Raw genomic sequence first — 54569 nt, 5'->3', positions numbered from 1 at the left:
CCACCAGTACCGCGCAAGCGACCCGGTCGACCCGGCGGTCCGCCGCTGCCCAGGCGACGGCGCAGCCCGCGGAATGCCCCACCAGCACCACCTTGCCGCGCGCGTTGTCGATCTCGGTGACGACGGCGGCGACGAGGTCGGCGTAGGTCGCGCGCCGGGGATCGCCACCGTCATGGCCGGGAGGCGTCACCGCCACGACCCGGTGTCCGGCCGCCGTCAGGTGACCGGCGACATGCGTCCACGACGCGCCGTCCAGCCAGAGCCCCGGAATGAGAATGATGTCCATCGTCGACCTCCCCGTCCCGATCCACGCTACCCCGGCGGACGCTGCGGCGTCAGCACTCGACGACGTTGACGGCGAGGCCGCCGGTGCTGGTCTCCTTGTACTTGGTGTGCATGTCGAGGCCCGTCTGCCGCATGGTCGCGATCACCGTGTCGAGGGAGACGATGTGGCGGCCGTCGCCGTGGAGCGCGAGCCTGGCGGCGGTGACCGCGGTGCTGGCGGCGATGGCGTTGCGTTCGATGCAGGGCACCTGCACGAGTCCTCCGACCGGGTCACACGTCAGCCCGAGGTGATGCTCCATGGCGATCTCGGCGGCGTTCTCGACCTGGGGCGGAGTGCCACCGAGCATCGCGCACAGTCCGGCCGCCGCCATTGCGCAGGCGGACCCGACCTCGGCCTGGCATCCCCCCTCGGCTCCGGAGATGTACGCGTTGGCCTTGATGAGACTGCCGATCGCGGTGGCCGTGAGCAGAAACCGCCGCACCACGTCGGCCCCGGCCTCCGGATGGGCGTCCAGGAAGTACTGCACGACGGCCGGCACGATACCGGCGGCCCCGTTGGTGGGGGCGGTCACGACGCGCTCCCCCGACGCGTTGGCCTCGTTGACCGCCAGTGCGTACACCTGGAGCCATTCCGCGCCCCGCTGACGCCCGGCCTCCTCGTCCTCGAGCTGGCGCATCACGCCGGCCGCGCGTCGCGGCACCCGTAGCGGCCCGGGGAGGTGGCCGCTGGCGTCCAGGCCCGCGTCGATCGACGCCCGCATCGCGGCCCAGATCGCGTCCAGACCCGCGTCGGTGTCCCCGTCGGGGCGGTGGGCGCGCTCGCAGAGCCGCGCGACGTCGGCGATGGAGAGCCCGAACTCGGCGCAGATCCGCATGAGATCCTCAGCCGTGTCGAACGCGACCCCGCCCGACGCCGGGCCGGAGTGGTCGAGTGTGTCCCCGTCGCGCCGGATGAAGCCGCCGCCGACCGAGTAGTACGTCTCCTCCAGCAGGATCTCCCCACCCGACCCCAGCGCCGTCAGCGTCAGGGCGTTGGGATGCGCCGGCTTGCGGGTCAGGGGGGCCAGCCTCAGGTCGTCGCGCCGGAACTCCACCTCCACCGTGCCTCCGACCAGCAGCGGGGCACCGTCGCGGTGCCCCGACCAGGCGCCGCGGACGTCGCTGGGATCACAGGTCTCGGGGTGCAGCCCTCGCAGGCCGGCGACGACCGCGTCCGGTGTCCCGTGCCCGATCCCGGTGGCGCCCAACGATCCGTACAGCACGCCGGTGATTCGGGCGACAGGGGCGCCCGGCCGGGCGATGCGGGCCGCGAAGTCCGCGGCCGCCCGCATGGGTCCGACCGTGTGGGACGACGAGGGGCCGATGCCGATCGAGAACATGTCGAGCGCCGACACGTAGCAGCCATGACCAGCCATCCGGGTCCTTCCTCCGGGCGTCGTCGCTCCTTGTCGACCAGCATAACCGCCCCGTCTCCGACGCGTCGTAGGAGTTATGGGGGGTATCCCCTGACCCCATACCCATATGGGTATACGATCCTTCCACCGACTGATACATGAGGAGCCTCAATGAGGAGACTGGTCATCCTGGGCGGCGGCACGGCCGGCACCATGGTCGCCAACAAGCTGCGAGCGGCCTATCCGCCCGACGAGCTGCACATCACCGTCGTCGACCGCGACGACGACCACCACTACCAGCCGGGCTATCTGTTCCTCCCGGTGGGCATCTACTCAGAGGACAAGATCGTCCGCTCGCGGCACCACTTCATCCCCGACGGTGTGGAGTTGGTGCTAGCGGAGATCGACCGCGTCGATGCGGCCACGAAGGCGGTCCACCTGGGCGACGGGCGCTCATTGGAGTACGACACGCTGGTGATCGCCACCGGCGTGGAGCCCCGGCCGGACCTGACACCGGGCGCGGACCACCCGGACGTGCACCACTTCTACGACCTGCCGCACTCGCTGGCGTTGGCGAATGCCATGAAGGAGTTCTCGGGCGGGCGCCTCGTCGTCCACCTCACGGACATGCCCATCAAGTGCCCCGTCGCGCCGCTGGAGTTCACGTTCCTCGCCGACGCGCACTTCCGCGAGCGCAAGAGCCGCAAGAAGGTCGAGATCGTCTACGTGACCCCGCTGGACGGCGCCTTCACCAAGCCGATCGCCTCGCGCGAACTGGGCCAGATGTTCACCGAGCGCGACATCCGTCTCGAGCCGGACTTCGCCGTCGAACGCGTCGACACCGAGGCGAAGGAGCTGGTGTCCTACGACGACCGGCGCGTGCCCTACGACCTGCTCGTGTCCATCCCCCTCAACGTCGGGCCCGAGTACGTGGCCCGCTCCGGGCTGGGCGACGACATAAATCTGGTGCCCTGCGACCAGCACACCATGCGCTCGCTGGAACACCCCGACATCTTCGTCCTCGGCGACGGCGGGACCCTCCAGACCTCGAAGGCCGGATCGGTGGCCCACTTCTCCGTCGACGTGTTCATGGAGAACTGGCCCTACTACATCGCGGGGCGCGAGCTGCCCCACAAGTTCGACGGTCACGCCAACTGCTTCATCGAGACCGGGCACGGCAAGGGCATGCTGCTGGACTTCAACTACGGCACTCAGCCCTACACGGGCGGCTTCCCCTTCCCCGGCGTCGGACCGATGACCCTGCTCGGCGAATCCCGCTCGAACCACCTCGCCAAACTCGCGTTCCGCTTCGTCTACTGGGAGTTCCTGCTGCGCGGACGGCCGCTGCCGTTCACCACGGACATGCACCTGCTGGGCAAGAAGATCGAGGGCGAGGCCAGCGGCACCGCGAACAAGGATCTGGTCCTCGGCCTGCTCAAGCGCCACCCCGCTCCCCCGACGACGACGGCGAAGGCGGCCAAGCCGTCGGCTCGCAAACCCGCCGCCCGCAAGCCGTCCTCCCCGCAGCGCGCGGGCGGCCCGAAGACCCCGGCCGCCAGTCGCCAGAGCGCGGGTCCCGTACCCGACTACGTTCCGATCGTCGCCGTCGACTCGACGGCCGACCCGTCCACCATCCTGCCCGACCCCATCATCCCCAAGTTCTAAGGAGATCCCGATCGTGCCCACCACCCGCATCGGCGGCCGAGCCATCGACGTCAACGACGAAGGCTTCCTCACCGAGTACTCGCAATGGGACGAGAATCTCGCTCCCATCCTCGCCGGCTACGCAGGCGTCGAGGACCTGACCGACGAGCACTGGAAGGTGCTGCGGTTCCTCCGCGCCGACTACCCGGCCCGCAAGGAGACCGCGACGCTGCGCAGGGTCGCCAGCGTCGGCGGCTTCGACATGAAGGAGCTCTTCCGGCTGTTTCCCGGGAAACCCGCCAAGAAGATGGCCTACATCGCAGGGCTGCCCAAGCCCAAGGGCTGCGTCTAGGAAGGACCAGACATGACAGACACCGTTGACACCCCCATCATCCCCGACTTCGGCGACAGTCGACCGGCCGCCTCGCGTCCGGCGGCAGAGCCCTCCTCCGCGGCCCGGACCTCGGCCAAGCCGGCCGACTTCACCGCTCCCTCCCGGGAGGACTCAGGTCCCCGGAAGATCTGCTTCGTCGCGTCGAAGGGCAACCTCGACACGGCCTACCCGGCGCTCATCATGGCCAACGCCGCCCTCGGTGAAGGGGTGGAGACCCACATCTTCTTCACCTTCTGGGGCTTCGACCTCATCACCGAACGCACGATGGACAGCATCAAGTTCACGATGCTCGGCAACACGGCTATGCATCTGCCCATGGCTCCGTCCATGCCCCTGTGGGCAGGTATGGGGGCCATCCCCGGCATGACCAAGCTCACGACGACGATGATGAAGAAGCAGTTCGACGAGCTCGAGATTCCGGGCGTGCGCGAGATGCTGGACATCATCGTGGCGTCCGGTGGCCATCTCTGGGGCTGCCAGCTCAGCTACGACATGAACGGTCTGAGCCGCTCGGACCTGTACGAGGGCGTGGAGGACATCATCAGCGCCAGCGACTTCATCGAACTGAGTGAGGGCGGTCAGATCGTCTTCACGTGATCAGGCCTGATCGGGATCCAACCCGGTCTCGATGACCCGCTGCGCGATGTCGCGCATCTTGATGTTGCGATGCTGAGAGGCGTCGCGCAGCAGGTCGAAGGCCTGGCTGGCCGTGATCCGGTGGCGTTCGACGAGGATCCCGATCGCCTGGCCGACCACGCGGTGGCCCTCCAGGGCACGCTGCAGGTGCGCCTGGCGTTCCTCGAACGCCTCCGCCGTCGTGATGCGGTCCATCGCCCGGCCGAGATGGGTCGCGAGCCTGGCCCGCAGCTCCGCCAGGGAGAACGGCTTGGCGAGGTAGTCGTCGGCGCCGCCGGTCAACCCTTCGGCGACGTCACTCCAGCTGGCCTGGGCCGAGACGAGCACCACCGGGACATCGCTGAAGCGGGGATCCGCGCGCATGGCGGCGACGAGCTCGTGCCCGTCGAGCCGCGGCAGCACGGCGTCGGCCAGCACGATGTCCACCCGTCCCGTGTCGAGGCATTCCAACGCGGCCGCGCCGTCGACCGCCACGGTGACGTCGTAGCTGTCGGCGAGGACCGACGACAGGTAGTCGGCGATGTCGGGGTTGTCCTCCACGACGAGCAGCGCTGCCCGCCCGTGGCCCGTGGGCGGGCGGCGCGTGTCGGGGGCGATGCCCCGCCAGGACGCCATCTCGGCCACGAACGAGGCGGCCCCGCGGGGCGTGATGCTCGCGTGGGTGCCCGTGGGGTCGCCGACGGTGTAGGGCAGGGTCACGGTGAAGGTGCTCCCGACATCTGGGGTGGACTCGAGCGTCACCTGTCCGCCGAGGATCGTGGCCAGATCACGGACCATCGGGAGTCCGATGCCCACGCCGCCCGGGCTGCGCGCCCCCATCGGCGTGGCCACCCGTTCGAACCGGCGGAAGACCCGCTCCCGATCCGCCGCCGCGATACCGACGCCGGTGTCGGTGACCGAGATGGAGAGCGACTCGCCCAGGTCGCGCAGCGCTATCGAGATGGTGCCCCGGGGGGTGTACTTGATGGCGTTGGCGAGCAGGTTGGACACGATCCGCTCGACCATGTCGTGGTCAAGGTGGGCCGCTCGGGGCAGGTCCTCGATGTCCGTGACCAGGCTCAGGCCCGCCCGCTCCATGGTCGGGACGAAGAACTCGACCAGCGTGCGTAGCATCGCCGCCACGTCCAGGTCGACCGGGGCGGGTTCCAGAGCGCCGGCCTCGATCCGGCCGAAGTCGAGCATGGCGTCCACCATGCGGGTCAGGCGCGCTGCGCCGCGCTGCACGAGTGCGAGGTGCCTGCGGACCTCAGGAGGGAGGTCCGGATGCGCGAGAGCGTCCTCGAGCGGCGCGGTGATCAGTGTGAGCGGTGTGCGGAGCTCGTGGCTGACATGCGCCAGGAACGACGACCGGGCCGCGTCGTCGTCGGCGGGTGCCCCGCTCGTTGCGGACGCACCGGCGCCTCCCCGGGGGTCCCGGAGAGGCGCCTGTATGTCGTGGCCCATGCCTCGCCTCCAGGTGTCTACGCTGCACAGTCAAGCACACCCGGGGCCGAGACCGCCCGCTGAGCGTCAGGTGAAGATGCTGACGCCGCCGGGGCCGACAAGCAGGCCGAGGATGATGAGGACGATGCCCCAGACGAGCTGGCTGCGCACGATCGCGAGGATGCCGGCGATCACGAGGACGGCGGCGATGATCCAGAGGATGGTTCCCATGATGTTTCTCCTTCAGTAGGTAGGTGGGAAGTCGGTGGTGGAGGTCAGATCTGGTCGCGGCGGATCGCGTTGGGATCCGTCAGCGGCTCGCGCTGCCCCATGTCGTCACGAAGCGCGTCGCGCAGGTTGCCGTCGGTCGGGTCGGTGGCGCGGTCACGGCGCCGCGGGTCCTGGCCCATGTCGTCGCGGAGCTCGTCGCGGAGGTTGCTGTCCTGGCCACCCAGGTAGGGTGCGTCGTCTCCGACGGGGCGGTCGTACACGTCGTCGGTGATCCGCTCGGCGCGTGCCGGGTCGAGTTCGTGGTCAGCCACGTGACCGGCGTCGTCGGCCGTGTGCTGCGCCCGGCCCTCGGCCTCGAGGCGCTCGTTGTCGGTGAGGTCGCCCCACATCTCCTTGGCGCGTCCCGACACCTCGTCGGCGGCCTTGCGCATCTGATCGTCGATCCCCATGGTGTTCCTCCTTGGTTCTTCGATTCGTGTCACCGTGGCGGGGTGGCCGCGGCGTCTATCCCCCCACTACCCCGCAATCGGACCGGTGAAACATGCACACAGTCGACAATGGGAGTGAAACTGAGGGAAGCTGGGCGAATGAACGACGCCGATCGCGACGAGACGCCCGGCGAGCGGCTCGATCGCCAGTTCAGCGAGTTGGTGCAGGAACTGCGGGTGACGCAGACCGGCATCCAGCTCCTGGGCGGATTCCTGCTGATCCTGCCGTTCCAGGAGCGGTTCGCGGAGGTGGGCGACGGGCTGCGTCTGGTCTACCTCGGTGCGGTCGCCACGGCGACCCTGGCGACGTTCTTCATCCTCGCCCCCGTCTCGCTGCATCGCTCCCTGTTCCGGACGCACCGCAAGGACGCGGTCGTCCGGGTCGGTGACACCCTGGCCCGGATGGGACTCGGCTTGCTGGCGATCGCGACCACGCTGGTCGCGGCGCTGGTCTTCGGTGTGGTGCTGGGTATCGGTGCAGCGTGGGTCGCGGCGGCTGTCGCGGGGATCACGTGTGTCGCCCTGTGGTGGGCCCTGCCGACATGGATCGCGGGGCGCCGGCCGGCAGGTATTCCCTACCGGACCGACGCCCCGGAGTGACCGCTCAGGCCGCCATCGGCTCCATCTCGGCGCGAAGGCCGGCCAGCACCCGGCTGAGGATCCGGGACACCTGCATCTGGCTCACGCCGACCCGCCGGCCGATCTCCGCCTGCGGAAGATCCTCGACGAAGCGCAGGGTGAGGACGCGCCGCTCGACGGCGCTCAGGGTCTTCATCGCCCGGTGCAGCGTGATGAGGTCAGGGATCAGTTCGAGGTCGTGGTCCTCGGTCGACAGCTCGAACGGCGTCGTGCCGTCCTCGCGCGTGGCGGCGACATCGAGCGAGACGGGGCGGAAGGCGCTGGTGGCCTCATCGCCCGGTGACTCCTGGAGACGGCGCGGGGGCCGGACCATCCAGCTTGCGCGGAAGTGGCGCTTCAGTTCGCCGGTGATGGTCGGCACGGCGAAGGCGACGAAGGGCGCCCCGCCCGTACGGAACCTCTGGACGGCACAGACGAGACCCATGCGAGCGACCTGCTCGAGGTCGTCGAGGTCGATGCCACGGCCGGCGTAACGCCGGGCCAGGGCCTCGCTGAGGGGGAGATTGGTGACGACGATCTCGTCGATCACCTGCTGGCGTTCTGCCTCCGACGTGGTCCCCGCGAGTCGCTCGAACAACTCCTCCGTGCGCGCTTCACGATCGGCGCGGGTGAGGGTGGGGGTGTCGGTGAAGGCACGTGCGATGGTCATCTCAAACATCCTTGAGTGATCGGAGCCGGCACGTGGTTTGAACCGCTCGTGGCTCCACCTTCGCACGCCTCTCGACGATGTGCAAGTGATTCGCGAGAAAAAGTTCGTGAGATGAACATCCGGTGCCAAGCCGGTCGACGGCATGGCAGGGTGGCCACATGAGGACACGCACGGTGGTGATCGCGGGGGCGTCGGGGCTGATCGGCGGGGCTCTGATGAGGTCCCTGGCGAGCGACGGGATCCGGGTCCGGCGCCTGGTCAGGCGCCCCGCAACGGGCGACGACGAGATCGCGTGGGACCCCGGGCGCCGGCCGCTGGATCCGGCGTCGCTGGCCGGGGCGGAGGCCGTCGTCGTCCTGAACGGCGCGAGCATCGGGCGCCTCCCGTGGACCCGCGCCTACCGTCGCGTCCTCTGGGAGTCGCGCCTGGTGCCGACACGCACCGTCGCGGCGGCCGTCAGGGCCCTGGGCAGTGAGGCGCCGCGCCTGCTCGCCGGATCGGCCGTGGGGTACTACGGCTCCCGTCCCGGGCAGACCCTGACGGAGTCGTCACCCCCGGGGGACACCTTCTTGGCGCGCCTGTGCGTCGCGTGGGAGGCGGAAGCGGCCGCGGCCGGCTCGGCGGCCCGGGTCACTCTCCTGCGAACAGCCCCCGTCGTCCACCCGGAGGCCGTGCTGAAGCCGATGATCCTGCTCACTCGGCTAGGGCTAGGCGGGCCCATCGGCACCGGCCGGCAGCTCTGGCCCTGGATCTCGCTCGACGACGAAGTGGGCGCCATCCGCCACGTCATCCACGCCGGGCTCACCGGCCCCGTCAACCTCACGGGACCGACGCCCGCCACGGCCGGAGACCTGGGCCGCGAGCTCGCCCGAGAACTGCGCCGGCCGTACCTGGTCCCCGCCCCGGAGTTCGCCCTCCGGGCCATCCTGGGGCGCGACGCCGCTGAGTCGCTCCTGACGGCGGACGCCGACGTGCGCCCGGCCGCGCTCGAGGCCTCGGGGTACAGCTTCCGTCACCGGACGGTGCACGAGGCCGTCCGGGCCGCGCTCGGGGAGTGACCATGCTGTATACGCTCGGGCACTCGGACCGGAGTATCGACGACTTCCTCGCGGTGCTGGACTCAGCGGGGGTGACCGCGGTGGTGGACGTCCGCAAGTTCCCGGGTTCCCGCCGCCACCCCCACTTCGACGCGGATCGCCTCGCAGAGTCCCTGGCCGCCCACGGGATCGGATTCCGCCGCGCGGAGGAACTCGGCGGGCGCCGGCCCGTCTCCCGCGAGGTGCCGGACGACGTCAACGGCCTCTGGCGCAACCGGAGCTTCCACAACTACGCGGATCACGCGCTCGGCCCCGCGTTTCAGGAGGGCCTGACTCGGCTCGTGGCCGAGTCGGACGGGGAGGACGTCGCGGTCATGTGTTCGGAGGCGGTGTGGTGGCGCTGCCACCGGCGCATCATCGCCGACCACGCCCTGGCTCGTGGCCACGCCGTCGCACACCTGATGGGCCCCGGCAGGATCGTCCCCGCGACGCTGACGCCTGGCGCGATCACGGCCGGGGGCGTGGTCACCTACCCGGCCGGAAGTCCCTGAGCGCGCGGACTGCTCCACGCAGGAGGTGCTCGGCCTCGGCGAGGTCGGCGGCTGCCCGGGCTGCCAGGTGCGCATCGACGTCGGCGATCACGTCAGCGTCGGACGTCTCGGAGGCGAAGGCGGGGAGGGCCGCTCGCACCACGGCCACGTCCTGAACCTCCCCCAACGAGCCGGCGATCGCCTTCCACGTCTCGTGGGCCGCCCGGTCCGCGGCGGTGGCGTCGGGATGATGGGCGATGGCTTCGAGCGCGTATCGGGCCGCCTTGGCGGCCTTGCGGACCTCGTGCCACGCGCCGATCGACGGGGCGCGCAGGGCCCGCGCGTAGCGGCGGGCCGCCCGCCCCAGGGGCACCGCGGCCAGGCGGCGCAGGGCATCGAGGCCGGCTGTCTCGTCGACATGGCCCGGGCGGGCGAGGATCAGCGCCGTGATCCGGGCGTGCAGCGCGTCCCAGCGCCGGGTGGCCAGGGCCGTGGCGCAGTCCCCGCGAGCTTCCTCCGTCCGGGCGGCCAACGCCTGCTCCCACAGCGCCGACGCCCGATCCCTGCTCTCCTCGGGCAGCTGCCCCAGCACTCCGGCGAGCAGCTCCCCCATGACCTCAAGGTCTCGTGCGGCGCTGAGCCGCAGTCCCGCCCAGCGCAGCTCCGCACGCAGTGCGCGCACGTCGTCGGCGGACCCGAGCAGGCGCCCGTAGGCCCCGAGGAGGCTGCGGAGTCGTCGGAGCGCCACCCTGGCGTCGTGGACCGATTCCGGTTCGTCCCGCAGCACCGCGGGTTCCAGGTGTTGCAGCCGTCCGAGTTCGCGACACACCGCGGCCCGGGCGGTGCCCACAGCCGAGCGGTCGGCATCGGCCGGGCGCACTGCGCCGAGGACACGGCCGGCCTTCGAGGAGTGACGGGCGGGCGTCAATCCCTGCCGGCGGAGCTCCGCGTCGAGGAGGTCAAGGGTGGCGGCGGGTTCGTCCGACGCCAACTCCAGCTCCGCCTCGATCCAGTGCGAGCGCCCTCCGGGCGGCAGCAGCAGGGTCGCGCGGACCTCGTCGACGCTGATCTCGGCCCGGGCGCGGCCGGTGTCGTCGAAGAGCTCGGTCGCCGTGCGCGTCGTGCGAAGTCTGAGCAGCGGCAGGATCGGCCGCTCCCCCACCGCCTCCGCGACGACCTCGCGGAGCGCGGCCGGTACCCGCTCGCAGGCCGCTCCCGGCATCCGGTGCTCGACGCGATGGCCCCCGTCGGCCGGGGTCTTGAGGTGCCAGCCGTCGTCGTCGCCGCCGCGGCGCCGGCGCAGCGTGATGCCACGGCGGAAGAGGTCGAGCTCGGGTGTGTCGAGGTAGTCGGCGCTGAGCCGGAGACGTCTCGTCGGCGAGACGGATCCGAGCTCCGAGAGGCGCAGCCGGGCCCGCGGCGGCAGCTCGTACTTGCGCTCCCGCTCAAGCGCCACCTCGATCGATCGGCCCGCGTCAGCCATGATCCGTCCAGCCTATCTCTCGCGGCGAACTCGCACTCGGCTGCCTGTGTCGCCGCATAAGCTGACGGGGTGATCGAGTTCGAGCACGTCGCCAAGCACTATCCGGACGGGACCGTCGCGGTGCGCGACTTCTCGCTCACCGTCCCCTCGCACCGCTGCGTGGTCCTGCTCGGGTCCTCCGGCAGCGGCAAGACCACCCTGCTGCGGATGGTCAACCGGATGGTGGATCCGACCGGCGGCCGGGTCCTCATCGACGACGCCGATGTCCGGGACAGCGATCCCGTGGCGCTGCGCCGCTCGATCGGCTACGTGCTGCAGAGCGGCGGGCTGCTCCCCCACCGGACGGTGGCCGACAACGTGGCGACGGTCCCCCTGCTCACCGGGGCCACCCGGCGGGCAGCCCGTAGCCGAGCGCTGGAGTTGCTCGGGCGTGTCGGTCTGGACGAATCACTGGCCCAGCGCTATCCGGCGCAGTTGTCGGGGGGTCAGCAGCAGCGGGTCGGGGTGGCCCGGGCGTTGGCCGCCGACCCGAACATTCTGCTCATGGATGAACCCTTCGGCGCCGTCGACCCGCTGGTGCGGCGCGAGCTCCAGGACGAACTCCTGCGGCTCCAGTCGGACCTCGGCAAGACCATCCTCTTCGTCACCCACGATGTCGACGAGGCCTTCCGCCTCGGCGATGAGGTGATCGTGCTCCGCCCGCAGGCGGAGATCGCCCAGCGAGGCACCTCCGTCGAGATCCTGGCGCAGCCGGCCGACGACTTCGTGCGGGGCTTCATCGGCGCGGACCGTGGCCGCCGGAGCCTGCGGCTGGCCACCTCCGGGGGGCGGCAGGTGGCTGTGGACCTGGAGGGGCACGCGGTGGGGATCCTCGAGTGACCTGGCTGACCGGCAACTGGCCCCAGGTCCTCGAACTGCTCGTGGGGCACCTCGTCCTGACCGTGCCGGCGGTCGGCTTGAGCGTGCTGCTGGCGCTGCCGTTGGGTCGGCTGGCGTGGCGGCTGCCGCGCGTCGGCGGACCGCTGCTCGCCGCTGCGACCCTCCTCTACGCCGTGCCTGCCCTGCCGCTGCTCATCGTGATCCCGGTCCTGATCGGCACCCCGTTGCGGTCGTCCGCCACCATGATCGCGGCGCTCACCGTGTACGGGGTGGCGCTGCTGGTGCGCAGCGTCGTCGACGGCTTCGGGGCTGTGGATCGCGGCGTCCGCGACGCCGCCGTCGCTGTCGGGCACTCCCCCACGGGCATGCTGTGGCGGGTCGACCTCCCGCTGGCCCTGCCGGTGATCCTCGCGGGGGTGCGGGTCGTCACGGTCTCCACGGTGGGACTGGTGACCATCGGGGCCCTGATCGGAGTGCCCAGCCTCGGCAGCCTCCTCACCGACGGATTCCAGCGCGGCATCGTCGCCGAGGTCGTCACCGGGGTCGTCGTCACCGTCGCGCTCGCCCTGATCCTCGACGCGGCCCTCGTGTTCGCTGGCACGGCACTGACGCCGTGGGCGGCCCGGCGCGCCCGCGGCCCGGTGGTGGTGGTGTCGCGATGAGCCTCCTCAGCGAAGCGTGGGCCTGGCTCGCCGTCGAGGGGCGATGGTCCGGGCCGGCGGGCATCCCGGCCAGGACGGCGCAGCACCTGGCCGTGACGGGGGCGGCGGTGCTGCTGGGTGCGGTCGTCGCCGTGCCGGCGGGGATCCTCGTCGGGCACGCCCGCCGCGGCGCGGGCTGGGTGGCCGCTCTCATGGGCGGTGCGCGGGCCGTCCCCTCGTTGGGGCTGCTGACGCTCTTCGGGCTCTGGCTCGGCATCGGCGTGGAGGCACCGCTGCTGACCCTGGCGGTGCTCGCGGTGCCGTCCCTGCTGGCCGGCGTGTACTCGGGATTCCTCGCCATCGATGAGGCCATCCCGCAGGCGGCCCGCGCCGTGGGGCTCAGCCCGGGCCAGGTCGTCGTCCTGGTCGAGCTCCCCCTTGCCCTGCCCGTCATCGTCGGCGGCTTGCGCGCCGCGACGCTGCAGGTCGTCGCCACCGCCACGCTCGCCGCCTACACTTCCGACTACGGACTCGGCCGGTATCTCTTCGCCGGCCTCAAGACCAGGGACTACGCACAGATGCTCGCCGGGTCGCTGATCGTGATCGCGCTCGCCCTGGCGCTGGAGCTGCTCCTCGCCGCACTCCAGCGGGCCGCCCGCCGGGTGGCCGACCCCGCCCACACCTCCGACCCCTCAGGACGCAGACCCTCCCGGAAGGACCAGCCATGAACCATCCTCACCTGCTCATCCCCCTCGCCCTCAGCGCGGCGCTAGGCCTCGCCGCCTGCGGGGGCGGCGACCCGCTCGCCTCGCCGTCGGCGACCGATGCTCCCGCGTCCTCGGCCCCGGCCGCCTCGGCCGACCCCATCGTCATCGGCTCGCAGGACTACTACTCCAACGAGATCGTGGCCGAGATCTACGCGCAGGCGCTCGAGGCTGAGGGCTACGAGGTCGAACGCCAGTTCCGCATCGGTCAGCGCGAGGCCTACCTCCCCGAGATCGAGGCAGGCAGCATCGACCTCTTTCCCGAGTACAGCGGACCGCTGCTGCAGTACTGGCAGGGCGAGACCGACGCGCGCCTGACCGACGACGTCTACACGGAGCTCCAGGAGGCCGTTCCCGACGGCCTGCGCGTCCTCGCGCAGTCCGATGCCACGGACCAGGACTCTTACGTGGTCACGCGCGAGTTCGCCGACAAGTGGGGTCTGGAGAAGGTCTCGGACCTCGAGAAGGTCACCACTCCCCTGACCCTCGGCGCGAACTCCGAGGCGGAGACGCGCCCCAACGGCCCGCGCGGCCTCATGGACAAGTACGGCATCGAGGTCGGCTTCACCCCCATCGAGGACGGCGGAGGCCCGCTCACGGTCAAGGCGCTCCAGGACGGGGACATCCAGCTGGCGATCATCTACACGGCCGACCCGTCGATCGCCGCCAACGACCTGGTGTCACTCGAGGACGACGGCGGCCTCTTCCTGGCCTCCCACCTGGTCCCCGTGGCCAGCGAGGACGTCGACGACAATGCCGCCGCGATCATCGACGCGGTGAGCGAGGCCATGGCCCCGGAGGAGCTGGTGGAGCTCAACGCCCGCAGCGTCGAGGAGCAGGCCCCGGCGGCCGACATCGCCCGCGACTGGCTGGAGCAGGAGGACATGGCCTGACGCTCAGCGCAGCCGGCAGAACGCATCCACGTGGTTGACCCGGCCCGACACGATCAATTCGTCGCCGGGCTCGATCACCGTCTCGGGCACGGCGTAGATGAAGTCCTGGCGGGGTCGCTTCACGCCGACCACCGTGATCTGGTTGTGGGTGCGCACCATGGACTCGCGCAGCGTCTTGTGCCAGGTCAGTTTCGGCGCCCGGGTTCGGGCGATGGCGAACCCGTCCTCGAACTCGAAGTAGTCGATCATGAAGCCGGACACGGCGTGGGCGACGCGTCGCCCCGTCGAGGCCTCCGAGTAGACGACGTGGTGGGCCCCGATGCGTTCGAGGATCGCGCCGTGCTCGCGCGTCGCCGCGCGGGCCCAGATCTCCCGCACGCCCAGCTCCGAGAGGGCGAGGACCGTCATGATGGACAGCTCCACCTTGCTGAGGCCCACCACCGCCTTCGGGATCTGCTCGATGCCGATCTGCTCCAAGGCCTCACGGTCGGAGGGGTCCATCTGGATGACGTGCGGAAACTCGTCTGAGTATCGGGTGGCGAGCGCCGCGTCATCCGTGACCGCGACGAAGGGCACCCCCATGTCGAGGAGGGCCCGGCACGTCGCCGACCCGAACAACCCCAGCCCGACGACCAGGACGGTCTCGTCCGTGTTGCGTTGATCTGCTCTACCCAACAATGGGATGCTCCTCCGGTAGGACGTAGTGGCGGTGGCGGACGCGGATGGCGAGCGCCGTGGCGACCGAGACGGTGCCGACGCGGCCGAGGTACATCAGCAGCATGAGGACCATGAGCGACTCGGGTCGAAGATGCGGCGTGATGCCGGTCGACAGACCCACGGTGCCGAACGCCGAGATGGTCTCGAACAGCACCTGCTGGAGCGTGAAGCGGTCGTCGACGACGATGAAGAACGTGGCGAGGATGACGGTGAACACGCCGAGCGCGACGACGGCCAACGCGGACCGCTGCACCGTGGACGGGACCGCGCGGCGACCGACGATGACCTGGTTCTCGCCGCGCAGTTCGGCCAGGACGGTCGCGAGGATGATGCCGACGGTGCCGACCTTGACTCCACCGGCCGTGCCGACGGAGCCACCGCCGATGAACATGAGCACGTAGTAGAGGCCGAGCGTCGACTCGTTCGCGACGCCGTAGTCGATGTGGTTGAAGCCGGCGGTGCGCGGGAACACGGCCCCGGCGACGGTGGCCAGGAGCCGGTCGGCGAGGCTCAGCTGGCCGAGGGTGTCGGGGTTGTTCCATTCGGCCAGCGCGAACACGACCGCGCCGATGGCGAGCAACGAGCCCGTGCCGATCAACGTGAGCCGGGTGTGCGAGGACCACAGCGGCGTCTGGCGCGGGCGACGGATCCGGCGGCCGATCTCGATCAGCACCGGGAAGCCGAGGCCGCCGACGACGACTGCGAGGCAGATCGGCAGGATGACCGCGGGATCGCCGACGAAGCTCATCAGGTTGTCGCTGAACAAGGCGAAGCCGGCGTTGTTGAACGCTGACACCGAGTGGAACACCCCCCACCACACGGCTGTGCCCCAGCTGTCGTTGTGTTGCCGGAAGGCGAGTGACAGTGCCAGCGCGATGACCGCCTCGGCGCTCAACATCACCGCCGCGATCATTTTCGGCACGCGCAACACGCCGCCGACACCCGTACGCAGTTCCTGGCCTGCGACCAAGGACCCCTGCAGCGACAGCCGGCCCGTCGCCACCAGGGTCAGCAGACTGGCGAGGGCGACGATGCCGAACCCGCCCACTTGGATGAGCAGCATGATGATGAACTGCCCGAACGGGCTCCAGAAGGTCGCGGTATCGACCGTAGTCAATCCGGTAATGCAGATGGCAGACACCGCGGTGAAGCTCGCGTGGAGGAGGGGCGCTCCCCTGCCGTCCGCGGTGGCCGGTGGGAGCATCAGCAAGGCCGTGCCGACGGCCACTCCGAGGAGGTAGACGGCGGGGACGACCCGGGTCGGATGGCCCAGCCACCGTGTGAGGCGCATGGTCCAGATCGTAGTTCCTCGGCGCAGAGTGCCGCATCTGCGCCATTCATGGCATAGGATTACCGATAGCGGCCACACCCTGTGGTCCAGGTACGAAGGAATAACGGCATGGCCACTGGCACCGTGAAATGGTTCAACTCCGACAAGGGCTACGGCTTCATCGCTCCCGATGACGGCTCGGCGGACGTGTTCGCGCACTTCAGCGCGATTCAGGGGACGGGACACCGGAACCTCGAGGAGAACCAGAAGGTGGAATACGAGACTGAGCGTGGGCCCAAGGGCCTGCAGGCGGCGAACATTCGCCCCCTCTGAGGACGGCTCGCGGGCGGTGACGCCCCAGCCCTGAACATCGCGGCCCCCGTCGGATCATCCGGCGGGGGCCGCGTCATGCCCGCGGCTCAGTCGGCCGGGCGGATCACGAAGGGCAGCATCATCTCGTTGTCCTCATGCTCGAGGATGTGGCAGTGCCAGACGAATCGCCCGGGCACCTCGAATCGAGCCTTGAGCCGCGTGACTTCACCCGGATACGCGATGACCGTCTCCTTCCGGCCCGTCTCCCACCGCTCGGGCGGTCGCGGGTAGGACCCTGGCGTCAGACTCACCGTCGGCGTCATCCCTTCCGTGACGGTGATCGGCTGCCGGTCGACCACCTCGAACGTCACCTCGTGGAGATGGACGGGATGGGCGTCCATGGTCGCGTTGTAGAGCTCCCAGATCTCGGTCGTGCCGGCCGGTCACGGCCTCCTGGGCGGGGTCGCCGTCGACGACCCCGAGCATCGCCGCCACCGGCACCCCGAGCGTGGAGGCCATCATCTCGAGCAGCGTCAACCGCCTGATCGCGGGGTCGTGCTCGACTCGCGGAACGGGCGGGAGCACCAGAGGATGAGGAACCTCGACTGGCAGCCGTTGAGCACCCGGAGCCGGTATCGACGCTGCTCGACCGTGTGGAACGGCCAGGCGCGCCCGTTGACGATCATGACGTTGCCGAAGAACTCCGGATTCCAGATCGGAGGCACGTGCTCGTCGTCCGGGATGAAGCCGCTGGCCGTGTCGTCGAAGAATGCTCGAGCGTCGGGGTAGAACAGCGAGCCGTCGCCGTTGAACGATCTGTCCTGGATCGCGAGCGGGATCTCCAGGTAGGTCGCGTCCGGGTCGTCACCGAGGTGGGGCGCGGGCCCCGGCAGCTCGGCCGCTTCGCCGGATCCGGCGACGGTGATGCCCTCGTGGGGCGTGTCTCGCAGGAGATAGAAGCCGGCCGGGCCCGCGTACACGTTGAGTCGGGTCACGCCGAGTTGCTCCCCCACGCCGACGGCGCCGTGCAGGTGAGTGACCATCGGCACCGGTCCCCAGTAGCGGGTGTAGCTGCCCGCCGGCGGACCTCCCCCTCGATGCTGTCTCTGGCTCCAGCCTCGCATCCGCGAGCGCTTCTGGGAAGGGTTCAGCGCCTCGGGCCGGCGGGCGTGGGCAGCCGGCCCGGCGTGCCCGGCGGAAGTGTTTGACTCCGCTGACATCGGGTAACTGCATAAATAGTGTGGCAAGGCAAGGACGCGTGAGCCCGGCCGACGCCGGCCCCAGGGTGGACGACGGCGGACGGGCACACCGAGAGAAAGGCACGGCAATGGCCGACAAGAACCTCGATGGGCTGTTCTACGCGACGATGCGAGATATGTACTACGCAGAGCGGCACATCCTGAAGACACTGCCCAAGCTGCAGGACGCGGCGGCGTCAGACGAACTCAAAGCAGCGTTCGAGCACCACCTGGCGGAGACGCAAGGGCAGATCAGCCGGCTTGAGCAGGTCTTCGCCCTGATCGACCGCAAGCCGACGAGCAAGCGCTGCGACGCCATCGACGGCATCCTCAAGGAGGGCGACGAGCACCTGGAGGAGTATCAGGGCAGCCCGGCCGCGGACGCGGCCCTCATCGCATCGGCCCAGGCGGTCGAGCATTACGAGATCACCCGCTACGGCACCCTGCGGCGCTGGGCCAAGATGTTGGGCCTGCCCGATGGCTACGACCTGCTGACCCAATCCCTCGAGGAGGAGTCTCGGACCGATGAGCTCCTGACCAAGATCGCGGAGACCGAGGCCAACGCCAAGGCCGCGCAGGGTTGACCTGATCGGAACCGTCTGGATCGTCGATGACGATCCAGACGGTTTCTGCTGTCTCTGGGCGATACTGGAGCATGCGCAACCGCGTGCGCCACGACCGTTTCGAGGAACTGTTCGACGACGAGCTGCGTCGGCAGCTGACCCGCACGTCCGCCGCGCACTCGGATCTGCGCGGTGCCCTGGCTGAGGCGCTCCTGCGCGTCCGCAATCGCGCCGCCCCGCTGCGTCACGCGGAGGCCTTCGGGTCCGAGGGCGCCGTGCGGCTGCGCTTCGCGGACGGCACGACCGTCCTGGTCCGGGGTGACGGCAAGGGGGGCCTGGGTCTGGCCGCCGTCGCGGCGGTGCGCGGTGAGGCAGTATTGCTCAGCCGGCTGCAGGTCGACGCTGCCGGCATCGATGGCGTCGTGTCGTGGGGCCGGCGCCACCACGCCCACTTCCACGTGCTCGGAGCGGATCAACCGGACTGACCTCGCCGCGACGCCACGGACAGCGGTGACCCAAGTGCGGACATGCCAAGGCCGCCCCCGGGAATCCGGGGGCGGCCTTGGGGTAGGGGCCTACTTGAAGACGTCCTTGACCTTCTCGCCGGCCTGCTTGATGTCGGCGGAGGTCTGTTCGGCCTGGCCCTCGGCTTCGAGGCGCTCGTTGTCGGTGGCCTTGCCCACGCCTTCCTTGACCTTGCCAGAGGCCTCTTCAGCAGCGTTGCGGACCTTATCGTCGAATCCCATGACTCCTCCTTGGGTTGAGTTGGTTCGGACAACTCCCTCATACCCATCTGGGGCCGCGCCCAAACATCAGCCCCCCTTTGTCGTCTCACCGGAGGTTGCCTTCTTGTAACAGGTTGGTAAACAGGTCGTCCAGCCATGCCGGTGCCGTCATCATGCTCGTAGGGTGCACCCATGGACACACCCGAGACGTCCTCACGCCGCACGACGGGCCCCGCCGTGGAGTCTGGCCGCCCGTTGGTGGTGGTCGATCACGTCCACAAGCATTTCGGCCAGCTGCATGTCCTGCGCGACATCACCACTGTCGTGCACCGCGGGGAGGTGGTCGTGGTCATCGGCCCGTCGGGGTCCGGCAAGTCGACGCTGTGCCGCGCCATCAACCGACTCGAGACCATCGACTCGGGCACGATCACGATCGACGGAAGCCCTCTGCCCGAGGAGGGCAAGGACCTGGCGCGGCTCAGAGCCGACGTGGGCATGGTCTTCCAGTCGTTCAACCTCTTCGCGCACAAGACGGTGCTGGAAAACGTCACGCTCGGACCCATCCGGGTGCGCGGGATGGCCAAGCACGACGCGGAGGACAAGGCCATGCGGTTGCTCGAGCGCGTCGGGGTGGCCGACCAGGCCGGCAAGATGCCCAGCCAGCTCTCCGGTGGGCAACAGCAGCGGGTCGCCATCGCACGCTCGCTCGCGATGGACCCGAAGCTTATCCTGTTGGACGAGCCCACCAGTGCGCTCGATCCCGAGATGATCAACGAAGTGCTCGATGTGATGGTCGGACTGGCGGCGGAGGGCATGACCATGGTCGTCGTCACCCACGAGATGGGGTTCGCCCGCAAGGCCGCCGACCGGGTTCTGTTCATGGCGGACGGCGCCATCGTCGAGGAGGCCACGCCCGAGGAGTTCTTCACCAACCCCCGCAGCGACCGGGCGAAGGACTTCCTGTCGAAGATCCTCCACCACTGACCCCGCCGATGGCGGACCTTGACGGCCGTCCACCCCGGACGACCGCCCACGAGGAAAGGAATGCAGGCATGCAACGAACGAGGAAAACGGTGCTGGCGTTGGCCGCAGCGGGCGCATTCGCGTTGTCCGGGTGCGCCGGCACCACGACGAGTGAGAGCAGCCCCCCGGTCGGCGACGAGGTGACCTTCGACGAGGGCACCACCATGGCCGAGTTGAGCGAGGCCGGCACCATCACGATCGGCACCAAGTTCGACCAGCCGTTGTTCGGGCTCATGGGCCCGTCCGGCGTGCCGGAGGGCTTCGATGTCGAGATCGGCAAGCTCATCGCGTCGAACCTCGGCATCGCCGAGGAGGACATCAAGTGGGTCGAGACGGTGTCCGCGAACCGGGAACCGTTCATCGAGAACGGTCAGGTCGACATCGTGGTGGCGACCTACACCATCAACGACAAGCGCAAGGAGGTCGTCTCCTTCGCGGGCCCCTACTACATGGCCGGCCAGTCCATCCTCGTCCTCGCCGATAACGAGGACATCACGAGCGAGGCCGACCTCGTCGGACAGCCCGTCTGCTCGGTGACCGGCTCGACGCCTGCCGCCAAGCTCGAGGAGATCGGCGCCGAGCCGCTGCTCACCGACACCTACTCCAACTGTCTGGAGCCGCTGCGCAACGGCACGGTCGTCGCGGTTTCGACCGACAACGTGATCCTCGCGGGACTCGCGGCCCAGAACGAGGGGGAATTCAAGGTGGTCGGCGAGCCGTTCACCTCTGAGCCCTACGGGATCGGGCTGGCCCTGGACGACACGGACTTCCGCATGTGGATCAACGACGTGCTGGAGAAGAGCTACGCGGACGGCACCTACGAAGAGGCATGGAACTCGACGGCGGGCACCGTCCTGCCCTTCGTGGAGCCGCCCACGCCGGATCGCTACTGACCCGTCGTGGGGGGGGCGGNCCCCCCCCCCCACGCCCCCACACGGAAGGAGAACCCATGACGCAGCTCTGGTCGCTCATGCCCGAGTTCTGGGAGGGACTGCGAATGACGGTGCTGCTGTTGGCCGTATCCGGCGGGCTCTCCCTCGTCCTCGGCACGGTCATCACCGCGTTGCGGATCTCCCCTGTCCCGGTCCTGCGATGGTTCGCGGCGATCTGGACGGAGGTCGCGCGCAACACGCCGCTCACCCTCGTGTTCTTCTTCACCGCCTTCGTGCTGCCCATGCTGGGAGTCCGGGCCCCGTTCCTCCTGCTGGCGCTGGTCGCGCTCACCTACTACACCTCGCCGTTCGTCGCGGAGGCGTTGCGTTCCGGGATCAACGGCGTGCCCGTCGGCCAGGCCGAGGCCGCTCGGAGCATCGGCCTCGGCTTCGGCCAGACCGTGACGCTGGTCGTGCTGCCGCAGGCGTTCCGCATGACGATCCCACCGCTCATCAACGTGTACATCGCCCTCACCAAGAACACCTCGGTCGCGGGCGGGTTCTTCGTCGTCGAGCTGTTCGCGACGACCCGGCAACTCGTCAACGACAACGGCAACATCGTCCTCCCCCTCCTCCTGGTCGCGGCGGCTCTGTACTTGGTGGTTACCGTGCCGCTGGGCTTCGCCGCCGTCCAGCTCGAGAAGCGTTGGGTGGTGTCGCGATGAGCGCCACCAGCGTCCTGTTCGACGCACCGGGCCCCCGAGCCCGCCGCGCCTCCCTCATCGGTTCAGTGGTCTCGCTCGCGGCGATCGCGGCCGGGGCGGCCTGGATCATCTGGATCCTCGCGGCGCCGCGGGTCTCGGGCGGCATCACCCTTCCGGGAATGTTCGACGCATCCCGGTGGGACATCCTCACCGACCCGCAGGTGTGGGGCTTCATCGGCACCGGAGTCGCGGCCACGCTCCAGGCCGCGGCCGTCGCGGCCGCCGGTGCCGTCGCTCTCGGCGTCGTGTTGTCCCTCCTGCGCAGCTCCCGGCTGCCGTGGGTCCGCATACCGACCGCCATCCTGCTCGAGTTCTTCCGCGGTATGCCGGTCCTGCTAATGATGCTCTTCATCCTGCTGGTGGCCTCCACCGGCGCATTCTGGGCGGTGGTCCTCGCGCTCATCGTGTACAACGGCACCCTGATCGGGGAGGCGCTGCGCGCAGGACTGGCCGCCCTCCCTCGGGGGCAGCGCGAGGCGGCGCTCAGCCTGGGCATGCGCGAGTTCCAGTCGAAGCTGCTGGTCGAGTTCCCCCAGGCGTTCCGACAGATGCTGCCGATCATCGTGGCGCAGCTCGTGGTCCTGCTCAAGGACACCTCGCTCGGCTACATCGTCGGCTACAACGAGATCATCCGCAGCAACATGAACAACCTCGCCAGCTTCTTCGGCAACCGCTACCTGTTCACTCTCTTCGTCGTGACCCTGGTCATCTACCTCACCATCAACCTGCTGCTGTCATGGCTCGCGCGATGGCTGTCCTGGCGCACCGCGAGCGGCAGCGGCACCGTCGCGGCGGGCACGGATCCAGGCACCGCTGATCCGACCTCCGCGATCCGGCTCGTCCAGGCCGCATCGACAGCCCACCAACCGGGCACCGGCACCCATCTCTGACAGGGTCCGACATCACGACAGGCCACTGGAGGCCGCCCGTCGCGGTTTTGTGGGGCGCTGAAGAACACGTTTGCTCAACGTCATCCTGCTGGTCGGCTTCATCGCCGTCTTCCTCGCGGCGTTCTTCATGGGCCGCAGCGAGGTCGGCGTCGGCGACGAAGGGTTCCTCACCTCGATGATCCCGCACCACTCGCGCGCCATCCTGGTGTGCCAGGAGGCCACCATCACCGACCCGGAGATCGAGCAGCTCTGCACGGAGATCGTGGAAGCGCAGGAGAAGGAGATCGCGCAGATGAAGGAGATCCTCAAGCGCTATCAGTGACCTCGTCGCGTCAGGTGCGCGCCTGCTGACCTCGGCGCAGGGACGCGCGCAGCGCAAGCCGGGCCAACTGCTCCGTCGGCTGCGCGAGGTGCCGCCCGAGGGTCGAGCCGACGGAGCTGCCCACCGCCAGCATGACACCCGTCACCGCGGCCAAGAGGAACATCTCGCCCGCGGTGTCGCCCGGCTCCACGGCCGGCATGCCCACGACGAGATGGAACAGGCCTCGGTACAGGATGAGTCCGGGCATCAGGGGCACGATGCCGACGGTCACGATGGCGATGGCAGGCAGACGCATCCAGCGCCCGACGGGGTGGGCGAACACCGCCACGACGGCGGCTGCTCCACCGGCCGCCACGGCGTAGTCGCCGCCGACCAGCGGAAGCAGCAGCAGGTACATGGTCCAGCCCAGCGCTCCGCCCAGGCCTGCGATGAGGGCGCCACGGGGCCCGAACCGCCCGAACAGACCGACGGCCGTGGCGAAGACGGCAGCCGCCACCACCTGCACCGTCGGGTGATGCGGCGGGATCGACTCGGGCACCAGATAGGCGGGCACCCCGATCCGGACACCCAGCCAGAGCACCGCCACGACGCCCAGGATCAGCCCTCCGGTGCGCATCACCAGGTCCACGATGCGCGCGGCCGCGGTGATGTAGTAGCCGTCCAGGGCGTCCTGGGCCGCCCCGACGACGCCCAGCCCCGCCAGCATCGTGACCATGCCGGCTGCCACGACGAGCGATGGCGACAGCGCCCACAGGTCGGTGACGCCGTGCGACCGCAGGTACATCAGGACAATGGCCACGGTCATCGGAATCGCCCCGGCCGCGACCTGGGCGTAGAAGTAGGACGCGTTGGTGCGCCCAAGCCACGCGGTCACCTCGTGCACCAGCAGGGTGGCCAGGCCCGCGACGGCGATCTCCAGCGGTACGCCGCCGAGGAGTGCGGTGATGCTCGCACCCTGGGCGAAGGCCACCACGGACGTCACCCATCGTCGATACACGATGCCGCGCGAGCGCCACCGGACCAGGTCCTCGGTGGCCTCCTCGACCGACTGCTCGCCGCGGGCGACGGCGTCGACGACCGACTCGAGGTGCGCGAGGCGGGCGTAGTCGCGGTCGAGGGCCGGCACGGTGCGGAAGAGGTTCAGCGGGACTCCCCCGCCGTCGGACTCGGTGCACGCCACGGTGATCGCCGTGTAGGTGACGTCGACCTGGAACCGGACCCCGTGGGCGAGTCCGAGCCGCAGGATCATCTCGGTGGCCTGAGACGCCGACGCCCCGGAGACCAGGGCGATGGCCCCGACCCGCGTGGCGAGCGACACGAGGGGCAGCCGGTCGGGGGCGGCCGTCGACTCGGCCTCGGGCTCGCCGGGCTGGGTCCGTTGGCGCAGCAGGCGGGCGAGCCACGTCCTGCGTGGCGGGTGCGCGGATTCCGTCGTGGAGGTCGGGAGCGGAGTCGCGCTCATCGTGCCGCCTTTCGATCGGGACGGTGGACGACCTGGCGTGTCCTTCGGCGTCATCGGATCTGCGACTCACGGTGTGGTGCCCGCTGCGATCTACGATGTGACAAGGCGTGATACCTCGTCGGGCTGACAGGATTTGAACCTGCGACCCCTTGACCCCCAGTCAAGTGCGCTACCAAGCTGCGCTACAGCCCGCCGTCGCCTTGCGGCAACTCGGATAGCTTAGCGAGTCCTGCGCCGGAGCGCACATCGGGGAGGTGACGGCTCAGGCGCGGTCCTTGCGCTTCTCCCGCGCGCGGACCTCGACATGCACCGGCGACCCGACGAAGCCGAAGTCCTCGCGGAGGCGGCGCTCGACGAATCGCTTGTAGGTCTCGTCCATCATGCCGCTGGTGAACAGGATGAAGGTCGGCGGGCAGTTCTGTGCCTGGGTGCCGAAGAGGATGCGCGGCTGCTTGCCTCCCCGCACGGGGTGCGGATGTGCCGCGGCCAGGCGCCCCAGGAAGGCGTTGAGCTTGCCGGTGGACACCCGCGTCTCCCAGCCGGCGGCCGCCTCCTCGATGGCCTTGCTCAGCTTGTCGACGTTGCGGCCGGTCAGGGCGGAGATGTTGATCGTCGGGGCCCACCGGTAGCCGACCAGGTCCCGCTCGATCTCGCGGTCGAGGTACTTGCGGCGCTCCTCGTCGGTCAGGTCCCACTTGTTGAAGGCGATGACCAGCGCCCGCCCCGCCTCCTCGATGGAGCTGAGGATGCGCAGATCCTGGTCCGTGATGGGCTCAGAGGCGTCCACGACCATGATGCACACCTCGGCCCGCTCGATGGCGGCCTGCGTGCGGAGGCTCGCGTAGTACTCGTGGCCGCTGGCCTCCTTGACGCGGCGGCGGATGCCAGCGGTGTCGATCAGCCGGTACACCTGGCCACCGACCTCGACGATCTCGTCCACGGGATCCACGGTGGTGCCGCTCACGTCGGACACGACGACCCGCTGCTGGGCGGCGAGCTTGTTGAGCAGCGACGACTTGCCCACGTTCGGCTTGCCGACGATCGCGACGCGGCGCGGCCCGGCCTCCTCGACCTCGTGCTCGCGCGGCGCCTCGGGCAGGGCATCGAGGATCGCGTCGAGCAGATCGCCGGAGCCTCTGCCGTGCAACGCGGAGACGGGATAGGGCTCCCCCAGCCCGAGATTCCACATCGAGGCGGCCATCGCCTCGTGGCGCTGGTCGTCGACCTTGTTGGCCGCCAGCACCACGGGCTTCTGCGAGCGGCGCAGCACGCGCACGACGGCCTCGTCCTCGTCGAGCGTGCCCACCGTCGCGTCGACGACGAAGAGCACCGCGTCGGCCATCGAGATGGCCAGCTCGGCCTGCTCCGCGATCTGGGCGGCCATGCCGGTGGCGTCCGACATCCAGCCTCCGGTGTCCACGAGGACGAACTCGCGACCGTTCCAGTTCGCGTCGTACGAGACCCGGTCCCGGGTCACGCCCGGCGTATCCTGCACCACAGCCTCCCGCCGGCCCAGGATGCGGTTGACGAGTGTCGACTTACCGACGTTCGGGCGGCCGACGACGGCGATGATCGGCTTGCGCAGCTCGGTCACTGGGGCTCCTTGGGTGTCCAGGCGGAACGCCCATCCTACCGGGGCCGCGCGTGGGCTACCGCGACGGCACGAGCGCGACGATCCGGTCCACCACCTCGTCGGGGCTCAGGAACGTCGAGTCGATGACGGTGACCCCGTCCGCGGCCTGCGTGAAGTTTGACACCGTCGAGTCGTCCCGGTCCCGGCGCAGGACCTGATCGGTGACGTCCTCCGTGGTCGCCCGGCCCGCCACCTCGGCCGCCCGCCGCGCAACCCGGGCCTGCGGATCGGCCACCAGCAGCACCCGCACGTCGGCGTCGGGCGCGACGACCGTCGTGATGTCGCGGCCCTCGACGACCATGTCCCGGGAGTGAGCCGCGATGATGTCGCGCATGAGTGCCGTGAGCAGCCGGCGGACCTCCAGGTTCGTCGCGAGCCCGGACACGGCGGCGGAGATCCGGGGTTCGCGGATCTCCTCGGTGACGTCGGTGTCGTTGATGCGGAACCGCGGCTCGTCCGGTGACGTCTCGACGACCAGCCGGCACGACCGCACCAGGTCTGCGGCCTCCTCGGCGCCGGCACCGTCGGGGAAGCGACGCAGGTACTCGCACGTGGCGGCGCGGTACATCGCTCCGGTGTCCAGGTAGCCCAGCCCGAGCCGCCGGGCCAGGAGCCTGGCGGTCGTGGACTTCCCCGACCCGCTCGGTCCGTCGATGGCGATGAGCGTGCTCATTCCGGTCCTCCCCTGCTCGCCCAGCCGGTCCAGCCGCGGGCGACGATGTTGGTGCGCAGCTGCTCAGCCACGTCGCGCTCGACGGCGATCGACAGGTAGCCGACCTCCCGCACCGGGTCGTGTGTGAGGTCGAAGTCCTCGACGTTGAATCCGGCCTCGGCGATGTCGGTGAACAGCCGCGCGAGGGCCCGGGGCTCGTCGGGGATCTCGACGGTGACGCGCACGGTGTCCAGCGGGTCGTGGCCGTGCTTGCCGACCAGGGCGTGCGCGCCGGCCTGCCCGACCGCCAGGAACCGTTCGAGCCCCTCCGGGTCGTCCAGCACCCCGATGAGGTGCGCCAGGTCGTCGGAGACCTCGCGCAGCTCGCGGCGGACCGCGTCGGCGTTGGCGGTGAGGATCTGGCGCCACAGCCCGGGATCCGAGCCGGCGATGCGGGTGACGTCGCGGATGCCCTGCCCGGCGAGGCGCAGGTTCTCCAGCGGCACCTCGCGCAGATGCCCGGCGGTGAGGATGCTCATGAGGTGCGGCACGTGGCTGACCTGCGCCACGGCCTCGTCGTGCTCGTCCGGCGGCATCGTGATGACCCGGGCGCCGACGTCGCGGGCCAGTCCCTCGACGGCCGCGACATCGGCGGCGGTGTTGCCGTCGACGGGTGTGACCACCCAGGTGCGGTCGCGAAACAGGTCCGCCGATGCCGTCAGCGGACCCGTGAACTGGGAGCCGGCCATGGGATGTGATCCCACGTAGCGGCGATGCTCCGGCGCGAGCCTGGCGACGGCGGCCAGGATGGGCGCCTTGACCGACCCGACGTCGGTGATCACGGCGCCCGGGAACTTGCCCAGGACCTCGGCCACCAGGTCGGGGATCACACCGGGCGGCGTCGCCACGACGACGATGTCGGGGTCGTCGGTGGCCTCGTCCGAGATGCGCCCCGCGCCGAGCCCGGCGGCGACCAGCGAGTGCGACGGGACGATATCCCACAGCATGACGTCGTAGCCGGCGCGGGTGAGCGCCAGGCCGAGCGAGGAGCCCACGAGGCCCGCGCCGAGAATGAGGACGCGCCGCTGCGGGCGCACGCTCCCCGCCGGCGCCTCACTCGTCGGCATCGTCGCTCCCCCGCCCGCCCAGCTCGGCGGGGATGTTGGCGGGCCGGGGTCCGCGGTAGTCCGGGCCGTAGGCGCCCGGCGCGGGGCGCCGCTTTCGCATCGGCGCCGCCTGGCCCGGGGCGAGCCGCCGGGAGATGATGAGGAAGCCGGTGTGTCCGGACGTGCCGTGGCCGGGCCGGATGGCCAGACCTTCCGCGTGCCAGTCGCGCACGGTGGTCTCGGTGGCGTGGGGTTCGGTGAAGCCGCCGTGCGCCCGCAGTGTATCCGCGACCCGTCCGAGCTGGGTGGCGGTGGCGACGTAGCAGGTGAGCACTCCCCCGGCCACGAGCCGCTCGGCGACGGCGTCGATGCACTCCCAGGGGGCGAGCATGTCGAGGATGGCGCGGTCGATGGGCTCGTCGACGATGGCGTCGACGAGGTCGCCGACGGTGATCGTCCACGCCGGGTGCGGCCCGCCGAGGAACGTCTCGACGTTGCCGCGGGCGACGTCGGCGAACTGCTGGCGGCGCTCGTAGGAGTGCAGCCGTCCCTCCGGCCCGATGGCGCGCAGCAAGGCCAGCGACAGGGCGCCGGAACCGACCCCCGCCTCCAGCACCCGGGCGCCGGGGAAGATGTCGGTCCACATGAGGATCTGCGCGGCGTCCTTGGGGTAGATCACCGCGGCGTCGCGCGGCATGGACACCATGAACTCGCTCATCAAGGGCCGGAAGGCGAGGTACTGCTGCCCACCCGCGGAGACGACGGTGACGCCCTCGGGGCCGCCGATGAGGTCGTCGTGGCTGACCGCCCCCTTCGTGGTGTGCCACACGCCCCCGTCCTTGAGCACGATGGACTTGCGTCGACCCTTGCCGTCGGTGAGCGTGACGCGCTCGCCCGCCTGCAGCGGCCCCGTCTTCACCCCGGAGAGGTTCACGTCAGTTCTCCTTCAGTTCGCGCCAGATCGCGGTGAGGTCCGCCCAGCTCGTGGCCGATAGGCCGGTGGCCGACACGTGCATGCGCGGATGCGGGTCGAGGCTCACCATCGTCGGGACAGCGTAGACCACGGCGCCCGCCGCCAGGGCGGCGGTGGTGCCCGGCACCGAGTCCTCGAGCGCGACGGCGTCCCGGGGATCGACCCCCAGCCGGCGCGCCGCGGTGAGGTAGCCCTCCGGGTGCGGCTTCGCGCGGCTGACCTCGTCGACCGTGACGATGACCTCGAGGTTGCGCGGCAGGCGTTCCCGCGCGGCGTCGAGGATGATGCGGTCGCTGGCCGTCACGATGGCGCAGGGCACCCCCGCGTCGTCGAGTTCCGCCATGAGCTCACGGGCTCCCGGCAGCCAGGGCAGGTCGTTGGAACGGATGTGCCCGGCGATGCGCTCGTGCAGCTCGCGCCACACCTCGGCGGCCCGATCGGGAATGCCCATGTCGTCCGCCATCATCTGCGCGGTGAGCAGGGCGTGCTGACCGTGGCAGGCCAGCATCTCGTCCTCGCCCCACTCGACGCCGTACTCGGCGAGCATCACCCGTTCCGTCGCGGCCCAGAGGGGCTCGGTGTCGACCAGGGTGCCGTCGAAGTCCCACAGGACGGCGCGTGGTTCAGCCGGCATTGAAGTACTTCGCCTCCGGGTGGTGGACGACGATGGCGTCGGTCGACTGCTCCGGGTGCAGCTGCAACTCCTCGCTCAGCTCGACCCCGATGCGCGACGGGTCCAGCAGGCGCACGAGCGTGGCCCGGTCCGCCAGGTCGGGGCAGGCGGGATAACCGAACGAGTAGCGCGAGCCGCGGTAGGCCTGATCGCGGATGGCCGCCAGGACGTCGCCGTCGGCTCCGCCCAGGCCCAACTCCTCCCGGACCCGGCTGTGCCACAGCTCGGCCAGCGCCTCGGTCAGCTGGACCGACAGGCCGTGCAGCTCCAGGTAGTCGCGGTAGGCGTCGTTCTCGAACAGGCGCTGGGTCTCCTGCGCGACGGCGGACCCCATGGTGACCAGCTGCATCGCGAGGACGTCGGGACCGTGCTGCGCGGCCTCCTCCTCGTCGCGGAAGAAGTCGGCCAGGCACAGCCGGCGGTCGCGGCGCTGGCGCGGGAAGGTGAACCGGGCCACCTCGCGGGTGGGCTCCTCCGGTGCGCCGACGATGAGGGTCTCGCCCGCAGAGTGGACGGGGAAGTAGCCGTAGACCACCCCGAAATTGGCGAGGTTGTCGGTCTTGATCCGATCCAGCCACATCCGCAGCCGCGGCATGGCCTCCGTCTCGACCAGCTCCTCGTAGGTGGCGCCGCCGCGCAGCGGCTTGAGCCCCCACTGGCCGAGGAACGTGGCGCGGTGGTCCAGCCAGGCCGCGACATCGGCCAGCGCGATGCCCTTGACCACCCGGGTGCCCCAGAACGGGGGTGTCGGCACGTCCACGTCGCGGGCGACGTCGGACCGGACGCCCAGCTCGGGCTCCACGAGCTCCACCAGCGACGTCTTCGCCAGCCGGCGCTTGCGGGGCTCGGGGAGGGTGGCGCCCGGAATGCCCTGCTTGACGGCCATGACGGCGTCCATGAGGGCCAGGCCCTCGAACGCGTCCTTGGCGTAGCGGACCTCGCCGTCGAACATGTCGCCGAGGTCATGCTCGACGAAGGTCCTGGTCAACGCGGCGCCGCCCAGCAGCACCGGGTACTTCTGCGCCAGTCCCAGGCGGTTGAGCTCGGCCAGGTTGTCCTTCATGACGAGCGTGGACTTGACCAGGAGCCCGGACATGCCGATGGCGTCGGCGCCGTGCTGCTCGGCGGCGTCGATGATGGCCTGGATCGGCTGCTTGATGCCGATGTTGATCACCGTGTAGCCGTTGTTGCTGACGATGATGTCGACGAGGTTCTTGCCGATGTCGTGCACGTCGCCGCGCACGGTCGCGAGGACGAGCGTGCCCTTGCCCGCGCCGACGTCGGCCTTGTCCATGTGCGGCTCGAGGTGGGCGACGGCCTGTTTCATCACCTCGGCGGACTGCAGCACGAACGGCAGCTGCATCTGCCCCGATCCGAACAGCTCGCCGACGACCTTCATGCCGGCCAGCAGGTCCTCGTTGATGATGTCGAGGGCGGGCTTGGTCTCCAGCGCCTCGTCGAGGTCGGCCGTCAGTCCCTTGCCCTCGCCGTCGATGATGCGCCGCTGGAGGCGCTCCCCCAGCGGAAGCGCCGCCAGCTCCGCCGCCCGCGACGCGCGCACGGAGGCTGCCGTGACGCCCTCGAACAGCTCGAGGAACCGCGTGAGCGGGTCGTAGCCCTCGCGGCGCCGGTCGTGCACCAGGTCCAGCGCGACCTCGCGCTGTTCCTCGGGGATCCGGTCCATCGGGATGATCTTGGCGCTGTGCACGATGGCCGAGTCGAGCCCGGCCGCGACGCACTCGTGAAGGAACACCGAGTTCAGCACCATGCGGGCAGCGGGGTTGAGGCCGAACGACACGTTGCTCACACCCAGCGTGGTGCGCACCCCGGGATAGCGACGCTTGAGTTCGGCGATGGCCTCGATGGTCTCCAGGCCGTCGCGGCGCGTCTCCTCCTGGCCGGTGGCGATGGGGAACGTCAGACAGTCGACGAGGATGTCGCCGACGTCCATGCCCCAGTTGCCGACGAGGTCGTCGATGAGGCGCGACGCCACCCGCACCTTCCACTCGGCGGTGCGGGCCTGGCCCTCCTCGTCGATCGTCAGCGCCACGACGGCGGCGCCGTGCTCCTTCACCAGCGGCATGATGCGCCCGAACCGCGACTCCGGCCCGTCGCCGTCCTCGTAGTTGACGGAGTTGATGATGGAGCGGCCGGCGAGCCGCTCGAGTCCGGCGCGCAGCACCTCCGGTTCGGTCGAGTCCAGGACGATGGGCAGGGTGACCGCGGTCGACAGCCGCGACGCCAGCAGGGCCATGTCGCGGGAGCCGTCACGGCCGACGTAGTCGACGCAGAGGTCGAGGACGTGCGCGCCGTCGCGGGCCTGCGCCTTGGCGATCTCGACGCATTCGTCCCAGTTCTCCGCCAGCATCGCCTCGCGGAACGCCTTGGACCCGTTCGCGTTCGTGCGCTCCCCGATGGTGAGGTAGCTGGCGTCCTGCTGAAAGGGCACCTCGATGTACAGCGATGACGCGGCGCGCTCCGGCTGCGGCGTGCGGGGGGCGACGTCGCGGCCGCCGTACCGCTCGGCGAGCAGCCGGATGTGCTCCGGCGTGGTGCCACAGCAGCCGCCGATGACCGCCAGGCCGTACTCGGCCACGTAGGCGCCCAGCGCGTCGGCCATCCCCACGGGCCCCAGCGGGTAGCGGGCACCGTCGGCCGTGAGTTCGGGCAGCCCCGCGTTGGGCATGGCGCCGATCGCGATCCCGGCGCGACGCGACAGGTGCCTGAGGTGCTCGCTCATCTCGGCGGGGCCGGTGGCGCAGTTGAGGCCGATGCAGTCGATGCCCAGCGCTTCGAGCGTGGTGAGCGCCGCCCCGATCTCGGATCCCAGCAGCATGGTGCCGGTGGTCTCGACTGTGACGTTGACGAGGATGGGCAGGTCGACGCCCGCGGCCTCGCGGGCACGCTTGGAGGCGATGACGGCGGCCTTCGCCTGTAGCAGATCCTGCGAGGTCTCGATCTGGACCGCGTCGATCCCGCCGCGGATCATGGCCTCGACCTGCCGCTGGTAGGCGTCGCGGATGTCTGCGTACGCGATGTGGCCCAGCGTGGGCAGCTTGGTGCCCGGACCGATGGACCCGAGGACGAACCGGGGGTGTTCGTCCGTGCTGAACTCGTCGGCGACCCCCCGCGCGATCCGCGAGGCGGCCTCGGCCAGCTCCTCAAGCCGTCCGACGATGTCGTACTCGGCCAGCGCGGCGAGGTTGGTGCCGAAGGTGTTGGTCTCCACGGCATCCGAGCCGGCTGCGAAGTAGGCGCGGTGCACTGCGGCGACCACGTCGGGGCGCGTCACGTTGAGGATCTCGTTGCAGCCCTCGAGGCCGAGGAAATCCTCCTCGAGCGTCAGGTCCCCGAAGGACTGCAGCATCGTCCCCATGGCGCCATCGGCGACCAGGACACGGCGGTTGAGCAACTCTGAGAGGGAAGTGGGCACCCGCCAAGGCTACCGGCACCGCGATAGGGTGGATGAATGCAGTTCACGCCGCTGGAAGGCCTCCGCGACCCCGCCGTGCTGATCGGGTTCTCGGGCTGGAACGACGCGGCCAACGCGGCGAGCGACCTGCTGCGTCATCTCATCGACGCGTATCCGGGATCAGACGCCGGCGCCATCGACGACGAACGCTTCTACGACTTTCAGGCCACCCGTCCCATGCTCCATCGCGCCGCCGACGGCCCGTGGGTGGAGTGGCCCGGGGTGCGGATCCGGGTGGTCAACCACCCGGACCGAGACCTGGTCGTCATGATCGGACCCGAGCCGAACCTGCTGTGGCGCACGTTCGCCGCCGAGTTGATCGGCCACGTGCAGCGGGTCGAGCCGGACATCGTGGTGTTCCTGGGGGCGATGCTGAGCGACACGCCGCACTCCCGCCCCCTCCCCGTCGGGCTCTACACGTCGGACCCGGGGGTCGAGCAGCGCCTGTCGATCCAGCCCAACGACTACACGGGCCCGACGGGCATGATCGGCGTGGCCAGCCAGCTCATGCTCCACGCCCGCATCCCTGCGGCCTCGCTGTGGGTGTCGGTGCCGCACTACGTCGCCGCACCGCCGAATCCGAAGGCCCAGGAGGCGCTGCTCACCGAACTCGAGGGCGTGCTGCGGGTCGCCTTGGACCACAAGTCGATCCCCGAGGAGGCGGAGCGTTGGTCGACCGCGGTCGATCAGCTGAGCCAGCAGGACCCGGACATCGCGGAGTACATCGAACAGCTCGAGGAGGCGCGGGACCAGGAAGAGGTCCAGGAGGCCACCGGCGACACCATCGCGGCCGAGCTGGAGAAGTTCCTGCGCCGCCGGGGCCACGAGGGCTGAGGCGGCGCCCGGGATCAGTGCCGGTGGGCGGCGAGGGCCGTGTTGCGCAGGGCGGTGACCATGGCGTCCGCGTCGTCGGCGCTGTAGACGGCTGAGCCAGCGACGAAGGTGTCGGCACCGGCCTCCGCGCAGCGCCCGATCGTCTCGAGGCTCACCCCGCCGTCGACCTGCAGCCAGATGGGGCGGCTCCCGATGAGCGCGCGGGTGCGGCGGATCTTCGGCAGGACGAGATCGAGGAACTTCTGTCCCCCGAAGCCCGGCTCGACCGTCATGAGCAGCACCATGTCGAGCTCGCCGAGCACGTCCTCGTACGGCTCGATGGGGGTGGCGGGCTTCAGCGCCATCGACGCCCGGGCGCCCGTGCGGCGCAGCTCGCGGGCCAGGCGCACCGGGGCCTTGGCGGCCTCGACGTGGAAGGTCACCGACTCGGCGCCCGCCTCGGCGAAGGCCGGCGCCCACCGGTCCGGGTCCTCGATCATGAGGTGGATGTCGAGCATCTGGTCCGTGCAGCGGCGCAGCGACTCCACCACGGGCAGCCCGATGGTCAGGTTGGGCACGAAGTGGTTGTCCATGACGTCCACGTGCACGGCGTCGGCGCTCGGGATGCGGGCGATCTCGGCGGCGAGGTTGGCGAAGTCCGCGTTGAGGATGCTCGGTGTGATGCGCATGGCCGTCACCCTATCGCCCGCTCAGCGGGTGAGGAGGGCGAGGTACATCGCGTCGGTGCCGTGCCGGTGCGGCCAGAGCTGGACGTCATCGCCGAGTGCGCAGTCAGGGACCTCCGGCAGCAGATCCGGGGCGTGGAGGCGGCGCGCGTCGGGCATCTCGGCCAGCACGTCGTCGACCACCTCGACCGTCTCCGCCCGGTGCGGCGAGCAGGTGACGTACGCCACCACCCCGCCCGGCCGCAGCGACTCCACGGCGTGCCGGAGCAGGGAGCGCTGCAACCCGCCGAGCGCCGTCACGTCCTCGGGTGAGCGCCGCCAGCGGGACTCCGGGCGCCGGCGCAGCGCCCCCAGGCCGGTGCACGGCGCGTCGACCATGATCCGGGCGAAGGCGGCGTCCCACGCCGGGGCGGTCCCGTCGGCGGTGATGGTGACGGTGCCGTCCGGGTAGGCGGACAGCGCCTGCCGCACCAGGCGCGCCCGGTGTTCCTGCGCCTCGCTGGCCAGCAGCCAGCGTCCGTCCCGACGCGCCAGACCTGCCAGGAGGGCGGCCTTCCCGCCGGGCCCGGCGCACATGTCGAGCCACGGCCCCTCGGGCGCGTCGGCCCGGGCCAGCGCCCAGGCCACCAGCTGCGACCCCTCGTCCTGGACGCCCGCGCGGCCATCGCGGACGAGCGGTTGCTCGCCGGGCGGCCGGGTCGATGTGGCGCCGAACGGGGAGAACGGGGTCGGGGTCGCGTCGAGCAGGTCGGCCACCTCGGCGAGGCCCGGACGCACGACCAGCGTCGGCGTGGGGTTGACGTTGTTGGCCGCCAACGCGGCCGGCAGTTCCTCGGTGGGCAGCAGGTCGGCGTACGCGTCCACGATCCATCGCGGATGATGGCCGCGCAGGGCCAGGGCCTCGCGCTCGTCCGCGCCCGACGCGAGGTGGTCCGTCCACTCGTCGAGGGTGCGCGCGGCGACCTTGCGCAGGATGGCGTTGACGACGCCGGTCACCCGTTGTCCGACCGTGCCGCGCGCCAACTCCACCGTGGTCCCGACGGCGGCGTGTTGTTTCACGTCCATGCTCAGCAGCTGGTGGGTGCCGAGGCGGAGGAGGTCGACGACGGCGGGCTGCAGCGAGCCCAGCGCACGGCCGCCGGCGGCCTCGATGATCCGGTCGTAGGTCCCCATGAGGCGGCAGGTCCCGGCGACGAGTTCGGTGACGAGCGCCGCGTCGCGGGAGTCGAGGCCGGCCACGGCCAGCCGCTTGGCGAGCGCGAGATTGGCGTAGGCGCCCTCGCCGGTGACCTGGCGCAGGACGTCGAACGCGACGCGTCGCGCGCTCACGACAGCACCGTCCCGGTGGGCAGGGCGCGCGCCCAGTCGGCGGCCGGCATGCGGCGCTTGCCCGCGGCCTGGACCTCGAGCAGTTCGAGGGTCCCCTCGCCGGTGCCGACCGCGACGGCGGACCGCGTGACAGCGAGCTCTCCGGGGGCCAGCTCGGCGGGTTCCGCAGCCCGGGCCCGGAACACCTTGAGCCGCTGGCCGGAGACCTCACACCAGGCGCCCGGGTCGGGCGAGCAGGCGAGGATGTGCCGGCGCAGCTCATCCGCGGGCCGGGCCCAGTCGAGGCGCGCCTCCTCGACGGTGATCTTCGGAGCGACGGTGACGCCGTCGGCCGGCTGGGGGGTGGGCTCCCGCCCCTCCGCGACCATGTCCATCGTCGCCACCAGCTGCGCCGCACCCGAGTCGGCGAGCATCGCCAGCACCTCCCCGGCGGTCGCCTCCGGCAGCGGGCGGGACTCCATGCTGTAGACGTCCCCGGCGTCGAGCTCCCGGACGATCCGGAAGCACGCCGTGCCGATCAGGTCGTCGCCGGCCATGATCGCCCGCTGCACGGGCGCGGCCCCGCGCCACCGCGGCAGGAGGGAGAAGTGCAGGTTGATCCAGCCGTGGGTCGGAATGTCGAGCGCGGTCTGCGGCAACAGGGCGCCGTAGGCCACGACGGCGCAGGCGTCCGGGGCGATCTCGCGCAGGCGGGCCTGGAATCCGGGGTCGCGCGGGTGGGCAGGGGTGAGCACCTCGAGCCCCAACTCCATGGCCCGGGCGGCGACCGGGGAGGGAGTCAGGCGGCGGCCGCGGCCGGCCGGCGCGTCCGGCCGGGTGACGACGGCCACGACCTCGTGAGCCGAGCGCAGCAGTGCCTCCAGCGACGGCAGCGCCACCTCGGGCGTGCCGGCGAACACGATCCTCATCTGTCCTCCAATGCCTCAGGGTCCACGTGGATCCCGAGCAGTCCCCGCTCCTTGCGCGCGGACCGGATGGCCGCGGCGCTCTTCACCCGGGCGGTCAGGTCCCTGGCCTGTGCCATGGGGACACGCAGCAGCGCCGCCCACCGGTCGGGGCCGACCTCGGTGGGTCCGAGGATATCCACCCCGGCCCAGTCGTCGTTGTCGAGGAAGTCACGCAGGGCCTCGGGCTGGCCGACGAGACGAACCAGCTTGACGGCCGGGGTGAGGCCGGCGTCGGCGCGGTCGGCGAGCTCCCGTTCGGCGAACCCGACGGGGTCCGCGCGGACCAGGGCCTGGACCGCCGGATGCTGCGGCGGCCCCACGATCAGCACCGACCCGCCGTCGCGCGGGCCCCGGGCCAGGGCGGCCGCGTTGGTCCATCGGCGCACCGCCTCCTCCGCGGCGCGGAGCTCGGCGCGTGCCAGCGTCACCTCGCCGTCGAGGATCAGCACGCCCGCATAGCCTGTGGGCGCCGCCGGTTCGGCGCCCGGGGTCGCGACGACGATCGCCGGCTCGTCGGGCACCTCGTCGCGGATGCGATCGGCTGAGCTGTTGACCGCCAAGACCCCGGGGAAGGCGCGGGCCAGCTCCTCCGCGGTGCGGGCCGCGCCGGGGAGGGGAGCCCGGAGGGTACCGGTGTGGCAGTGCGGGCACGTCCAACGCACCGGACGATGGCCGCAGACCGCGCACTGCGGCTCGCCCTTGGCCCGGGCACGCAGCGGGCCCCCGCATGCGCCGCACACCGCCCGGTTGAGGCACCGGGCACAGTCGAGGGCCGCGTCATAGCCGGCCATCGGCACCTGGACGAGCACCGGGCCGGTGGCGAGATGGTCGCGCAGGAACCGGAACGCCACCGAGGGCACCCTGAGCGCGATGGCGGCGGGGTCCCGCTCGCGGTCCCGATCGTCGACGGCCCTGGCGGGTGCGATGAGACGCCGCGCCTCGGCCGGCGGCAGCGACAGGTCCCGCAACCAGCCGCGCGCCACCAGCGCCTGGGCGTCGGTGCTGCGCGCGTGGGCGGCGAGCAGGAGCGCGGTGTTCTGCCGGGCCGCCCGGACGACGGCGACCGCGCGGCTGTGCGGGTGCGGGGCCCGGAGCTCGGCGTGGGCGTCGTGACCGTCGTCGATGACGGCGATGAGTCCCGGGTTCGCCACGGGCGCGTAGGCCGCGCTGCGGGTGCCCACGACGATGCGCGCCTGCCCGCGGCTCGCGGCGAGGAACGTGCGGTAGCGGGCGGAGCGCCCGTTCTCGGCCGCCAGCGCCCCGACCGCCCCATGCCCGAAGACCTGCCGGAACCGCCCCAGGACGTGAGCCAACTCGCGGGCGGTGGGGACGACCACCACCACGGACCTGCCCGAGCGCAGGGTGGCGTCGGCCGCCTCGATCACGCCGCCGACGAGGTCGCCCGGGCCGTTGCACACCGGCGCCACCTGCCAGGCCACCCGTGGCGCGTTGCCCGCGGCGAGGGTGCGCAACAGGGCGTCGCCGTCCGGGTATGCCGGCAGGACCGTCGCGTCCGGGGCGGCGCGGGGGGCGGGCCATTCGCGCTGCGGCGCCTTCTCCGTCGCGGCATGCCGGGGCGGGACGGCGAGGCGCGCCACGTCCGACCAGGAGCCCGCGTAGTGATCGGCGACGGCCCGGATCAGCCCGTGCAGTTCCGCCGACAGAAGCGGCTCGGACGACACGACGCGGTGCAGCTTCGCCAGGGAGGCGAGGTCGCTACCGTCGGCCAGCTCGATGAGCCAGCCGTCGCGCATCGTGCCGGCGAACGGGACCTTCACCCTGGCGCCCGGCACGGCGGCCTCCGCCAGGGAGTCGGGGACCTCGTAGTCGAACAGGCGGTCCAGATGCGCCAGCGGAACGTCCACGGCGACCCGCGCCACCCGCGGGGACATCGTCAGGCCCGCACCGCCGCCGCGAGCGCGTCGGCCCGGTCGGTGCGCTCCCAGGTGGCGACCGGCAGTTCCCTGCCGAAGTGCCCGTAGACCGTGACGTCGCTGTAGATGGGGCGCAGCAGGTCCAGGTCCCGGATGATCGCGCCCGGGCGCAGGTCGAAGGTCGCCAGCACCGCGTCGCGGATCCGGTCCTCGGGCACGGCGGCGGTGCCGAACGTGTCGAGGTAGAAGCCGACGGGGTGCGCCGTCCCGATTGCGTACGCGACCTGCACCTCGCAGCGCTCGGCGAGGCCGGCCGCCACGACGTTCTTGGCGACCCAGCGCATGGCGTACGCGGCCGAGCGGTCCACCTTCGACGGGTCCTTGCCCGAGAAGGCGCCGCCGCCGTGGCGGGCCATGCCGCCGTAGGTGTCGACGATGATCTTGCGCCCGGTGAGTCCCGCGTCGCCCATGGGCCCGCCGATGACGAACTTACCGGTGGGGTTCACCAGGAGCCGCCGCGGGGCGTGGAACCCGTACCGCTCGAGCACGGGGCCGATGACCTCGCGCTCGATGTCGGGCTGGATGCGCTCGGGGCCGACGTCGGCGCTGTGCTGCGACGACACCACGACGGTGTCGATTCCCACGGGGCGGCCGTCGTCGCCGTACTCCACGGTGACCTGGGTCTTGCCGTCGGGGCGCAGGTAGTCCAGCACGCCGGTCTTGCGGACCTCGGTGAGTCGCTCCGCCAGACGGTGCGCCAGGTCGATGGGCAGCGGCATCAGCGTCGGCGTCTCCGTGCAGGCGTAGCCGAACATCAGGCCCTGGTCGCCGGCGCCCTGGAGGCTGAGCGAGTCCTCCTCCGAGCCGAGGCGGTGTTCGTAGGCGTCGTCGACGCCTTGCGCGATGTCGGGAGACTGGCTGCCGATGGCGACGGTCACGCCGCACGACGCCCCGTCGAAGCCCTTACGCGACGAGTCGTAGCCGATCTCGAGGATGCGACGCCGCGCCAGGTTGGCCACATCGACGTATCCGGTGGTGGAGACCTCGCCCGCGACGACGACGAGGCCGGTGGTGACGAGCGTCTCGACGGCGACGCGCGCCCCGGGATCCTGCTCCAGGAGGCCGTCGAGGACGGCGTCGGAGATGGAGTCGGCGATCTTGTCCGGGTGGCCCTCGGTGACGGACTCGGAGGTGAACAGACGGCTCATGGGAGCACTCCTAGCGCGGCGACAAGCCGCATCGTGGGTTGGTCATGGCGGCAACAAGCCGCCCCCGTGGGTGTGAGAGCGCGAGCGGCGATCTCAGGACGCGGAGTCGGGCTCCGGCGTGTCGGCGAACGGATCGACGAAGGTGAACGCGGGGTCGGCGTCGGCGGCGGTCCGCTCGGCGGCCTCCTGCTCCGGGTCGATCTGCGTGTACTGCAGCAGGCCCTCATTCATCTCGCGCAGCGCGATCGACAGCGGCTTCTCCTCCGGTGCCGCGGGCACGAGCGGGCCGACGTTCTCCAGGAGGCCCTCGCCCAGCTGGGAGTAGTACGCGTTGATCTGCCGCGCGCGCTTGGCGGCGAACAGCACCAGGCGGTACTTGGAATCGATGTTCTCGAGCAGCGAATCGATCGGCGGGTAGGTGATGCCCTCTGGCTGAGTGTTCAAGATGATCCTTCGAAAGAGTCCGGGCGGCCCGGTCACAGGCCCATCAAGCTTACCAAAGCCGCGACGGTTTCCTCGATGTCGGCGTTCTCCACGACGAAATCGGCCTCGTGCTGGGCCTCCAGCTCGAGACGGGCGGTGGTGAGGCGCCGCTCCTGGGCGGCCTCGTCCTCGGTTCCGCGACCACGGAGGCGTGACACGAGCTCGTCCCACGACGGGGGCGCGAGGAACACCAGGCGGGCCGACGGGAGGTTGCGCTTGACCTGACGCGCGCCCTGCAGGTCGATCTCCAGGACGACGGGACGCCCGTGTGCGACCGCGGCCAGCACCGGCCCACGGGGCGTGCCGTAGTAATGCGTGCCGTGGACGACGGCCCACTCGAGGAGTTCCCCGGCCTCGATGAGGCGCCGGAACTCGTCGACGTCGACGAAGTGGTAGCTGACCCCGTCGATCTCGCCCGGCCGCGGCGGCCGGGTGGTCATGGACACGGAGTAGAACGGGTCCGGGTACAACTCGCGCAGCCGGGCACACACGGTGCCTTTGCCGACCGCGCTCGGGCCGGAGATCACCCAGACGTCTGAGGAGGTCACCGCCCGAGCTTAGGGAGAGATCAGTCAGCTGAACAACTCGTTGAGCCGGTCGATCTGATGGCGGCCGAGGCCGCGGATCCGCCGGTTCGGAGCGATCTGGAGGTTCTCCATGATCTCTGTGGCGCGGGTGACGCCCACCCGCGGCATCGCGCGGAGCAGGTCGATGACCTTGATCCGCGACAGGGTGTCGTCGCCCACGGCTCTGCCCAGCGCGTCCGTGAACGACACCGTGCCGTTCTTGACCTGTTCCTTCAGCTCGGCGCGGGCGCGTCGCGCCTGCGTCGCCGCCTCGCGGGCCGACTCGAGCTGAGCGCTGCTCAATTGAGGAATCGCCATGGGAGGTCCCTTCACCCTCTGACTGTCCACCCCTGGTGGGGTTGGGTGAAATGTACCGCGAACTGCGCCGTAGCTTGGGGATACGCGTCGATTCAGTCCAGAGCGGCCACGGCGTCGAGCAGCCGGCCGGCCCTCGCGCCCAGCTCGGCGGCTCCCGCGCCGATGACCTCGCGGCTCGCGGTGGGCAGGACCAGCCGCAGCGCGGGGCCGAACACATCGGCCAGGCCCTCGACCGTGCCGCCCTGCGCGCCGATGCCGGGCACCAGGATGGACCCGTTGAACGCGCTCAGGTCGCAGCCCAGGCTGGCGTGGGTGCCCCCGACGACGAGGCCGAGCGCATTGTCGGCCGTGTCGTTGATCTCCGCGCAGGTGTCGACGACGTGCTGGGCCACCGTCGAGTGGCCGCTGGTGGCCAGCTGCACCGGGGCACCCTCCGGGTTGGAGGTCCGCGCCAGCACGTAGAGGCCCTGTCCGCCGGCCACGGCCGCCTCGATCGCAGGAGTCAACGCCCCCACCCCCAGGTAGGGGCTCACCGTGATCGCGTCTGCCCGCAGCGGCGCGTCGTCGCCGAGGAACGCCGCTGCGTAGCCGGCCATGGAGGATCCGATGTCGCCGCGCTTGACGTCGAGGAGGCTCAGCGCGCCGGCGGCACGGATGTCGGCGAGCACCGACTCCAGCACCGCGACACCGCGGGACCCGAACGCCTCGAAGAAGGCCGACTGCGGCTTGAAGACCGCGATCCGCTCCCCCAGCGCCTCGACGATGCCGCGGGCGCAGCGCTCGAGACCCGACACGTCGTGGGGTAGGCCCCAGGCGTCGAGGACGGCGGGCATGGGGTCGATCCCCACGCAGAGCCGTCCCCTGTCGGCGGTGGCGGCGGCGAGCCTGGTCGCGTAGCTCATCGGGACCTCCTCAGGTCGTGCAGGCCGCGCACGAGCGCGACGCCCTCGTAGATGAAGCCGGTGTAGAGCTGGATGAGGCTGGCGCCCGCGTCGAACAGGCGGGCGCCGTCGCGCGGGCTCATGACGCCCCCGACCCCGATCACCGGCAGGTCGGTGCCCGCGGCGAGCTGCTCGACGAAGGCGAGGGAGCGGGCGGTGAGCGGCGCCCCGCTCAGTCCGCCGGCTTCGCCCGCGAGCGCGGCGTCGGCGGGGGCGAGCCCGTCCCGGCTCAGGGTGGTGTTGGTGGCGATGATCCCGGCCGCGGCGGAGCTGTTCAGGACCGCGATCGTCTCGGCGAGGTCGGAGCCTGCGAGGTCCGGGGCGAGTTTGACGAAGATGGGCACGGGCCGCGGCGACAGCCGCGTCGCCTCGTCGGTGAGCTGTCCGAGGAGCGAGGCGAGCTCCCGGGCCGCCTGGAGGGACCTGAGCCCCGGCGTGTTGGGGCTGGACACGTTGACCGCCACGTAGTCGGCGTAGGGCGCCAGCAGCCGCAGCGACGTCAGGTAGTCGTCGGTGGCGCCCTCGAGCGGCACCGCCTTGGTCTTGCCGATCGAGATCCCCAGCGGGATGCCGAGCGCCGAGGTGCCCCGCTCGACGCCCTTCGCGCGCAGCGTGGCCGCGAGGGCGGCGGCGCCGGCGTTGTTGAAGCCCATCCGGTTGACGATGCCCCGCGAGGCGACCGCCCGGAACACCCGGGGCTTGGGGTTGCCGGGCTGCGCCTGCGCCGTCACGGTGCCGAGCTCCGCGAACCCGAACCCGAACCGCACCCATGCCTGCGCCGCGTGCCCGTCCTTGTCCAGGCCCGCGGCCACTCCGACCCGGTTCGGGAACCGGACCCCCGCGACCGTGACCGGATCCACCACGGTGGGCCGGCCGCCCGCCGGGACCCGCGCCAACGCGCCGATCATGGCCTCGTGCACGCGCTCGGGGTCCCCGCCCGCGTAACGGAACAGCCCGGCGCGCAGGCCGTGGTATCCCGCCCGGAGGGCGCGCGTGCCCAGGCCGGTCACCGGCGCGCCCAGTCCTGGAGCGACCGGACCTCGAGCTCCCCGCGCTGCAGCGCCTCGATGCCCTGGGTGGCCGCGGCCAGCCCGGGCACCGTCGTGATGACGGGGATGTCGGCGAGCACCGCCGCCGTGCGGATGAGGTAGCCGTCCTCGCGGGTGGTGGCGCCCGACGCGGACCCCTCGGGCGTGTTGAAGATCAGGTCGATGCCGCCCGAGGTGATGAGCTCGACGATGCTCGGCTGGTCGTCGTCTTCGCGCACCTCGGAGAGCTTGCGCACCTCCTCGGCCGCGACGCCGTTGCGGCGCAGCACCGAGGCGGTACCCCTGGTGGCCAGCACCTGGAAGCCGAGGTCGACCAGCCGCTTGATCGGCCAGATCGCGTGCCGCTTGTCGCGGTCGGCGATGGAGACGAACAGCTTGCCGGAGGTGGGCAGCGGGCCGCCGCCCGCGTCCTGGGACTTGGCGTAGGCGGTGCCGAAGTTGTCCGACAGCCCCATCACCTCGCCCGTGGAGCGCATCTCGGGGCCGAGCAGGGTGTCGACGAAGGCGCCGGTGGCGGTGCGGAACCGGTTGAAGGGCATCACCGCCTCCTTGACGGCCACGGGGGCCCCGGGGCGCGGAGTGGACCCGTCGCCGGTGGCCCGCAGCGCGCCCGACGCCCGCAGTTCACGGATGCTGCGCCCGAGCATGATGAGCGCCGCGGCCTTCGCCAGGGCGGTGTCCGTGGCCTTCGACACGAACGGCACGGTGCGCGACGCGCGCGGATTGGCCTCGAGGACGTAGAGGGTGTCGCTGTGCAGCGCGAACTGGATGTTCAGCAGCCCCCGCACGCCGACGCCCTCGGCGATGGCCCGCGTGAAGTGCCGGATCTGCTCGATCATGGCGTCGCCGAGGGTGATCGGGGGCAGCGCGCAGGCGGAGTCGCCCGAGTGGATGCCCGCCTCCTCGATGTGCTCCATGATGCCGCCGATGTAGAGCTCCTCGCCGTCGAACAGGGCGTCGACGTCGATCTCCACGGCGTCGTCGAGGAAGCGGTCCACCAGCACGGGCTGGTCCTCGCTCACCTCGGTGGCCTTGGCGACGTAGGTCTCGAGCGCCTCGTCGGAGTAGACGATCTGCATGCCGCGCCCACCCAGGACGTAGCTCGGACGCACCAGCACCGGGTACCCGATCTCGCCGGCGACCGCCTTGGCCTCCTCGGCGGTCGTGGCCATGCCGTGCTTGGGGGCCGGCAGCCCGGCCCGCGCGAGGACGCGCCCGAACGCGCCGCGCTCCTCAGCCAGGTTGATCGCCTCCGGGGACGTGCCGACGATCGGCACGCCCGCGTCTTTGAGCGTCTGAGCGAGCTTGAGCGGCGTCTGGCCGCCGAGCTGGCAGATGACGCCGGCGACCGGGCCCGCCTGCAACTCGGCGTGGTAGATCTCCAGCACGTCCTCGGCAGTCAGGGGCTCGAAGTACAGCCGGTCCGAGGTGTCGTAGTCGGTGGAGACCGTCTCCGGGTTGCAGTTGACCATGACGGTCTCGTAGCCGGCCTCGCGCAGCGCCATGGTCGCGTGCACGCACGAGTAGTCGAACTCGATGCCCTGCCCGATGCGGTTGGGGCCCGAGCCCAGGATCAGGACGGCCTCCTTCGTGCGCGCCGGCACCTCCGTCTCCTCGTCGTAGGACGAGTACATGTAGGGGGTGGCGGCGGCGAACTCGGCGGCGCACGTGTCGACCGACTTGTAGACCGGGCGGATGCCCAGCGCCCAGCGGACCCCGCGCACCACCTCGGTGGTGAGGTTGCGCAGGGCCGCGATCTGGGCGTCGGACAGGCCGTGGCGCTTCGCGCGCCGCAGCAGCTCGGCCGTCAGGTCCGGCGCGTCGTGCACCTCGCGGGCCATGTCGAGGATGATGCCCATCTGGTCGAGGAACCAGGGATCGATTCCGGTGGCCTCGAACACCTGCTCGGTCGTGGCCCCGGCCCGCATGGCCTGCATCACCAGCTGGATGCGGCCGTCGTGCGGCACCGACGCCCGCTCGAGCAGGTCGGCGACCGGCTGGAGCGGTGCGGTGAAGTCGAACGGGGCGCGCGGGTCCTCGAGCGAGCGCAGCGCCTTGCCCAGCGCCTCGGTGAAGTTGCGTCCGATGCCCATGGCCTCGCCGACGGACTTCATGTGCGTGGTGAGTGTGGGGTCCGCGGCGGGGAACTTCTCGAACGCGAAGCGGGGCACCTTGACGATCACGTAGTCGAGGCTGGGCTCGAAGCTGGCGGGCGTCTCGCGGGTGATGTCGTTGGGGATCTCGTCGAGCGTGTAGCCGACGGCGACCTTGGCGGCAATCTTCGCGATCGGGAAGCCGGTGGCCTTCGACGCCAGCGCCGAGGAGCGCGACACGCGCGGGTTCATCTCAATGACGATCATGCGGCCGTCGTCGGGGTTGATGGCGAACTGGATGTTGCAGCCGCCGGTGTCGACGCCCACCGCGCGGATGATGCCGATGCCGACGTCACGCATGCGCTGGTACTCGCGGTCGGTGAGCGTCATGGCGGGCGCGACGGTGATCGAGTCGCCGGTGTGGACGCCCATGGGGTCGAAGTTCTCGATCGAGCAGATGATGACGACGTTGTCCGCCTTGTCGCGCATCACCTCCAGCTCGTACTCCTTCCACCCCAGGATCGACTCCTCGATGAGGACCTCGGTCACCGGCGACGCCGACAGCCCGGCCCCCGCGATCTGCCGCAGCTCGGCCTCGTCGTGCGCGAAGCCGGACCCGACGCCGCCCATCGTGAAGCTGGGGCGGACCACGACGGGATAGCCGAGGTCGGTGGCGGCCGCGAGGACCTCGTCCATCGAGTGGCAGATCCGCGACCGGGCCACCTCCGGGTTGCCCCCGGCGATGTCCGTCATGGACAGCACGATCTCCTTGAACTGCTCGCGGTCCTCGCCGCGGCGGATGGCCTCGACGGAGGCGCCGATCAGCTCGACGCCGTAGCGGGCGAGGACGCCGTTCTCGTGCAGGGAGATGGCGGTGTTGAGGGCCGTCTGGCCGCCGAGCGTCGCAAGGACGGCGTCGGGGCGCTCCTTGGCGATGACCCGCTCGACGAACTCCGGCGTGATGGGCTCGACGTAGGTCGCGTCCGCGAAGTCGGGATCGGTCATGATCGTGGCGGGGTTGGAGTTGACCAGGACGACGCGGAAGCCCTCCTCGCGCAGCACCCGGCAGGCCTGTGTGCCGGAGTAGTCGAACTCGCAGGCCTGGCCGATGACGATCGGTCCGGACCCGATCACCAGGATCGAGGAGATGTCGGTGCGACGGGGCATCAGGCGTCCTTTCCGGCCATGACGTCGACGAAGCGGTCGAACAGGTAGTTGGCGTCGTGCGGGCCGGCCGCGGCCTCGGGGTGGTACTGGACCGAGAACCCGACCAAGCGGCCGTCGCGGCGCAGCTCCAGACCCTCGACGACGTCGTCGTTGAGGCACACGTGGCTGACGGTGACCTCGCCGAACGGCGTCGGGGCGGCGGCGTCGAGCGGGGCGTCGACGGCGAACCCGTGGTTGTGGGCCGTGACCTCGACCTTGCCGGTGGTGCGGTCGATGACGGGCTGGTTGATCCCGCGGTGGCCGAACTTCAGCTTGTAGGTGCCCAGGCCCAGCGCGCGGCCGAACAGCTGGTTGCCGAAACAGATGCCGAAGTACGGGATCCCGGCGGTCAGGACCTCCCGCAGGACGGCGACGGGGCCGTCCGCGGTGGCGGGGTCGCCGGGTCCGTTGCTGAAGAACACGCCGTCGGGCTTGAGGGCGGCGATCTGCTCGAAGGTGGCGTGCGCCGGCACGACGTGCACGTCGAGGCCGCGGGCGGACAGCTGGGTCGGGGTCATGGACTTGATGCCCAGGTCGACCGCGACCACCGTGAAGCGCCGCTCCCCCACCGCCGGCACCAGGTACGGCTCGGCCGTCGTCACGTCGGCGGTGAGGTCCTGGCCGGCCATCAACGGCTGCTGGAGGACCCGGGCGAGGAGCTCGTCGGTGTTGGTGGTCTCGGTGGAGATGCCGACCCGCATGGCGCCCCGGTCGCGGATGTGCCGCGTGAGCGCCCGGGTGTCGATGTCGCTGATGCCCACGACGCCCTGCGTGGCCAGTTCGGCGTCGAGGCTGCGGGCCGAGCGCCAGTTGGACGGCCGCGGCGACGGGTCGCGGACGATGTACCCGGCCACCCAGATGCGCGAGGACTCGTCGTCCTCGTCGTTCCAGCCGGTGTTGCCGATGTGGGGGGCGGTGGCCAGGACCACCTGGCCGCGGTAGCTGGGGTCGGTCAGGGTCTCCTGGTAGCCGGACATGCCGGTGGAGAACACCAGTTCGCCGAAGGTCTCGCCGGCGGCGCCGAAGGATCGGCCACGAAATACGCGCCCGTCCTCCAATACCAGAATCGCAGGAAGGGAACTCATGCGCACCTCGCTAGATAGGTCAGTTCGTCGTGGGCTTGTCGGCCAGGGCCTTGGCCAGGAGGCCGTTGAGGAAGGCCGCTGATTCGTCCGTGGACAGGTCCGCGGCGAGCCGGATCGCCTCGGCGATCACGGCCCCCGGTGGGACGTCGGAGTGGTCGATCTCGAAGATGGCGATGCGGGCCAGGTTGCGGTCGATCGCGGGCATGCGCTCGAGCGGCCAGGCCGGCGGCGCGGCGGCCGCGATCCTGCGGTCGATCTCCGCGCCGTGGTCGGCGACGCCCAGCACGATGCGGGTCGTCAGCTCGCGCGTGGGCGAGCCGAGGTAGGAGCGCTGCTCCGCGAACGTCTCGCTCACCGAAGCCCCGCGCAGCTCGGCCTGGTACAGGATGTCCAGGGCGGCCTTGCGGGCCTTCGTCTGAGTCGTGTAGCCGTGACGCTGGTCCATCTACGAGCTGACGCGGCCCTGGTAGGAACCGTCGCGGGTGTCGACCTTGATGCGCTCGCCGGTGGTGATGAACAGCGGGACCTGGATCTCCTTGCCGGTCTCCAGCGTCGCGGGCTTGGTGCCGCCGGTGGATCGGTCGCCCTGCAGGCCGGGCTCGGTGTAGGTGACCTCGAGCTCGACGGAGGCCGGCAGCTCGATGAACAGCGGGTTGCCCTCGTGCGTGGCGACGATGGCGGTCTGGTTCTCCAGCATGTAGTCCTTGGCGTCGCCGACGGTGTCGGCGGAGACGTGGAACTGCTCGAACGAGGTGTTGTCCATGAAGACGTAGTCGTCGCCGTCGAGGTAGAGGTACTGCATCTCGCGGCGGTCCACGGTCGCCGTGTCGACCTTGGTGTCCGAGTTGAACGTCTTGTCGATGATCTTCCCGGTCAGCACGTGCTTGAGCTTCGACCGGACGACCGTGTTGCCCTTGCCCGGCTTGTGGTGCTGGAACCACAGAACCTGCCAGAGCTGACCGTCGAGGTCGAGCACCATTCCGTTCTTCAGGTCGTTGGTTGACGCCATGCAGGGGTCTCCTCGTTCGAGTGTCGTGGGGGCGCTGTCCGGCCAACGCGGCAGTCTACCCGAGCCCGCCGCGTTCTCCTATCCGCGACCGAGGCGCGGAATCGCCCCGGTCAGGTGGTGGCGAGCTCGCGGTAGGCGCGTTCAAGGACGGTCTCGTCGGGGGCGTCCAGGATCACGGGGGCGCCCAAGGCGGAGAGCCCGACGAGCCGCAGCCGGTCCCCGCGGGCCTTCTTGTCGAGGCTCATGAGGGCGCGTAGCTCCGGGTAGGCCCCGCCGGGGTAGGTCAGCGGTAGTCCGAGCCCGCCCAGGAGGTGGTCGTGCAGCGCGACGGCCGACCCGTCGAGTCCGAGCAGGTCGCGCGAGACGCGGGCCATCCAGGCCATGCCGACGCTGATGGCGTCGCCGTGCCGCCAGGTGTAGCCGGCGTGGGCCTCGATCGCGTGCCCGAGGGTGTGGCCGTAGTTGAGGGCCTCCCGTCCGACCCGGGAACCCGACGAGGTGGCCTCGCGGAAGTCCGCGGCGACGACCGTGGCCTTGACGGCGACCGCCCGTTCGACGAGCTCGGCGAACCTGGGTCCGGTCGTGTCCGTGCTGTCGGCGAGGTCACCCGACGCCAGGTCCAGGATGCGCGCGTCGGCGATGAAGCCGCACTTGACGACCTCGGCCAGCCCCGCCCGCACGTCCCGGTCGGGCAGGGTGTCGAGGAGCGCCAGGTCGCACAGCACCGCGCGGGGTTCGTAGAAGGCGCCGACGAGGTTCTTGCCGGCAGGCAGGTTGATGCCGGTCTTGCCGCCGACGGCGGCGTCGACCATCGCCAGGACGGTGGTCGGGACGCTGATGTAGGCGACGCCGCGCAGCCAGGTGGCCGCGACGAAGCCGGCCAGATCCGTGGTGGTGCCGCCGCCGAGTCCGATGACGACGTCGTTGCGCGTGAGGCCCGCGTCCGCCATCGCGTTCCAGCACGCGGTGAGGACCTCGGGGGTCTTCGCGCGCTCCGCATCGGGAACCTCGACGAGGGTGACGGGCCGGTCGAGGCCGGCGGCCACCGCGCGCGCCACCGCCGCCACGGCCGGGGCGTGGACGAGCGCGACGCGGTGAGCGTCGCCGAGCAGACCGGGCAGACGGCCTAGGGCTCCCCGCTCGATGTGCACGTCGTAGGGGCCGAGGGCCGAGTGGACGCGGACGCTCATCCGGCAGTCCGCTCCGACGCCAGCTGGTCGGCGACCTCGGAGCTGCCGCGGCCGTCAGTGTCGACCACCTGCGTGGCGAGCGCCTCGTACACCGGGGTGCGCTCGCGCAACAGTTCGATGAGCCGCCCGCGGACGTTGCCCAGCAGCAGCGGCCGCACCGTGTTCATGCCGACCCGGCGCGTCGCCTGCCCGATGGACACCTTGAGCCAGATCACCTCGTGCCCCGTGAGGGCGTCGCGGACGGCGGGGTTCATCACCGCGCCGCCGCCGAGCGACACCACGTCATAGGTCTCGAGCAGCTCGACGGTGGCCTCCTGCTCCAGCTGCCGGAAGTAGGCCTCGCCCTCCTCGGCGAAGATCTCCGCGACGGGCTTGCCGACGACCTCCTCGATGCGCTGATCGACATCGACGAACGTGCGCCCCAGCTTGCGGGCCAGCCGCTTCCCCACGGAGGTCTTGCCGGCGCCCGGGGCTCCGATCAGAACGATGCTCATCGGCCGATCCTCAGACCGCGCGCCGCGACATCGGCGAGGTAGGACTCCGCGTTGCGCCGGGTCTCGGCCACCGAGTCGCCGCCGAACTTCTCAAGCACCGCCTCCGCCAGCACCAGCGCCACCATGGCCTCCGCGACCACGCCGGCCGCCGGCACCGCGCAGACGTCGGAGCGCTGGTGGTGCGCGGCGGCGGGCTCGCCGGTCGCGGTGTCGACGGTGCGCAGCGCGCGTGGCACGGTCGCGATGGGCTTCATCGCCGCGCGCACGCGCAGCACCTCGCCCGTCGACATGCCGCCCTCGGTGCCGCCGGCGTGGTGGGTCGCCCGCGCGATGCCCCGCTCGCCGGGCAGGATCTCGTCGTGCGCCGCGGAGCCGCGCCGGCGGGCCAGCTCGAAGCCGTCGCCCAGCTCGACGCCCTTGATGGCCTGAATGCCCATGAGAGCCCCGGCCAGGCGGGCGTCGAGGCGCCGGTCCCCCTGCGTGTGGGACCCGAGGCCGGGCGGCAGCCCCCACGCGACCACCTCGACGACGCCGCCCAACGTGTCGCCGTCGCGGTGGCAGGCCTCCACCTCGGCCTGCATGGCCACCGAGGCGTCGGCGTCGAAGCACCGCACGGGGTCGGCGTCGATGGCGGGCAGGTCGCCCAGCGTCGGCAGGTCGCCGCGGGTCGCGCGGACGGGGCCGAGTTCGACGACGTGGCTGAGGACCTCGATGCCGAGGGCCTGCTGGAGGAACGCCTGGGCCACGGTTCCCAGCGCCACGCGCGCGGCGGTCTCGCGGGCCGAGGCCCGTTCGAGGATCGGGCGCGCCTCGTCGAAGTCGTACTTCTGCATGCCGGCGAGGTCCGCATGGCCCGGGCGCGGCCGGGTCAGCGGGGCGTTGCGCGCCAGCGCGGCCAGCTCCTCGGCATCGACCTCCTCGGGCGCCATGACGCGCTCCCACTTCGGCCACTCGGTGTTGCCCACCATGATCGCGATGGGCGAGCCGAGCGTCTCGCCGTGCCGGAAGCCCGCCAGCAGGGTGACCTCGTCGGCCTCGAACTTCATCCGGGCGCCGCGTCCCACACCGAGGCGGCGGCGCGCGAGGTTCGCGGAGACCTCCGCGGCGCCGACGCGGACGTGGGCCGGCATGCCCTCCATCGTCGCGATGAGCGCACGCCCGTGGGACTCTCCGGCGGTCAGGTATCGAAGCATGGGCGTCATTGTGTCAGAGTCGCGAGCGGCGGCTGAGCTCCTGTTCGGCCGCGGACCGGCAGCCCTCGAACGTCACCTGGTGCCCGGTCATGAGGAAGAACTGGTCGACCGCCTGCCCGGCGAGCAGGTCCAGCCCGTTGAGGGCCGGGGTGCCGGCCGCGTCCGCCGCGCGGGCCAACGGAGTCGGCCACGGATCGTAGAGGACGTCGAACACGACACCGGCCGCAGCGGCCAGCCGCGTCGCGTGCGGGGCGGTGGCGGCGGCCGGCACGGTGTTGGCCACGAGATCGACGGCGGGCAGCGGCTCCTCGAGGCCGCGCGCCTCGGCGACGACACCCAGCACCGCGGCCAGTTCCAGGAGCGCCTCGGCACGCTGGGGCACGCGCGCCAACACCACCAGGTCACGCAGCCCCAGCCCGGCCAGCGCCAAGAGGATCGAGCGGGCCGTCGCGCCGTTGCCCACGACGGCGGCCGACCGGATGTCGGCGAGGCCGTGTGCCCGCCAGGCCCGGACGAACCCCGGCACGTCGGTGTTGTAGACCCGCGGCGTCGGGCCGAAGATGAGCGTGTTCCCCGCGCCGAGGAGCCGCGTGGGCTCGTCCGGATCGCCGTGGGCGAGGATGGCGTCTTTGTGCGGCGCCGTGACGCTGAGGCCCGCCCATGCCGGGTCGGCGGCGCAGCCGCGCACGAAGTCGTCGAGACCCTCGGCAGGGACCGTGTGCGCGTCGTAGACCCAGTCCAGGCCGTGGGCCGCGTAGCCGGCGTGGTGGATCGCCGGTGACAGCGAGTGACCCGCCGGGTCCCCGACGACTCCGGCCCGTCTCAGCATCGCCCGGCGTTGGCCTGACACCACTGCTGGAACAGGGCCACGTTGGCGTTGTGTTCCTCGATGGTGGCGGCGAAGCGGGTCTCGCCGGTGTCGAGGTCCACGGTGACGAAGAACAGCGCGTCGCTGTCCGCCGGCATGAGGGCCGCCTCGAGCGCGGTGCGGCCCGGGTTGCTGATCGGTCCCGGGGGAAGGCCGGGGTTCTTGTAGGTGTTGTACGGCGAGTCGACGGCGCGCTCCTCGGCCGTGGTGGTGACCGTGTCGAACCGCCCGACCGCGTAGTGCACGGTGGAGTCCATCTGGAGCGGCATCTCGGCGGCCAACCGGTTGTAGATGACGGCGGCCACCTTCGGCTGATCCTCGGGCTCGCTGACCTCGCTCGCGATGATGGAGGCGATGGTTACGACGTCCAGGGGCTCCACCTGCATCTCCGCGGCACGGCCCTCGAGCCCCATGTCCTCGGCGACCCGGCCGAACTGCTTGACCTGGGTTGCCAGGATGTCGGACGCCTTGGGGGGTTCGCCGACCGCGTACTTGGCCGGGAACAGGAAGCCCTCGAGCTTGCCCTGGGCGTATTCGGGCAGGGCGTAGATGCTCGTGTCGGAGGCCGCGGCGGTGACATCGGCGACTGCCAGCCCCGTCTTGTCGGCGATGATGTCGGCCTGCTCCGCCGCCGTGGTGCCCTCGGGGAAGGTCACCCACAGCCGCTCCTGGTTCGCGGGGTCCAGGAGCATGTCGAACGCCGTCTCGGCCGGCAGCTCGGTGCGGAGGTTGAACCGCCCGGCCTGCAGCTTGTCCGAGTCGCCGCTCTGCTGGGCCACGTTCCGGAAGGTGCGCGTGGACTTCACGACGCCGGCCTCGACGAGGATGTCGCCGATCTGCGTGACGCTGGCCCCGCGCGGGATCACCACCTGGACCGGGTCCTTGCCCTCGCCCATGTAGTCCTCCTCGGTGCGCCACGCGAGGTAGGCGTCGTTGACCTTGGAGTACACGAACCACCCACCCCCGATCAGCACCGCGAGAGACAGCAGCACCGCGAATGTGCTGCGCGCGTAGTAGCCGATCTTCCGCCAGTCGAGCCGGGAATCGTTGTCGAACAACGTGGGACTCACGTTTCCTCCTTCGCCGCGGGTTCACCGACAGGGGCGCCCTCGCGCTCCTCGCCGTCGAGCGCCCGTTGCAGGATCTCGACGGCGGCCGCCTGATCGATCACACTGCGCTGCTGCCTGGCGCGCCGGCCGGCGGAGCCCAGACTACGTGACGCCGACGCGGTGCTCATCCGCTCGTCGACCAGCCGGACCTCGACGGGCGTCACCCGAGCGGCCAGCTGGGCGGCCTTGGCCAGGACGAACTCCGCCGCGTGGGATCGGGCGCCGCCGAGGGTGAGCGGCAGGCCGACGTACACGACGTCCGGGTCGTACTCGGCGACGAGCTCCGCCAGCCGGACCAGCTCCCCGGCCCCGGCCGGGACCGTCTCGACGGGGTACGCGAACGACACCCCGGGGTTGCAGGCCGCGACACCGATGCGCGCCTTGCCCCAGTCGATGCCGAGGCGCGCGCGGTCAGGCACGCGCCGCCAGAGCGTCGCGGACGGCCCGCAGCGCCTGCGGAGCCGCCGACGCGTCAGTGCCGCCGCCCTGAGCGAGGTCGTCCTTGCCGCCGCCCTTGCCGCCCAGTTCCGCGCAGGCCACCGAGATCAGCTGGCCGGCGCGGAGCCCGAGGCCGCGGGCGGCCTCGTTCGTCGCGACGAGCGCCGTCGGCTTGTCGGCTCCGCCGATGAGCGCCACGACAGCCGGATCTGAGCCGAGCCGTTCGCGCAGGTCCAGGGCGAGCGTCCGCAGGTCGTTGCCCGCGACACCGGGCACAGTGATGCCCAGGTACCGGACCCCGGCCACGTCGACGGCATCGCCGACCATCCCCGCGGCCGAGGCCAGCAGCCGTTCCGCGTTGAGGGCGGCGATCCGCTTCTCGGCGTCCTTGAGCTGCGCCACGAGCCGCTCGACGCGCCCGACCAACTGGTCGGGCTGAACGCGCAGCGTGTCGGTCAGCTCCGCGACCAGTGCGCGCTCCGCGGCGAACCGCTGGAAGGCGTCGCCGGCCACCAGGGCCTCGACGCGGCGCACACCGGATCCGATCGAGGCCTCCGTGATGAGGTTGAGCACCCCGATCTCCGCGGTCGTCCCCACATGCGTGCCGCCGCAGAGCTCGCGGGACCACGGTCCGGCGAGTTCCACCATCCGCACCACGGGGGGGTACTTCTCCCCGAACATGGCCATCGCGCCCAGCGCCTTGGCCTCCTCGAGCTTCATCTGCTGCGCGGTGACCGTGAAGTTGTCGACGATGGCCTGGTTCGCCCGCGCCTCCACCTCGGCGCGCATCTGGTCCGACAGCGCCTGGGGCGAGGAGAAGTCGAAGCGCATGTAGCCGGGCTTGTTGTAGGAGCCCGCCTGCGTCGCGGTGGGGCCCACCAGCTCGCGCAGCGCAGCGTGCACGATGTGCGTCGCGGTGTGCGCCTGCGCGGCTCCGTGGCGCGCGATGGGGTCGACGTGCGCCTCGGCCCCGGCCCCGGCCGCGAGCTCGCCG

The 54569-nt window shown here is 71.1% G+C and carries 57 protein-coding genes, 1 tRNA gene and 2 pseudogenes (2 of these 60 only partly in view); 19 read left to right on the top strand and 41 right to left on the bottom strand.

Annotated elements, in window-relative coordinates; translation table 11 throughout:
- Both ACFQPD_RS03995 and ACFQPD_RS03990 read right to left on the bottom strand, forming a co-directional pair.
- A protein-coding gene (locus tag ACFQPD_RS03995) for an alpha/beta fold hydrolase (protein WP_385898672.1) crosses the window boundary here: on the bottom strand, window positions 1–286 show its beginning. Its footprint begins 425 nt before the window's first position; the window shows 286 of its 711 coding nt (coding positions 1–286); its start codon is at window positions 284–286; its stop codon lies beyond the left edge, outside the window.
- 49 nt (window positions 287–335) lie between these two features.
- Complete coding sequence (locus ACFQPD_RS03990) at window positions 336–1700, bottom strand: L-serine ammonia-lyase (RefSeq protein WP_385898670.1); 1365 nt, start codon at window positions 1698–1700, stop codon at window positions 336–338.
- Between the two features lie 150 nt (window positions 1701–1850).
- On the opposite strand from ACFQPD_RS03990, the gene ACFQPD_RS03985 reads away from it, so the two are divergent.
- Genes ACFQPD_RS03985 through ACFQPD_RS03975 form a run of 3 tightly spaced genes read left to right on the top strand, consistent with a single transcriptional unit; the run spans window position 1851 to window position 4314 of the window.
- Window positions 1851–3344, top strand: coding sequence for an FAD-dependent oxidoreductase (locus ACFQPD_RS03985; protein ID WP_385898669.1), 1494 nt, complete (start codon window positions 1851–1853; stop codon window positions 3342–3344).
- 13 nt (window positions 3345–3357) lie between these two features.
- Window positions 3358–3675, top strand: coding sequence for a TusE/DsrC/DsvC family sulfur relay protein (locus ACFQPD_RS03980; RefSeq protein WP_068751415.1), 318 nt, complete (start codon window positions 3358–3360; stop codon window positions 3673–3675).
- 12 nt (window positions 3676–3687) lie between these two features.
- Window positions 3688–4314 carry a DsrE/DsrF/DrsH-like family protein gene (locus tag ACFQPD_RS03975; RefSeq protein ID WP_083196582.1) on the top strand — a complete coding sequence of 209 codons (627 nt, stop codon included), beginning with the start codon at window positions 3688–3690 and terminating at the stop codon, window positions 4312–4314.
- On the opposite strand, the gene ACFQPD_RS03970 is transcribed toward ACFQPD_RS03975, so the two are convergent.
- The 3 genes from ACFQPD_RS03970 to ACFQPD_RS03960 form a co-directional block, all read right to left on the bottom strand.
- Window positions 4315–5796 (bottom strand): ATP-binding protein, encoded by a 1482-nt coding sequence (locus ACFQPD_RS03970; RefSeq protein WP_385898665.1) that lies wholly within the window; start codon window positions 5794–5796, stop codon window positions 4315–4317.
- Window positions 5797–5862: 66 nt separating this feature from the next.
- The gene (locus ACFQPD_RS03965) at window positions 5863–6006 is read right to left on the bottom strand and encodes a GPGG-motif small membrane protein (RefSeq protein ID WP_176715198.1); all 144 of its coding nucleotides are present in this window, start codon (window positions 6004–6006) and stop codon (window positions 5863–5865) included.
- A gap of 44 nt (window positions 6007–6050) precedes the next feature.
- Complete coding sequence (locus ACFQPD_RS03960; protein ID WP_385898663.1) at window positions 6051–6455, bottom strand: CsbD family protein; 405 nt, start codon at window positions 6453–6455, stop codon at window positions 6051–6053.
- Between the two features lie 138 nt (window positions 6456–6593).
- Here ACFQPD_RS03960 and ACFQPD_RS03955 point away from each other — a divergent pair, with 138 nt between their 5' ends.
- Window positions 6594–7094, top strand: coding sequence for a DUF6328 family protein (locus ACFQPD_RS03955; protein WP_385898661.1), 501 nt, complete (start codon window positions 6594–6596; stop codon window positions 7092–7094).
- A 4-nt stretch (window positions 7095–7098) separates the two neighbouring features.
- On the opposite strand, the gene ACFQPD_RS03950 is transcribed toward ACFQPD_RS03955, so the two are convergent.
- Window positions 7099–7782 (bottom strand): sigma-70 family RNA polymerase sigma factor, encoded by a 684-nt coding sequence (locus ACFQPD_RS03950; RefSeq protein WP_385898659.1) that lies wholly within the window; start codon window positions 7780–7782, stop codon window positions 7099–7101.
- A 158-nt stretch (window positions 7783–7940) separates the two neighbouring features.
- On the opposite strand from ACFQPD_RS03950, the gene ACFQPD_RS03945 reads away from it, so the two are divergent.
- The gene (locus ACFQPD_RS03945) at window positions 7941–8840 is read left to right on the top strand and encodes a TIGR01777 family oxidoreductase (RefSeq protein ID WP_385898658.1); all 900 of its coding nucleotides are present in this window, start codon (window positions 7941–7943) and stop codon (window positions 8838–8840) included.
- Between the two features lie 2 nt (window positions 8841–8842).
- Complete coding sequence (locus ACFQPD_RS03940; protein ID WP_385898656.1) at window positions 8843–9370, top strand: DUF488 family protein; 528 nt, start codon at window positions 8843–8845, stop codon at window positions 9368–9370.
- Here the strand turns inward: ACFQPD_RS03940 and ACFQPD_RS03935 are convergent.
- Window positions 9345–10832: a CHAD domain-containing protein gene (locus ACFQPD_RS03935; protein ID WP_385898653.1), complete on the bottom strand. Its 1488-nt coding sequence runs from the start codon at window positions 10830–10832 to the stop codon at window positions 9345–9347. The two genes, ACFQPD_RS03940 and ACFQPD_RS03935, sit on opposite strands and share 26 nt — an antisense overlap.
- Window positions 10833–10901: 69 nt before the next feature.
- Here ACFQPD_RS03935 and ACFQPD_RS03930 point away from each other — a divergent pair, with 69 nt between their 5' ends.
- Genes ACFQPD_RS03930 through ACFQPD_RS03915 form a run of 4 tightly spaced genes read left to right on the top strand, consistent with a single transcriptional unit; the run spans window position 10902 to window position 14009 of the window.
- Entirely contained in the window at window positions 10902–11711 is an 810-nt protein-coding gene (locus ACFQPD_RS03930; RefSeq protein WP_068751407.1) for an ABC transporter ATP-binding protein, read from the top strand.
- Window positions 11708–12373, top strand: a complete 666-nt coding sequence (locus ACFQPD_RS03925; protein WP_385898650.1) for an ABC transporter permease — start codon at window positions 11708–11710, stop codon at window positions 12371–12373. The genes ACFQPD_RS03930 and ACFQPD_RS03925 overlap by 4 nt, the downstream gene beginning before the upstream one ends.
- The gene (locus ACFQPD_RS03920) at window positions 12370–13080 is read left to right on the top strand and encodes an ABC transporter permease (protein ID WP_385898647.1); all 711 of its coding nucleotides are present in this window, start codon (window positions 12370–12372) and stop codon (window positions 13078–13080) included. The genes ACFQPD_RS03925 and ACFQPD_RS03920 overlap by 4 nt, the downstream gene beginning before the upstream one ends.
- Window positions 13077–14009, top strand: coding sequence for an ABC transporter substrate-binding protein (locus ACFQPD_RS03915; RefSeq protein WP_385898645.1), 933 nt, complete (start codon window positions 13077–13079; stop codon window positions 14007–14009). The genes ACFQPD_RS03920 and ACFQPD_RS03915 overlap by 4 nt, the downstream gene beginning before the upstream one ends.
- A gap of 3 nt (window positions 14010–14012) precedes the next feature.
- Here the strand turns inward: ACFQPD_RS03915 and ACFQPD_RS03910 are convergent, their stop codons facing one another.
- Window positions 14013–14684, bottom strand: a complete 672-nt coding sequence (locus ACFQPD_RS03910) for a TrkA family potassium uptake protein (RefSeq protein ID WP_353081317.1) — start codon at window positions 14682–14684, stop codon at window positions 14013–14015.
- Window positions 14677–16017: a TrkH family potassium uptake protein gene (locus tag ACFQPD_RS03905; RefSeq protein WP_385898642.1), complete on the bottom strand. Its 1341-nt coding sequence runs from the start codon at window positions 16015–16017 to the stop codon at window positions 14677–14679. Before ACFQPD_RS03905 ends, ACFQPD_RS03910 begins: the two co-directional genes overlap by 8 nt.
- A gap of 108 nt (window positions 16018–16125) precedes the next feature.
- Between ACFQPD_RS03905 and ACFQPD_RS03900 the strand changes: the two genes are divergently transcribed.
- Window positions 16126–16329 carry a cold-shock protein gene (locus tag ACFQPD_RS03900; RefSeq protein WP_068751402.1) on the top strand — a complete coding sequence of 68 codons (204 nt, stop codon included), beginning with the start codon at window positions 16126–16128 and terminating at the stop codon, window positions 16327–16329.
- Window positions 16330–16415: 86 nt separating this feature from the next.
- Here the strand turns inward: ACFQPD_RS03900 and ACFQPD_RS03895 are convergent.
- A pseudogene (locus tag ACFQPD_RS03895) lies at window positions 16416–16736 on the bottom strand (multicopper oxidase domain-containing protein); the annotation flags it as partial.
- Window positions 16737–16841: 105 nt separating this feature from the next.
- Complete coding sequence (locus tag ACFQPD_RS03890; RefSeq protein ID WP_385898640.1) at window positions 16842–17351, bottom strand: hypothetical protein; 510 nt, start codon at window positions 17349–17351, stop codon at window positions 16842–16844.
- Window positions 17352–17566: 215 nt separating this feature from the next.
- On the opposite strand from ACFQPD_RS03890, the gene ACFQPD_RS03885 reads away from it, so the two are divergent.
- The gene (locus ACFQPD_RS03885) at window positions 17567–18130 is read left to right on the top strand and encodes a ferritin-like domain-containing protein (protein ID WP_385898637.1); all 564 of its coding nucleotides are present in this window, start codon (window positions 17567–17569) and stop codon (window positions 18128–18130) included.
- 71 nt (window positions 18131–18201) lie between these two features.
- Entirely contained in the window at window positions 18202–18594 is a 393-nt protein-coding gene (locus ACFQPD_RS03880; protein WP_385898635.1) for a hypothetical protein, read from the top strand.
- 90 nt (window positions 18595–18684) lie between these two features.
- On the opposite strand, the gene ACFQPD_RS03875 is transcribed toward ACFQPD_RS03880, so the two are convergent.
- On the bottom strand, window positions 18685–18855 hold the full coding sequence (locus ACFQPD_RS03875; RefSeq protein WP_068751398.1) for a CsbD family protein: 171 nt from the start codon (window positions 18853–18855) through the stop codon (window positions 18685–18687).
- A gap of 171 nt (window positions 18856–19026) precedes the next feature.
- Between ACFQPD_RS03875 and ACFQPD_RS03870 the strand changes: the two genes are divergently transcribed.
- From ACFQPD_RS03870 to ACFQPD_RS03850, 5 genes are all read left to right on the top strand, one after another.
- A complete protein-coding gene (locus ACFQPD_RS03870; protein ID WP_385898632.1) occupies window positions 19027–19818 on the top strand; it encodes an amino acid ABC transporter ATP-binding protein in 792 nt (263 codons plus the stop codon).
- Between the two features lie 68 nt (window positions 19819–19886).
- Window positions 19887–20750, top strand: a complete 864-nt coding sequence (locus ACFQPD_RS03865; protein ID WP_385898630.1) for a glutamate ABC transporter substrate-binding protein — start codon at window positions 19887–19889, stop codon at window positions 20748–20750.
- A 56-nt stretch (window positions 20751–20806) separates the two neighbouring features.
- Window positions 20807–21454, top strand: a complete 648-nt coding sequence (locus ACFQPD_RS03860; RefSeq protein ID WP_385898627.1) for an amino acid ABC transporter permease — start codon at window positions 20807–20809, stop codon at window positions 21452–21454.
- Window positions 21451–22383: an amino acid ABC transporter permease gene (locus ACFQPD_RS03855; protein ID WP_385898625.1), complete on the top strand. Its 933-nt coding sequence runs from the start codon at window positions 21451–21453 to the stop codon at window positions 22381–22383. The genes ACFQPD_RS03860 and ACFQPD_RS03855 overlap by 4 nt, the downstream gene beginning before the upstream one ends.
- Window positions 22384–22453: 70 nt before the next feature.
- Entirely contained in the window at window positions 22454–22705 is a 252-nt protein-coding gene (locus ACFQPD_RS03850; protein WP_385898623.1) for a DUF305 domain-containing protein, read from the top strand.
- 10 nt (window positions 22706–22715) lie between these two features.
- Here ACFQPD_RS03850 and ACFQPD_RS03845 read toward each other — a convergent pair whose 3' ends face one another.
- From ACFQPD_RS03845 to metH, 8 genes and pseudogenes are all read right to left on the bottom strand, one after another.
- Entirely contained in the window at window positions 22716–24167 is a 1452-nt protein-coding gene (locus ACFQPD_RS03845) for a threonine/serine exporter ThrE family protein (protein WP_385898621.1), read from the bottom strand.
- Window positions 24168–24285: 118 nt separating this feature from the next.
- Window positions 24286–24359 (bottom strand) — tRNA-Pro (locus ACFQPD_RS03840).
- Window positions 24360–24429: 70 nt separating this feature from the next.
- Entirely contained in the window at window positions 24430–25782 is a 1353-nt protein-coding gene (gene der, locus ACFQPD_RS03835) for a ribosome biogenesis GTPase Der (RefSeq protein ID WP_385898773.1), read from the bottom strand.
- A gap of 34 nt (window positions 25783–25816) precedes the next feature.
- Window positions 25817–26473: a (d)CMP kinase gene (cmk, locus tag ACFQPD_RS03830; RefSeq protein ID WP_385898618.1), complete on the bottom strand. Its 657-nt coding sequence runs from the start codon at window positions 26471–26473 to the stop codon at window positions 25817–25819.
- The gene (locus ACFQPD_RS03825; protein ID WP_385898770.1) at window positions 26470–27843 is read right to left on the bottom strand and encodes a prephenate dehydrogenase; all 1374 of its coding nucleotides are present in this window, start codon (window positions 27841–27843) and stop codon (window positions 26470–26472) included. The genes cmk and ACFQPD_RS03825 overlap by 4 nt, the downstream gene beginning before the upstream one ends.
- Window positions 27833–28477 (bottom strand): annotated as a pseudogene (locus tag ACFQPD_RS03820) (tRNA (adenine-N1)-methyltransferase); the annotation flags it as partial. The pseudogene ACFQPD_RS03820 and the gene ACFQPD_RS03825, both read right to left, overlap by 11 nt.
- 16 nt (window positions 28478–28493) lie before the next feature.
- On the bottom strand, window positions 28494–29165 hold the full coding sequence (locus tag ACFQPD_RS03815; RefSeq protein WP_068751388.1) for an HAD family phosphatase: 672 nt from the start codon (window positions 29163–29165) through the stop codon (window positions 28494–28496).
- Complete coding sequence (gene metH / locus ACFQPD_RS03810) at window positions 29155–32580, bottom strand: methionine synthase (protein ID WP_385898768.1); 3426 nt, start codon at window positions 32578–32580, stop codon at window positions 29155–29157. Before metH ends, ACFQPD_RS03815 begins: the two co-directional genes overlap by 11 nt.
- 93 nt (window positions 32581–32673) lie before the next feature.
- Between metH and ACFQPD_RS03805 the strand changes: the two genes are divergently transcribed.
- Entirely contained in the window at window positions 32674–33510 is an 837-nt protein-coding gene (locus ACFQPD_RS03805) for a proteasome assembly chaperone family protein (protein WP_385898615.1), read from the top strand.
- Between the two features lie 14 nt (window positions 33511–33524).
- On the opposite strand, the gene rpe is transcribed toward ACFQPD_RS03805, so the two are convergent.
- From rpe to alaS, 21 genes are all read right to left on the bottom strand, one after another.
- Window positions 33525–34178 (bottom strand): ribulose-phosphate 3-epimerase, encoded by a 654-nt coding sequence (gene rpe, locus ACFQPD_RS03800; RefSeq protein WP_385898611.1) that lies wholly within the window; start codon window positions 34176–34178, stop codon window positions 33525–33527.
- Between the two features lie 21 nt (window positions 34179–34199).
- Entirely contained in the window at window positions 34200–35540 is a 1341-nt protein-coding gene (locus ACFQPD_RS03795; protein WP_385898765.1) for an RsmB/NOP family class I SAM-dependent RNA methyltransferase, read from the bottom strand.
- Window positions 35501–36412 carry a methionyl-tRNA formyltransferase gene (gene fmt / locus ACFQPD_RS03790; RefSeq protein WP_385898608.1) on the bottom strand — a complete coding sequence of 304 codons (912 nt, stop codon included), beginning with the start codon at window positions 36410–36412 and terminating at the stop codon, window positions 35501–35503. The genes ACFQPD_RS03795 and fmt overlap by 40 nt, the downstream gene beginning before the upstream one ends.
- Window positions 36409–38343, bottom strand: a complete 1935-nt coding sequence (locus tag ACFQPD_RS03785) for a hypothetical protein (RefSeq protein WP_068751382.1) — start codon at window positions 38341–38343, stop codon at window positions 36409–36411. The genes fmt and ACFQPD_RS03785 overlap by 4 nt, the downstream gene beginning before the upstream one ends.
- A gap of 2 nt (window positions 38344–38345) precedes the next feature.
- Window positions 38346–39533, bottom strand: coding sequence for a methionine adenosyltransferase (metK, locus tag ACFQPD_RS03780; protein WP_385898604.1), 1188 nt, complete (start codon window positions 39531–39533; stop codon window positions 38346–38348).
- 93 nt (window positions 39534–39626) lie between these two features.
- Window positions 39627–39980 carry a DNA-directed RNA polymerase subunit omega gene (gene rpoZ / locus ACFQPD_RS03775; protein ID WP_068751492.1) on the bottom strand — a complete coding sequence of 118 codons (354 nt, stop codon included), beginning with the start codon at window positions 39978–39980 and terminating at the stop codon, window positions 39627–39629.
- Between the two features lie 29 nt (window positions 39981–40009).
- Window positions 40010–40564, bottom strand: a complete 555-nt coding sequence (gene gmk, locus ACFQPD_RS03770) for a guanylate kinase (protein WP_353081333.1) — start codon at window positions 40562–40564, stop codon at window positions 40010–40012.
- A 24-nt stretch (window positions 40565–40588) separates the two neighbouring features.
- Window positions 40589–40900: an integration host factor, actinobacterial type gene (mihF, locus tag ACFQPD_RS03765; protein ID WP_078919565.1), complete on the bottom strand. Its 312-nt coding sequence runs from the start codon at window positions 40898–40900 to the stop codon at window positions 40589–40591.
- 92 nt (window positions 40901–40992) lie between these two features.
- Window positions 40993–41802: an orotidine-5'-phosphate decarboxylase gene (gene pyrF, locus ACFQPD_RS03760; RefSeq protein WP_385898600.1), complete on the bottom strand. Its 810-nt coding sequence runs from the start codon at window positions 41800–41802 to the stop codon at window positions 40993–40995.
- The gene (locus ACFQPD_RS03755) at window positions 41799–42851 is read right to left on the bottom strand and encodes a quinone-dependent dihydroorotate dehydrogenase (protein WP_385898598.1); all 1053 of its coding nucleotides are present in this window, start codon (window positions 42849–42851) and stop codon (window positions 41799–41801) included. The genes pyrF and ACFQPD_RS03755 overlap by 4 nt, the downstream gene beginning before the upstream one ends.
- Window positions 42848–46150 (bottom strand): carbamoyl-phosphate synthase large subunit, encoded by a 3303-nt coding sequence (gene carB, locus ACFQPD_RS03750; RefSeq protein ID WP_385898596.1) that lies wholly within the window; start codon window positions 46148–46150, stop codon window positions 42848–42850. Before carB ends, ACFQPD_RS03755 begins: the two co-directional genes overlap by 4 nt.
- A complete protein-coding gene (carA, locus tag ACFQPD_RS03745) occupies window positions 46150–47274 on the bottom strand; it encodes a glutamine-hydrolyzing carbamoyl-phosphate synthase small subunit (protein WP_385898593.1) in 1125 nt (374 codons plus the stop codon). Before carA ends, carB begins: the two co-directional genes overlap by 1 nt.
- Before the next feature lie 19 nt (window positions 47275–47293).
- Window positions 47294–47719 (bottom strand): transcription antitermination factor NusB, encoded by a 426-nt coding sequence (gene nusB / locus ACFQPD_RS03740; RefSeq protein WP_385898590.1) that lies wholly within the window; start codon window positions 47717–47719, stop codon window positions 47294–47296.
- Window positions 47720–48283: an elongation factor P gene (gene efp / locus ACFQPD_RS03735; protein WP_068751374.1), complete on the bottom strand. Its 564-nt coding sequence runs from the start codon at window positions 48281–48283 to the stop codon at window positions 47720–47722.
- Window positions 48284–48393: 110 nt separating this feature from the next.
- The gene (gene aroB, locus ACFQPD_RS03730) at window positions 48394–49473 is read right to left on the bottom strand and encodes a 3-dehydroquinate synthase (RefSeq protein ID WP_385898586.1); all 1080 of its coding nucleotides are present in this window, start codon (window positions 49471–49473) and stop codon (window positions 48394–48396) included.
- Window positions 49470–49967: a shikimate kinase gene (locus ACFQPD_RS03725; protein ID WP_353081340.1), complete on the bottom strand. Its 498-nt coding sequence runs from the start codon at window positions 49965–49967 to the stop codon at window positions 49470–49472. Before ACFQPD_RS03725 ends, aroB begins: the two co-directional genes overlap by 4 nt.
- On the bottom strand, window positions 49964–51160 hold the full coding sequence (aroC, locus tag ACFQPD_RS03720; RefSeq protein ID WP_068751371.1) for a chorismate synthase: 1197 nt from the start codon (window positions 51158–51160) through the stop codon (window positions 49964–49966). Before aroC ends, ACFQPD_RS03725 begins: the two co-directional genes overlap by 4 nt.
- A gap of 13 nt (window positions 51161–51173) precedes the next feature.
- Window positions 51174–51989 carry a shikimate dehydrogenase gene (locus ACFQPD_RS03715; protein WP_385898582.1) on the bottom strand — a complete coding sequence of 272 codons (816 nt, stop codon included), beginning with the start codon at window positions 51987–51989 and terminating at the stop codon, window positions 51174–51176.
- Entirely contained in the window at window positions 51983–53098 is a 1116-nt protein-coding gene (gene mltG / locus ACFQPD_RS03710; RefSeq protein ID WP_385898580.1) for an endolytic transglycosylase MltG, read from the bottom strand. Before mltG ends, ACFQPD_RS03715 begins: the two co-directional genes overlap by 7 nt.
- The gene (ruvX, locus tag ACFQPD_RS03705) at window positions 53095–53556 is read right to left on the bottom strand and encodes a Holliday junction resolvase RuvX (protein WP_068751370.1); all 462 of its coding nucleotides are present in this window, start codon (window positions 53554–53556) and stop codon (window positions 53095–53097) included. The genes mltG and ruvX overlap by 4 nt, the downstream gene beginning before the upstream one ends.
- Window positions 53549–54569, bottom strand: partial view of an alanine--tRNA ligase gene (alaS, locus tag ACFQPD_RS03700; RefSeq protein WP_385898577.1) — the end only. 1631 nt of this gene lie beyond the right edge of the window; the window shows 1021 of its 2652 coding nt (coding positions 1632–2652); the start codon falls outside the window, past its right edge — the gene reads right to left on this strand; it ends in the stop codon at window positions 53549–53551. The genes ruvX and alaS overlap by 8 nt, the downstream gene beginning before the upstream one ends.

Origin of the sequence: Tessaracoccus sp. O5.2, from assembly GCF_964266725.1 — a bacterium.
Lineage (GTDB): Bacteria > Actinomycetota > Actinomycetes > Propionibacteriales > Propionibacteriaceae > Arachnia > Arachnia lapidicapta.
The sequence above is the reverse complement of the archived record's forward strand: the minus strand, read 5'-3'. Positions and strand labels throughout refer to the sequence as shown.

Bases quoted from the DNA above. Each gene is read 5' to 3' on its own strand.
- ACFQPD_RS03990 (WP_385898670.1), bottom strand. From the start codon at position 1,700: ATGGCTGGTCATGGCTGCTACGTGTCGGCGCTCGACATGTTCTCGATC.
- ACFQPD_RS03985 (WP_385898669.1), top strand. From the start codon at position 1,851: ATGAGGAGACTGGTCATCCTGGGCGGCGGCACGGCCGGCACCATGGTC.
- ACFQPD_RS03975 (WP_083196582.1), top strand. From the start codon at position 3,688: ATGACAGACACCGTTGACACCCCCATCATCCCCGACTTCGGCGACAGT.
- ACFQPD_RS03970 (WP_385898665.1), bottom strand. From the start codon at position 5,796: ATGGGCCACGACATACAGGCGCCTCTCCGGGACCCCCGGGGAGGCGCC.
- ACFQPD_RS03965 (WP_176715198.1), bottom strand. From the start codon at position 6,006: ATGGGAACCATCCTCTGGATCATCGCCGCCGTCCTCGTGATCGCCGGC.
- ACFQPD_RS03960 (WP_385898663.1), bottom strand. From the start codon at position 6,455: ATGGGGATCGACGATCAGATGCGCAAGGCCGCCGACGAGGTGTCGGGA.
- ACFQPD_RS03955 (WP_385898661.1), top strand. From the start codon at position 6,594: ATGAACGACGCCGATCGCGACGAGACGCCCGGCGAGCGGCTCGATCGC.
- ACFQPD_RS03950 (WP_385898659.1), bottom strand. From the start codon at position 7,782: ATGACCATCGCACGTGCCTTCACCGACACCCCCACCCTCACCCGCGCC.
- ACFQPD_RS03945 (WP_385898658.1), top strand. From the start codon at position 7,941: ATGAGGACACGCACGGTGGTGATCGCGGGGGCGTCGGGGCTGATCGGC.
- ACFQPD_RS03940 (WP_385898656.1), top strand. From the start codon at position 8,843: ATGCTGTATACGCTCGGGCACTCGGACCGGAGTATCGACGACTTCCTC.
- ACFQPD_RS03935 (WP_385898653.1), bottom strand. From the start codon at position 10,832: ATGGCTGACGCGGGCCGATCGATCGAGGTGGCGCTTGAGCGGGAGCGC.
- ACFQPD_RS03920 (WP_385898647.1), top strand. From the start codon at position 12,370: ATGAGCCTCCTCAGCGAAGCGTGGGCCTGGCTCGCCGTCGAGGGGCGA.
- ACFQPD_RS03915 (WP_385898645.1), top strand. From the start codon at position 13,077: ATGAACCATCCTCACCTGCTCATCCCCCTCGCCCTCAGCGCGGCGCTA.
- ACFQPD_RS03905 (WP_385898642.1), bottom strand. From the start codon at position 16,017: ATGCGCCTCACACGGTGGCTGGGCCATCCGACCCGGGTCGTCCCCGCC.
- ACFQPD_RS03900 (WP_068751402.1), top strand. From the start codon at position 16,126: ATGGCCACTGGCACCGTGAAATGGTTCAACTCCGACAAGGGCTACGGC.
- ACFQPD_RS03890 (WP_385898640.1), bottom strand. From the start codon at position 17,351: ATGGTCACTCACCTGCACGGCGCCGTCGGCGTGGGGGAGCAACTCGGC.
- ACFQPD_RS03880 (WP_385898635.1), top strand. From the start codon at position 18,202: ATGCGCAACCGCGTGCGCCACGACCGTTTCGAGGAACTGTTCGACGAC.
- ACFQPD_RS03875 (WP_068751398.1), bottom strand. From the start codon at position 18,855: ATGGGATTCGACGATAAGGTCCGCAACGCTGCTGAAGAGGCCTCTGGC.
- ACFQPD_RS03870 (WP_385898632.1), top strand. From the start codon at position 19,027: ATGGACACACCCGAGACGTCCTCACGCCGCACGACGGGCCCCGCCGTG.
- ACFQPD_RS03865 (WP_385898630.1), top strand. From the start codon at position 19,887: ATGCAACGAACGAGGAAAACGGTGCTGGCGTTGGCCGCAGCGGGCGCA.
- ACFQPD_RS03860 (WP_385898627.1), top strand. From the start codon at position 20,807: ATGACGCAGCTCTGGTCGCTCATGCCCGAGTTCTGGGAGGGACTGCGA.
- ACFQPD_RS03855 (WP_385898625.1), top strand. From the start codon at position 21,451: ATGAGCGCCACCAGCGTCCTGTTCGACGCACCGGGCCCCCGAGCCCGC.
- ACFQPD_RS03845 (WP_385898621.1), bottom strand. From the start codon at position 24,167: ATGAGCGCGACTCCGCTCCCGACCTCCACGACGGAATCCGCGCACCCG.
- cmk (WP_385898618.1), bottom strand. From the start codon at position 26,473: ATGAGCACGCTCATCGCCATCGACGGACCGAGCGGGTCGGGGAAGTCC.
- ACFQPD_RS03815 (WP_068751388.1), bottom strand. From the start codon at position 29,165: ATGCCGGCTGAACCACGCGCCGTCCTGTGGGACTTCGACGGCACCCTG.
- metH (WP_385898768.1), bottom strand. From the start codon at position 32,580: ATGGGGACGATGCTGCAGTCCTTCGGGGACCTGACGCTCGAGGAGGAT.
- ACFQPD_RS03805 (WP_385898615.1), top strand. From the start codon at position 32,674: ATGCAGTTCACGCCGCTGGAAGGCCTCCGCGACCCCGCCGTGCTGATC.
- rpe (WP_385898611.1), bottom strand. From the start codon at position 34,178: ATGCGCATCACACCGAGCATCCTCAACGCGGACTTCGCCAACCTCGCC.
- fmt (WP_385898608.1), bottom strand. From the start codon at position 36,412: ATGAGGATCGTGTTCGCCGGCACGCCCGAGGTGGCGCTGCCGTCGCTG.
- ACFQPD_RS03785 (WP_068751382.1), bottom strand. From the start codon at position 38,343: ATGTCCCCGCGGGTGGCGCGGGTCGCCGTGGACGTTCCGCTGGCGCAT.
- metK (WP_385898604.1), bottom strand. From the start codon at position 39,533: ATGAGCCGTCTGTTCACCTCCGAGTCCGTCACCGAGGGCCACCCGGAC.
- mihF (WP_078919565.1), bottom strand. From the start codon at position 40,900: ATGGCGATTCCTCAATTGAGCAGCGCTCAGCTCGAGTCGGCCCGCGAG.
- pyrF (WP_385898600.1), bottom strand. From the start codon at position 41,802: ATGAGCTACGCGACCAGGCTCGCCGCCGCCACCGCCGACAGGGGACGG.
- carB (WP_385898596.1), bottom strand. From the start codon at position 46,150: ATGCCCCGTCGCACCGACATCTCCTCGATCCTGGTGATCGGGTCCGGA.
- carA (WP_385898593.1), bottom strand. From the start codon at position 47,274: ATGAGTTCCCTTCCTGCGATTCTGGTATTGGAGGACGGGCGCGTATTT.
- nusB (WP_385898590.1), bottom strand. From the start codon at position 47,719: ATGGACCAGCGTCACGGCTACACGACTCAGACGAAGGCCCGCAAGGCC.
- efp (WP_068751374.1), bottom strand. From the start codon at position 48,283: ATGGCGTCAACCAACGACCTGAAGAACGGAATGGTGCTCGACCTCGAC.
- aroB (WP_385898586.1), bottom strand. From the start codon at position 49,473: ATGAGCGTCCGCGTCCACTCGGCCCTCGGCCCCTACGACGTGCACATC.
- ACFQPD_RS03725 (WP_353081340.1), bottom strand. From the start codon at position 49,967: ATGAGCATCGTTCTGATCGGAGCCCCGGGCGCCGGCAAGACCTCCGTG.
- aroC (WP_068751371.1), bottom strand. From the start codon at position 51,160: ATGCTTCGATACCTGACCGCCGGAGAGTCCCACGGGCGTGCGCTCATC.
- ACFQPD_RS03715 (WP_385898582.1), bottom strand. From the start codon at position 51,989: ATGCTGAGACGGGCCGGAGTCGTCGGGGACCCGGCGGGTCACTCGCTG.